This window comes from Sphingobium sp. B1D7B (assembly GCF_025961965.1).
Classification (GTDB): Bacteria; Pseudomonadota; Alphaproteobacteria; order Sphingomonadales; family Sphingomonadaceae; genus Sphingobium.
This window is the reverse complement of sequence record NZ_JAOQOR010000001.1, coordinates 2,634,333-2,690,501: the sequence shown is the minus strand read 5'-3', so window position 1 is coordinate 2,690,501 and position 56,169 is coordinate 2,634,333. Positions and strand designations below refer to the sequence as shown.

At 64.4% G+C, this 56,169-nt stretch carries 54 protein-coding genes, 2 tRNA genes, 1 pseudogene and 1 other annotated feature (2 of these 58 running past the window's edge); of the genes and pseudogenes, 29 read left to right on the top strand and 28 right to left on the bottom strand.

The annotated features are described in order from the left end of the window. Together M2336_RS12545 and M2336_RS12540 are read right to left on the bottom strand one after the other, a co-directional pair. A protein-coding gene (locus M2336_RS12545) for an acetate--CoA ligase family protein (RefSeq protein WP_264572788.1) crosses the window boundary here: on the bottom strand, positions 1 to 62 show its 5' portion. The gene continues 2,068 nt to the left of window position 1, outside the view; the window shows 62 of its 2,130 coding nt (coding positions 1–62); it begins with the start codon at positions 60 to 62; its stop codon lies off the left edge, out of view. Between the two features lie 126 nt (positions 63 to 188). Beyond that, a complete protein-coding gene (locus M2336_RS12540) occupies positions 189 to 1,043 on the bottom strand; it encodes a p-hydroxycinnamoyl CoA hydratase/lyase (protein WP_264572787.1) in 855 nt (284 codons plus the stop codon). Positions 1,044 to 1,071: 28 nt separating this feature from the next. On the opposite strand from M2336_RS12540, the gene M2336_RS12535 reads away from it, so the two are divergent. After that, positions 1,072 to 1,614: a MarR family winged helix-turn-helix transcriptional regulator gene (locus tag M2336_RS12535; protein WP_264572786.1), complete on the top strand. Its 543-nt coding sequence runs from the start codon at positions 1,072 to 1,074 to the stop codon at positions 1,612 to 1,614. A gap of 30 nt (positions 1,615 to 1,644) precedes the next feature. On the opposite strand, the gene M2336_RS12530 is transcribed toward M2336_RS12535, so the two are convergent. Then, entirely contained in the window at positions 1,645 to 2,526 is an 882-nt protein-coding gene (locus tag M2336_RS12530) for an MBL fold metallo-hydrolase (protein ID WP_264572785.1), read from the bottom strand. Between the two features lie 73 nt (positions 2,527 to 2,599). Between M2336_RS12530 and M2336_RS12525 the strand changes: the two genes are divergently transcribed. From M2336_RS12525 to M2336_RS12515, 3 genes are read left to right on the top strand one after another with little or no spacing between them, the layout of a single operon-like run. Next, the gene (locus tag M2336_RS12525; RefSeq protein ID WP_264593040.1) at positions 2,600 to 2,917 is read left to right on the top strand and encodes an ArsR/SmtB family transcription factor; all 318 of its coding nucleotides are present in this window, start codon (positions 2,600 to 2,602) and stop codon (positions 2,915 to 2,917) included. 4 nt (positions 2,918 to 2,921) lie between these two features. Then, on the top strand, positions 2,922 to 3,437 hold the full coding sequence (locus M2336_RS12520; RefSeq protein WP_181559611.1) for a rhodanese family protein: 516 nt from the start codon (positions 2,922 to 2,924) through the stop codon (positions 3,435 to 3,437). Between the two features lie 4 nt (positions 3,438 to 3,441). Beyond that, positions 3,442 to 4,221 carry a sulfite exporter TauE/SafE family protein gene (locus M2336_RS12515; protein WP_264572783.1) on the top strand — a complete coding sequence of 260 codons (780 nt, stop codon included), beginning with the start codon at positions 3,442 to 3,444 and terminating at the stop codon, positions 4,219 to 4,221. 54 nt (positions 4,222 to 4,275) lie between these two features. On the opposite strand, the gene M2336_RS12510 is transcribed toward M2336_RS12515, so the two are convergent. From M2336_RS12510 to M2336_RS12495, 4 genes are all read right to left on the bottom strand, one after another. Further along, positions 4,276 to 4,352, bottom strand: a tRNA-Arg gene (locus M2336_RS12510). A gap of 99 nt (positions 4,353 to 4,451) precedes the next feature. Then, positions 4,452 to 7,118 (bottom strand): pyruvate, phosphate dikinase, encoded by a 2,667-nt coding sequence (gene ppdK, locus M2336_RS12505; protein ID WP_264572782.1) that lies wholly within the window; start codon positions 7,116 to 7,118, stop codon positions 4,452 to 4,454. 82 nt (positions 7,119 to 7,200) lie between these two features. Next, a complete protein-coding gene (glyS, locus tag M2336_RS12500) occupies positions 7,201 to 9,600 on the bottom strand; it encodes a glycine--tRNA ligase subunit beta (protein ID WP_264593039.1) in 2,400 nt (799 codons plus the stop codon). 100 nt (positions 9,601 to 9,700) lie between these two features. Continuing rightward, entirely contained in the window at positions 9,701 to 10,594 is an 894-nt protein-coding gene (locus M2336_RS12495; protein ID WP_264572780.1) for a glycine--tRNA ligase subunit alpha, read from the bottom strand. Positions 10,595 to 10,765: 171 nt separating this feature from the next. Between M2336_RS12495 and M2336_RS12490 the strand changes: the two genes are divergently transcribed. The 4 genes from M2336_RS12490 to pth all read left to right on the top strand — a co-directional run bounded on the left by M2336_RS12490 (position 10,766) and on the right by pth (position 14,016). Beyond that, the gene (locus tag M2336_RS12490; RefSeq protein ID WP_264572779.1) at positions 10,766 to 11,701 is read left to right on the top strand and encodes a TraB/GumN family protein; all 936 of its coding nucleotides are present in this window, start codon (positions 10,766 to 10,768) and stop codon (positions 11,699 to 11,701) included. Positions 11,702 to 11,728: 27 nt separating this feature from the next. Continuing rightward, positions 11,729 to 12,673 (top strand): TraB/GumN family protein, encoded by a 945-nt coding sequence (locus M2336_RS12485; protein ID WP_264572778.1) that lies wholly within the window; start codon positions 11,729 to 11,731, stop codon positions 12,671 to 12,673. Positions 12,674 to 12,795: 122 nt separating this feature from the next. Then, a complete protein-coding gene (locus M2336_RS12480) occupies positions 12,796 to 13,419 on the top strand; it encodes a 50S ribosomal protein L25/general stress protein Ctc (RefSeq protein WP_181559604.1) in 624 nt (207 codons plus the stop codon). A 27-nt stretch (positions 13,420 to 13,446) separates the two neighbouring features. After that, positions 13,447 to 14,016: an aminoacyl-tRNA hydrolase gene (pth, locus tag M2336_RS12475; protein WP_264572777.1), complete on the top strand. Its 570-nt coding sequence runs from the start codon at positions 13,447 to 13,449 to the stop codon at positions 14,014 to 14,016. Between the two features lie 18 nt (positions 14,017 to 14,034). Here pth and M2336_RS12470 read toward each other — a convergent pair whose 3' ends face one another. Further along, entirely contained in the window at positions 14,035 to 14,655 is a 621-nt protein-coding gene (locus M2336_RS12470) for a septal ring lytic transglycosylase RlpA family protein (RefSeq protein WP_264572776.1), read from the bottom strand. 846 nt (positions 14,656 to 15,501) lie between these two features. Here M2336_RS12470 and M2336_RS12465 point away from each other — a divergent pair. The 5 genes from M2336_RS12465 (at position 15,502) to M2336_RS12445 (ending at position 21,959) form a co-directional block, all read left to right on the top strand. Continuing rightward, positions 15,502 to 16,485 carry a transferrin-binding protein-like solute binding protein gene (locus M2336_RS12465; protein WP_264593038.1) on the top strand — a complete coding sequence of 328 codons (984 nt, stop codon included), beginning with the start codon at positions 15,502 to 15,504 and terminating at the stop codon, positions 16,483 to 16,485. A gap of 491 nt (positions 16,486 to 16,976) precedes the next feature. After that, on the top strand, positions 16,977 to 18,863 hold the full coding sequence (locus M2336_RS12460; protein WP_264572774.1) for a PhoX family protein: 1,887 nt from the start codon (positions 16,977 to 16,979) through the stop codon (positions 18,861 to 18,863). Between the two features lie 151 nt (positions 18,864 to 19,014). Continuing rightward, complete coding sequence (gene ychF, locus M2336_RS12455) at positions 19,015 to 20,112, top strand: redox-regulated ATPase YchF (RefSeq protein ID WP_264572773.1); 1,098 nt, start codon at positions 19,015 to 19,017, stop codon at positions 20,110 to 20,112. Between the two features lie 23 nt (positions 20,113 to 20,135). Next, positions 20,136 to 20,507: a hypothetical protein gene (locus M2336_RS12450; RefSeq protein ID WP_264572772.1), complete on the top strand. Its 372-nt coding sequence runs from the start codon at positions 20,136 to 20,138 to the stop codon at positions 20,505 to 20,507. A 39-nt stretch (positions 20,508 to 20,546) separates the two neighbouring features. Then, on the top strand, positions 20,547 to 21,959 hold the full coding sequence (locus tag M2336_RS12445) for a hypothetical protein (RefSeq protein ID WP_264593037.1): 1,413 nt from the start codon (positions 20,547 to 20,549) through the stop codon (positions 21,957 to 21,959). A 161-nt stretch (positions 21,960 to 22,120) separates the two neighbouring features. Here M2336_RS12445 and M2336_RS12440 read toward each other — a convergent pair whose 3' ends face one another. Continuing rightward, positions 22,121 to 22,843, bottom strand: a complete 723-nt coding sequence (locus M2336_RS12440; protein WP_264572770.1) for a class I SAM-dependent methyltransferase — start codon at positions 22,841 to 22,843, stop codon at positions 22,121 to 22,123. Then, entirely contained in the window at positions 22,840 to 23,301 is a 462-nt protein-coding gene (locus M2336_RS12435; RefSeq protein ID WP_264572769.1) for an Rrf2 family transcriptional regulator, read from the bottom strand. Before M2336_RS12435 ends, M2336_RS12440 begins: the two co-directional genes overlap by 4 nt. A gap of 116 nt (positions 23,302 to 23,417) precedes the next feature. On the opposite strand from M2336_RS12435, the gene M2336_RS12430 reads away from it, so the two are divergent. From M2336_RS12430 to M2336_RS12420, 3 genes are all read left to right on the top strand, one after another. Further along, on the top strand, positions 23,418 to 23,879 hold the full coding sequence (locus M2336_RS12430) for a MaoC family dehydratase (protein WP_264572768.1): 462 nt from the start codon (positions 23,418 to 23,420) through the stop codon (positions 23,877 to 23,879). 90 nt (positions 23,880 to 23,969) lie between these two features. Next, positions 23,970 to 24,497, top strand: coding sequence for a nuclear transport factor 2 family protein (locus M2336_RS12425; RefSeq protein WP_264593036.1), 528 nt, complete (start codon positions 23,970 to 23,972; stop codon positions 24,495 to 24,497). Continuing rightward, complete coding sequence (locus tag M2336_RS12420; RefSeq protein ID WP_264570236.1) at positions 24,494 to 24,901, top strand: nuclear transport factor 2 family protein; 408 nt, start codon at positions 24,494 to 24,496, stop codon at positions 24,899 to 24,901. The genes M2336_RS12425 and M2336_RS12420 overlap by 4 nt, the downstream gene beginning before the upstream one ends. A gap of 24 nt (positions 24,902 to 24,925) precedes the next feature. On the opposite strand, the gene mutL is transcribed toward M2336_RS12420, so the two are convergent. Beyond that, complete coding sequence (gene mutL, locus M2336_RS12415) at positions 24,926 to 26,710, bottom strand: DNA mismatch repair endonuclease MutL (protein ID WP_264572766.1); 1,785 nt, start codon at positions 26,708 to 26,710, stop codon at positions 24,926 to 24,928. A 144-nt stretch (positions 26,711 to 26,854) separates the two neighbouring features. Here mutL and M2336_RS12410 point away from each other — a divergent pair, with 144 nt between their 5' ends. The 10 genes and pseudogenes from M2336_RS12410 (at position 26,855) to M2336_RS12365 (ending at position 35,228) form a co-directional block, all read left to right on the top strand. Then, positions 26,855 to 27,898, top strand: coding sequence for a rod shape-determining protein (locus M2336_RS12410; protein ID WP_181559593.1), 1,044 nt, complete (start codon positions 26,855 to 26,857; stop codon positions 27,896 to 27,898). 16 nt (positions 27,899 to 27,914) lie between these two features. Beyond that, complete coding sequence (gene mreC / locus M2336_RS12405; RefSeq protein WP_264572765.1) at positions 27,915 to 28,805, top strand: rod shape-determining protein MreC; 891 nt, start codon at positions 27,915 to 27,917, stop codon at positions 28,803 to 28,805. Continuing rightward, entirely contained in the window at positions 28,802 to 29,317 is a 516-nt protein-coding gene (locus tag M2336_RS12400) for a rod shape-determining protein MreD (protein ID WP_264572764.1), read from the top strand. Before mreC ends, M2336_RS12400 begins: the two co-directional genes overlap by 4 nt. Continuing rightward, positions 29,302 to 31,392, top strand: a complete 2,091-nt coding sequence (gene mrdA, locus M2336_RS12395; protein WP_264593035.1) for a penicillin-binding protein 2 — start codon at positions 29,302 to 29,304, stop codon at positions 31,390 to 31,392. The genes M2336_RS12400 and mrdA overlap by 16 nt, the downstream gene beginning before the upstream one ends. Before the next feature lie 136 nt (positions 31,393 to 31,528). After that, a tRNA-Lys gene (locus tag M2336_RS12390) sits at positions 31,529 to 31,604 on the top strand. Positions 31,605 to 31,761: 157 nt separating this feature from the next. Then, on the top strand, positions 31,762 to 32,091 hold the full coding sequence (locus M2336_RS12385) for an ArsR/SmtB family transcription factor (RefSeq protein ID WP_264572762.1): 330 nt from the start codon (positions 31,762 to 31,764) through the stop codon (positions 32,089 to 32,091). An 11-nt stretch (positions 32,092 to 32,102) separates the two neighbouring features. Further along, positions 32,103 to 32,528 carry an arsenate reductase (glutaredoxin) gene (arsC, locus tag M2336_RS12380; RefSeq protein WP_264572761.1) on the top strand — a complete coding sequence of 142 codons (426 nt, stop codon included), beginning with the start codon at positions 32,103 to 32,105 and terminating at the stop codon, positions 32,526 to 32,528. Next, on the top strand, positions 32,528 to 32,764 hold the full coding sequence (locus M2336_RS12375) for a hypothetical protein (RefSeq protein WP_264572760.1): 237 nt from the start codon (positions 32,528 to 32,530) through the stop codon (positions 32,762 to 32,764). Before arsC ends, M2336_RS12375 begins: the two co-directional genes overlap by 1 nt. After that, on the top strand, positions 32,761 to 33,510 hold the full coding sequence (gene arsH, locus M2336_RS12370) for an arsenical resistance protein ArsH (protein WP_319801475.1): 750 nt from the start codon (positions 32,761 to 32,763) through the stop codon (positions 33,508 to 33,510). Before M2336_RS12375 ends, arsH begins: the two co-directional genes overlap by 4 nt. A 106-nt stretch (positions 33,511 to 33,616) precedes the next feature. Then, positions 33,617 to 33,672, top strand: a sequence feature (sul1 is cis-regulatory element that is thought to sense ions involved in sulfur or methionine metabolism; They are found in Alphaproteobacteria). Positions 33,673 to 33,731: 59 nt separating this feature from the next. Beyond that, positions 33,732 to 35,228: pseudogene (locus M2336_RS12365) on the top strand (SulP family inorganic anion transporter). A 31-nt stretch (positions 35,229 to 35,259) separates the two neighbouring features. Here M2336_RS12365 and glcF read toward each other — a convergent pair. From glcF to M2336_RS12350, 3 genes are read right to left on the bottom strand one after another with little or no spacing between them, the layout of a single operon-like run. Beyond that, positions 35,260 to 36,540 carry a glycolate oxidase subunit GlcF gene (gene glcF, locus M2336_RS12360; protein ID WP_264572758.1) on the bottom strand — a complete coding sequence of 427 codons (1,281 nt, stop codon included), beginning with the start codon at positions 36,538 to 36,540 and terminating at the stop codon, positions 35,260 to 35,262. Then, positions 36,530 to 37,693: an FAD-binding protein gene (locus M2336_RS12355; protein WP_264572757.1), complete on the bottom strand. Its 1,164-nt coding sequence runs from the start codon at positions 37,691 to 37,693 to the stop codon at positions 36,530 to 36,532. Before M2336_RS12355 ends, glcF begins: the two co-directional genes overlap by 11 nt. Further along, on the bottom strand, positions 37,693 to 39,186 hold the full coding sequence (locus M2336_RS12350; protein WP_264572756.1) for an FAD-linked oxidase C-terminal domain-containing protein: 1,494 nt from the start codon (positions 39,184 to 39,186) through the stop codon (positions 37,693 to 37,695). The genes M2336_RS12355 and M2336_RS12350 overlap by 1 nt, the downstream gene beginning before the upstream one ends. Positions 39,187 to 39,464: 278 nt before the next feature. Between M2336_RS12350 and M2336_RS12345 the strand changes: the two genes are divergently transcribed. Next, positions 39,465 to 40,886, top strand: a complete 1,422-nt coding sequence (locus tag M2336_RS12345) for a FadR/GntR family transcriptional regulator (protein ID WP_264593034.1) — start codon at positions 39,465 to 39,467, stop codon at positions 40,884 to 40,886. 20 nt (positions 40,887 to 40,906) lie between these two features. On the opposite strand, the gene M2336_RS12340 is transcribed toward M2336_RS12345, so the two are convergent. Then, positions 40,907 to 42,328, bottom strand: a complete 1,422-nt coding sequence (locus tag M2336_RS12340) for a spinster family MFS transporter (protein WP_264572754.1) — start codon at positions 42,326 to 42,328, stop codon at positions 40,907 to 40,909. A gap of 49 nt (positions 42,329 to 42,377) precedes the next feature. Then, on the bottom strand, positions 42,378 to 43,577 hold the full coding sequence (locus tag M2336_RS12335) for an LLM class flavin-dependent oxidoreductase (protein ID WP_264572753.1): 1,200 nt from the start codon (positions 43,575 to 43,577) through the stop codon (positions 42,378 to 42,380). Between the two features lie 84 nt (positions 43,578 to 43,661). Here M2336_RS12335 and M2336_RS12330 point away from each other — a divergent pair, with 84 nt between their 5' ends. Then, positions 43,662 to 43,973 carry a hypothetical protein gene (locus M2336_RS12330; RefSeq protein ID WP_181559580.1) on the top strand — a complete coding sequence of 104 codons (312 nt, stop codon included), beginning with the start codon at positions 43,662 to 43,664 and terminating at the stop codon, positions 43,971 to 43,973. Positions 43,974 to 44,017: 44 nt separating this feature from the next. Here the strand turns inward: M2336_RS12330 and M2336_RS12325 are convergent, their stop codons facing one another. The 5 genes from M2336_RS12325 to M2336_RS12305 all read right to left on the bottom strand — a co-directional run bounded on the left by M2336_RS12325 (position 44,018) and on the right by M2336_RS12305 (position 51,294). Then, positions 44,018 to 44,827, bottom strand: coding sequence for a CmcJ/NvfI family oxidoreductase (locus M2336_RS12325; RefSeq protein ID WP_264572752.1), 810 nt, complete (start codon positions 44,825 to 44,827; stop codon positions 44,018 to 44,020). Between the two features lie 162 nt (positions 44,828 to 44,989). Further along, positions 44,990 to 45,709, bottom strand: coding sequence for an alpha/beta hydrolase (locus M2336_RS12320; RefSeq protein ID WP_264572751.1), 720 nt, complete (start codon positions 45,707 to 45,709; stop codon positions 44,990 to 44,992). Between the two features lie 132 nt (positions 45,710 to 45,841). Then, a complete protein-coding gene (locus M2336_RS12315; protein WP_264572750.1) occupies positions 45,842 to 47,251 on the bottom strand; it encodes an MFS transporter in 1,410 nt (469 codons plus the stop codon). Positions 47,252 to 47,275: 24 nt separating this feature from the next. Further along, positions 47,276 to 48,262 (bottom strand): nuclear transport factor 2 family protein, encoded by a 987-nt coding sequence (locus M2336_RS12310; protein ID WP_264572749.1) that lies wholly within the window; start codon positions 48,260 to 48,262, stop codon positions 47,276 to 47,278. Positions 48,263 to 48,294: 32 nt separating this feature from the next. After that, positions 48,295 to 51,294 carry a TonB-dependent receptor plug domain-containing protein gene (locus M2336_RS12305; RefSeq protein ID WP_264572748.1) on the bottom strand — a complete coding sequence of 1,000 codons (3,000 nt, stop codon included), beginning with the start codon at positions 51,292 to 51,294 and terminating at the stop codon, positions 48,295 to 48,297. A 335-nt stretch (positions 51,295 to 51,629) separates the two neighbouring features. On the opposite strand from M2336_RS12305, the gene M2336_RS12300 reads away from it, so the two are divergent. After that, positions 51,630 to 52,505: a TauD/TfdA dioxygenase family protein gene (locus M2336_RS12300; RefSeq protein WP_264572747.1), complete on the top strand. Its 876-nt coding sequence runs from the start codon at positions 51,630 to 51,632 to the stop codon at positions 52,503 to 52,505. Positions 52,506 to 52,528: 23 nt separating this feature from the next. On the opposite strand, the gene M2336_RS12295 is transcribed toward M2336_RS12300, so the two are convergent. From M2336_RS12295 to M2336_RS12265, 7 genes are all read right to left on the bottom strand, one after another. Next, entirely contained in the window at positions 52,529 to 53,131 is a 603-nt protein-coding gene (locus tag M2336_RS12295; protein WP_319801474.1) for a DNA-3-methyladenine glycosylase I, read from the bottom strand. A 106-nt stretch (positions 53,132 to 53,237) separates the two neighbouring features. Continuing rightward, positions 53,238 to 53,876: a type B chloramphenicol O-acetyltransferase gene (gene catB / locus M2336_RS12290; protein WP_264572746.1), complete on the bottom strand. Its 639-nt coding sequence runs from the start codon at positions 53,874 to 53,876 to the stop codon at positions 53,238 to 53,240. Positions 53,877 to 54,100: 224 nt separating this feature from the next. Next, a complete protein-coding gene (locus M2336_RS12285; protein WP_264572745.1) occupies positions 54,101 to 54,313 on the bottom strand; it encodes a hypothetical protein in 213 nt (70 codons plus the stop codon). Beyond that, a complete protein-coding gene (locus tag M2336_RS12280; protein WP_264572744.1) occupies positions 54,306 to 54,614 on the bottom strand; it encodes a DUF3175 domain-containing protein in 309 nt (102 codons plus the stop codon). Before M2336_RS12280 ends, M2336_RS12285 begins: the two co-directional genes overlap by 8 nt. A 3-nt stretch (positions 54,615 to 54,617) precedes the next feature. Then, positions 54,618 to 55,400 (bottom strand): SDR family NAD(P)-dependent oxidoreductase, encoded by a 783-nt coding sequence (locus M2336_RS12275; protein ID WP_264572743.1) that lies wholly within the window; start codon positions 55,398 to 55,400, stop codon positions 54,618 to 54,620. A gap of 11 nt (positions 55,401 to 55,411) precedes the next feature. Beyond that, on the bottom strand, positions 55,412 to 55,924 hold the full coding sequence (locus M2336_RS12270) for a DUF4142 domain-containing protein (RefSeq protein ID WP_264572742.1): 513 nt from the start codon (positions 55,922 to 55,924) through the stop codon (positions 55,412 to 55,414). Between the two features lie 104 nt (positions 55,925 to 56,028). Beyond that, positions 56,029 to 56,169, bottom strand: the 3' end of a protein-coding gene (locus tag M2336_RS12265) for a zinc-dependent alcohol dehydrogenase (RefSeq protein ID WP_264572741.1). Its footprint extends 1,050 nt past the window's final position; 141 of the gene's 1,191 nt are visible here — the last part of the coding sequence; its start codon lies beyond the right edge, outside the window; its stop codon occupies positions 56,029 to 56,031.

Genomic DNA, 56,169 nt, shown 5'->3' with positions numbered 1-56,169 from the left:
CGCAGCAACCGATTGATGTCACGCGTTCCCGCCTGCGGGCGCTCTCCGGCCTCAACCGTCATAACTCAACTCTCCTTCGCGAAACCAGCTCGTGGCAATCAGACCTTTCGCCCCGGAGGCGGATGCAGCCGGGGCGAAGGATAACACACAGGAAAGGGCGGCCCTGCTTGGGCCACCCTTCCGGCAACTCAGACGTCGGTCTTGGTCTTGTCGTAGTGACCCAGGCCCGGCTTGAAGGTCTTGTCGTCGAGGAACTGCTTCATCGCGACATGGCGGCCATCCGACTTGTCGAACCAGTTGAGACCTTCCTGCAGGCGGATCAGATAATCCTCTGCATTGTCGTAGGTCATTTCCTTGACCCGGCGGACGGCGTCCTTGGTGTACTTCACCGTCGCCCAGTTCTTGGCGATCAGCGTCTCGGCTACCTGCTTCACGCGGGCCTTGAGTTGGTCGACCGGCATCGACTCGTTGACGAGATTGTAGAGGGCTGCTTCCTGACCGGAGAGGTTCTCCCCCATCATGGCGTGATACATGGCGACGCGCATCGGCATCAGGTCCACGGCCACCTTGGTGGCGCCACCGCCGGGGAGGATGCCCCAGTTGACTTCCGACAGGCCGAACTGCGCTTCGTCAGCCGCAAAGGCGAGATCGCAGGCGAACAGCGGGCCATAAGCGCCGCCGAAGCACCAGCCATGCACCATGGCGATGGTCGGCTTCTGGAACCAGCGCAGACGCTCCCACCAGGTATAGGCTTCACGCTGTGCCTTGCGCGTGCCGGCCAGGCCCTGCGCCTCGGTCTCGCGGAAATATTCCTTGAGGTCCATGCCGGCGCACCAGGCGGGGCCTTCGCCACCCAGAACCACAACGCCGACATCGTCCCGGAATTCGAGATCCGTCAGAACCTTGAGCATCTGGCGGTTCAACTTGGGGCTCTGCGCGTTCCGCTTGGCAGGACGGTTATAATAGACCCATGCGATATTATTCTCGATCTCGACCCGAACGGTATCCTCTTCCCGCTCGACGGACGTATTTTCCTCAGCCATTTGATTTCCCTTCAAGGCAATTTATGCTATGCGCCATAGCATTATCGACCATGGCTCACAAGGGGCTGGCGACTGGTTTTCATCCGGGGGCATGATGGCAAGGGACCAGAGGCAGGGACGCGACAAGGCGCTGGATTCACCGGCTGAACCCCCGGTCGCGACCATGCTCGCGAGCCCGCTCGACGGGACGCTCGGCTATCGGCTGCGCCGCGCTTCCATGGCGATGATGGGCGATGTCATCGCCGCACTGCGCGCCATTGACCTAAGCGTCGGCGAGGCCTCCTTGCTGATTCTCGTCGGCCATAATCCGGGTTGCCGGCAGAGCGATGTCGGGCGGGCGCTGGCGATCAAGCGCGCCAACCTGACGCCACTCATCGGCCGGCTCAAAGCTCGCGATCTCATCAGCGATGCGCCCATTGACGGGCGATCCCTGAGCCTGACGCTCACGCCGCAGGGGGAAGCCCTGCAGCGCGAAGCGATGAAGCGGGTGAAGGCGAGCAATCGCAAGTTCCAAAAACGCCTGACCATCGAGGAAAAGGCGCTGCTCGCCGCGCTGGAAGCGTTGGGCTGAGCGGGGCTACGGCCCCTCCCCTCCCGGGCATCAACCTATCGCGGCTTCGCCCTTCACCGTCACCGGAATGCGCAGATAGCGCACGCCATTGGCCTCCGCCTTCGGGAAGCGCCCAGCGCGGATGTTGACCTGGATCGAGGGCAGCAACAGGCGCGGCGCGGACAATCCGGCGTCCCGCTTGGTGCGCATCGCCACAAAGTCCTCCTCGCTGACATCATCGCGCACATGCACGCTGTTTTTCCGCTGCTGGCCGACGGTGCTCTCCCAGCGATAATCATCCCGCCCCGGCGCCTTATAATCATGGCACATGAACAGGCGGGTCTCGTCCGGCAGGCTCAGCAGGCGGCGGATCGAGCGGTAGAGGGTGCGGGCATCGCCGCCGGGGAAGTCGGCCCGCGCGGTCCCATAATCCGGCATGAACAGCGTATCACCCACGAAAACCGCATCGCCGATCCGGTAGGCGATGTCCGCCGGGGTGTGACCCGGAAGATGCAGCACCTCGACCTCCAGCGATCCGATCGAGAACCGCTCGCCATTGGCGAACAGGCAATCGAAATCCGAGCCGTCGGTCTGCAAATCGTCCAGCGCGAAGACCGGGCGGAAGATCTTTTGAACGTCCCGGATGTGCTCGCCAATGCCGATCTTCGCGCCCGTCTTCGCCTTGAAGAAGGGCGCGGCGGATAGGTGATCGGCATGGGCATGGGTTTCCAGCACCATGGCAATCGACCAGTTCTGAGCCTTGGCGCGGGCAAGAATGCGCTCGGCTGAGCCTGTGTCGACCTCGCCGCTGGCTGGATCGAAATCCAGCACCGGATCGACCACCGCCGCGATGTGCGTCTGAGGATCGACCACCAGATAGCTCACCGTGTTGGTGGGCTCGTCAAAAAATGCCTCAATGATGGGTTGGGTCATAAGGGCCTCCGTTCGATGCTTGACAATATAGAAGCGCCTTCTACATTAGCAATATCTAATTTAGAGGATACTGATGTTAAAAGCTGCCATGGATCTTGACATGCTCGAGGCGCGCGCCGGAGAGGTTGCGCAGGTGCTGAAGGAGTTGAGCAACGGGCGTCGCCTGATGCTGCTGTGCAAGCTCGTCGAACATGGCGAGCGCATGGTGGGCGATCTGGCGGACGATGTCGGCCTCTCTCAATCGGCCCTGTCGCAGCATCTCGCCCGGCTCCGCGAGGAAGGCCTCGTGACCTCCCGCCGCGAGAGCCAGACCATCTGGTACAGGATCGCCGATCCCCGGATCGAGACCCTGCTTGCCACGCTCTATCAACTCTATTGCACAGGGGACTGACCCCATGACGATCCAGACACTCTCCCCCGCCGACGCCAAGCGCCTCATTGAGGGTGGCGCCAAGCTCATCGATATCCGCGCGGCGGACGAACATGCCCGCGAGCGCATTCCGGGCGCCGTCAACGTGCCGCTGGAGCGCATCGACACGGTCGACGCCGGCAACAATGCCATCGTGTTTCACTGCCGCTCCGGCATGCGGACACAGGCCAATGCCGACCGGCTGGCCGCAGCCAGTGATGCCCCCTGCTTCATTCTGGAAGGCGGCATCGACGCCTGGCGCAAGGCCGGGCTGGATGTGCACATCGACAGCGGGCAGCCGCTCGAGATCATGCGGCAGGTGCAACTGACTGCCGGCGGGCTGGTGCTCATCGGTGTGCTGCTCGGCTTCCTCGTCGCGCCGGGGTTCTTCGGCCTTTCCGCCTTTGTCGGCGCGGGCTTGATGTTCGCGGGGGCGACCGGTTGGTGCGGCATGGCGACGCTGCTCCAGCGCATGCCCTGGAACCGTCGCAAGGCGGCCTGAGGCCATGACGACCGCGCAGATCCTCCTCGCGCTCCTCTCGGGCGGCATTATCGGCATCGTACTCGGAATGGTGGGCGGCGGCGGATCGATCCTTGCCGTGCCGCTGCTCGTCTATGTCGTCGGGATTGGATCGACCCATGGCGCGATTGCAACGGCAGCCGTAGCGGTCGCGGCCAATGCGGCAACGGGGCTTGCGGGCCATGCGCGGGCCGGGCGGGTCAAATGGCCCTGCGCGCTGGTGTTCGCGGCGTCGGGCGTCGTGGCGGCAGCGCTGGGGGCGGAGATCGGGAAGGCGGTGGACGGCCGGCGGCTGCTCGCGCTGTTCGGCCTGCTGATGATCGGCGTCGGTATCGCGATGCTGCGCAGGCGCAAGGGCGTTGACGATCCCGACGTGCGCCTCACCCGCCAGTCCGCCGGGCGGCTGCTGCCGCGGCTGATCCCCATGGGCGCCGGCGTGGGTCTGGCGGCGGGGTTCTTCGGGATTGGTGGCGGGTTTCTGATCGTCCCGGCGCTCATCGCGGCGACGGCCATGCCCTTCGCCACGGCCGTCGGTACCTCGCTGGTGGTGGTGACGGCATTGGGACTAACCACTGCGACATCCTATGCGCTGTCCGGCTATGTCGACTGGCCGCTGACGGCGCTGCTGATCGCCGGCGGTGCTGCGGGCTCGGTGCTGGGGATGCGCGCGGGGTCGGCGCTTGCTGCGCACAAAAAGCTGCTCGAGCAGGGCTTTGCGATGCTGGTGATCGGCGTCGGCGGCTATGTGGTCTGGACCGCCCTCTAGCCCCATCCGCCGGCGCTAGGCCGTGCGGGTCATCATGCTTGCGATGGGGAGAAATGGCGCGCCCGGAACGATTCGAACGTCCGACCCTCAGATTCGTAGTCTGATGCTCTATCCAGCTGAGCTACGGGCGCTTGCCAATCTCACGGTGCCGGTTGGCCGCCGTGGGAGAGGCGCAGATAGTCGGGGGCGCCGTCCGTGGCAACCCCCTTTTTTGCATTCTTTTTGTCCTTTCAACCGCGCGCGGCGAGTGCCGCCTGTGCGGCCGCCAGACGGGCGATCGGCACGCGGTAGGGCGAGGCGCTGACATAATCGAGGCCCGCCTTTTCGCAGAAGGCGATGGAGGCCGGATCGCCGCCGTGCTCGCCGCAAATGCCAAGCTTGATGGCCGGGCGCGTCGCCCTGCCCCGCTCCACGGCGATCTCGATCAGCTCACCCACGCCTTCGACATCGAGGCTCACGAACGGGTCGCGCGCGAAGATGCCCTTGTCGACATATTGGGTAAGGAACCGCCCGGCGTCGTCCCGGCTGATGCCGATGGTCGTCTGCGTCAGATCGTTGGTGCCGAAGGAGAAGAACTCGCCGGCCTCGGCAATCTCGCCGGCCTTGAGCGCGGCGCGCGGCAGTTCGATCATGGTGCCGACGAGATACTCGACCGAGGCGCCGCGCTCTGCGAACACGGCCTTGGCGGTCTTGTCGACGATGTCCTTCATCAGCTCCAGCTCGCGCTTGGTGGCGACGAGGGGAATCATGACCTCGGGGATCGGCGCGTCACCGCTGGCCTTGGCGACATCCAGCGCTGCCTCGAAGATGGCGCGGGCCTGCATCTCGTAGATCTCGGGATAGGTGACGCCCAGACGACAGCCGCGATGGCCGAGCATCGGGTTGAACTCGTGCAGTTCGGCCGCGCGACGCTTGAGCAGATCGACACTCACCCCGGCAGCCTCGGCCACGTCGGCAAAATCGACATCCTCATGCGGCAGGAACTCGTGCAGCGGCGGATCGAGCAGGCGAATCGTGACCGGCAGACCGGCCATCTCGGTGAAAATCTCGGTGAAGTCGGCGCGCTGCTCGGGGAGCAGCTTGGCCAGCGCCTCGCGTCGGCCTGCCTCTGTCTCGGCCAGGATCATCTGGCGCACGGCGGTAATCCGCGCGGCATCGAAGAACATATGCTCGGTGCGGCACAGGCCCACGCCTTCCGCGCCGAACTCGCGGGCGGTGCGGCAATCTTGCGGCGTCTCGGCATTGGCGCGCACCTTGAGGCGGCGTACCTGATCGGCCCACTCCATCAGCGTGCCGAAATCGCCGGCCAGCTCGGGCTGCACGGTCGGCACTTCACCGGCCATCACTTCGCCGGTCGCGCCGTCGATAGTGATGATCTCCCGCTCCTTGAGCAGGCGGTCGCCGATCCGCATCAGCTTGCCGGCGGTATCGATGGAAATGCTGCCTGCGCCAGACACGCAGGGGCGGCCCATGCCACGCGCCACCACGGCGGCGTGGCTGGTCATGCCACCGCGCGCGGTGAGAATGCCCTTGGCCGCGTGCATCCCGTGAATATCCTCCGGGCTGGTCTCGATGCGCACGAGGATGACCGCCTCGCCCAGCTCATTCAGCCGCTCGGCGGTCTCGGCATCGAACACCACCTGACCGGAGGCCGCCCCGGGCGAGGCCGGCAGGCCCTTGGTCAACACATCGCGCGGCGCCTGCGGATCGAGCGTCGGGTGCAGCAGCTGGTCGAGCGCGGCGGCATCGACGCGCGCCACGGCTTCCTCATTGGTAATCAGCCCTTCCGTGGCCATGTCCACCGCGATCTTGAGCGCGGCCTTGGCGGTGCGCTTGCCCGATCGGGTCTGCAGCATCCACAGCTTGCCCTGCTGCACGGTGAACTCGATATCCTGCATGTCGCGATAATGCGTCTCGAGGATTTGGAAGACCTTGGCCAGCTCGGCATAGGTCTCCGGCATGGATTCCTCCATGCTGAGCGGCTTGGCCCCGGCCCGCTCCCGCGCGGCCTTGGTCAGATATTGCGGCGTGCGGATGCCGGCGACGACATCCTCGCCCTGCGCATTGATGAGGTATTCGCCATAATAAGCGTTCTCGCCGGTCGCGGGATCCCGCGTGAAGGCGACGCCGGTGGCGGACGTTTCGCCCATATTGCCGAACACCATGGCCTGCACGTTGACCGCCGTGCCCCAGTCGCCCGGAATATTGTTGAGGCGACGATAGACCTTGGCGCGGTCCGCCTGCCAACTGCCGAACACGGCGCCCACGGCACCCCAGAGCTGTTCATGCACATCCTGCGGGAACGGCTTGCCCCAGAGTTGCTGCACCAGCGCCTTATATTCGGCGACCAGCGCCTGCCAGTCCTCCGCGCTCAGCTCGGTATCGAGGAAGGCGCCCTTGTCTTCCTTGGCGATCTCCAGCGCTTCCTCGAACTTGCCGTGATCGAGGCCGAGCACCACGTCCGAATACATCTGGATGAAGCGGCGATAGCTGTCCCACGCGAAGCGCGCGTCGCCGGAGACGGTGGCGAGGCCTTCCACGGTTTCATCGTTGAGGCCGAGGTTGAGCACCGTGTCCATCATGCCCGGCATGGAGACGCGGGCCCCGGAGCGGACGGAGACCAGCAGCGGATCGGCCTTGTCGCCGAAGCGCTTGCCGGTCACGCCCTCGATATGCGCGATGCCTCCAGCGACTTCCGCATTCAGGCTCTCGGGATAGGTCTCGCCATCCTCATAATAGCGCGTGCACATCTCGGTGGTGATGGTGAAGCCCGGCGGCACCGGCAGGCCGATTGCGGCCATGCCATCCAGATTGGCGCCCTTGCCGCCAAGCAGGTTCTTGTCGCCCTTGCCGCCATCATCGACGCCACCACCGAAACGGTACACATATTTCGTCATTCAGACACTCCACCTGCATTGGAATGCGCGCGCAAGCAGCCGTTATGGTCTCGCCGCCGACGCGCGATTATTGCTCGCGAACCTAACCTTCGATTTTCGAGAAGTCGGCGACTTTGTGCACCGCAGCGCGAATACGGGTCAACAGACTTAACCGTGATTGGCGCTTGACCGGATCGGCATCGTTCACCGTCACCGTCTCGAAAAACGCATCGATGGGCGCGCGAAGCGTAGCCAGCGCGGCCATGGCGCTCTCGAAATCCTCCGCCTCGATCGCGGCCTGCGCGCGCGGCTCGGCCTCGTCGAGCGCGCTCACCAGTGCCGCCTCGGCGGGCTCCAGCGCGTAACCGGGCTCAGCCGCGAACTGTGCCTCATGCGCGCGCATGGCGTCGGCCATTTCCGGATCGGTCAGCGCTTCGCCGGGGTCTTCCTCGCCAAGCTGGCTCTGTGGCTTGCCACCCTCGGGCTGCTCCTTCTTGAGGATATTGGCCGCACGCTTGTAGCCGGCGAGGAGATTCTTGCCGTCCTCGGTGCTGACGAAGGATTGCAGCGCATGGACGCGGGCGAGCAGGCGAACGAGATCGTCCTCGCCGCCGAGCGCGAACACAGCGTCGATGAGGTCGTGGCGGACGCCGGCCTCCCGCTGCTGGACCTTGAGGCGGTCGGCGAAGAAGTCGAGAACTCCGTTCACCGTAGGGCGAACACGTTGAATAACGAGGCGATCCTTCGCTTCGTCGGACAAAACTGTATTTAACACCGCGCTTGCGGTGTCCGACCAATCATTTTCGTTCGCTGACAACCCGGCCGCTCCACGAGCAAGCATCAGCTGGTTAACTGCTGCTGCCGCTTGTGCGCCTTGCAACCGACCAAGATATGCAATGGCCAAAGTTGTAGCTCTCCGAAGAGGCAATTTCAGGTCAGAAGCCTGGACAATTGCCATAACTGACAGAGCAGCGCGTCTCAGCGCAAATGGATCGCGCGAGCCAGTCGGAGGCATCTCTTCATAGAAGAAACCTGCAATCGTATCCAGCTTATCCGCGAGCGACACCGCCACCGTCACCGGCGCAGTCGGAACCTCATCCCCCTGCCCGACCGGCTTGTAATGATCGCGGATGGCATCTGCCACCGCATCCGGCAGACCTTCGGTGCGGGCGTAATAGCCGCCCATCAGGCCCTGCAGTTCGGGGAATTCGCCGACCATTTCGGTGACGAGGTCGGCCTTGCACAGGCGGGCGGCCTGTTCAGCGAGATCGGCCAGTTGCGCTTTGCTGTGCTCCTGCGAAGGCAGGAGCCCAGGGCCAGCCTGGGTGACATCGCCCTGGATTCCTGCCTGCGCAGGAACACCGGGTTGGCTATCGGCGCCGACAATGCCTTCTTCTACCAGCCAGCGGGCGAGCTTCGCCACGCGGTCCACCTTGTCCGCGACGGTGCCCAGCTTCTCGTGGAAGGTGATGCGCGAGAGCTTGCGCGCATGGTCTTCCAGCTTCGTCTTCTTGTCCTGTTCCCAGAAGAAGCGGGCATCGGAGAGACGTGCGGCGAGCACCTTGCCATTGCCCTCGACAATCGCGTTGCCACCATCGCTGGCCTCGATGTTCGCCGTGCAGATGAAGGCGTTGGCGAGCTTGCCAGCACTGTCCCGCAGCACGAAATATTTCTGGTTGATGCGCAGCGTGAGCTGGATGACCTCGGGCGGCACCTCCAGAAACGCGGCATCGAAGCGGCCGAGCAGCGGCACCGGCCATTCGGTCAGCCCGGCATTCTCGGCGACGAGGCCGGCATCGGGGATCAGCTCCAGACCGGCTTGCGTCGCCAGCTCGTTGGCGCGCCGGTCGATGATCGCCTTGCGCTCATCCTGATCGACGATGACGTAGGCCGCACGCAATTGCTCGGCATAGGTCGCGGCGCTCTCGATGGTGATCGCGCCGCTGGAATGGAAGCGGTGGCCGCGCGTCGTCCGCCCGGTCTCAATCCCCTCGATGGCGAAGGGCACCACATCATTGCCGAGCAGCGCGATGATGCCCTGCAGCGGACGCACCCAGCGCAGGCTCTCAGTGGAGAGGCTGGCATCGCCCCAGCGCATCGACTTGGGCCAGGGGAAGGCGCGCACCACCTGCGGGATCGCCTCGGCCAGCACATCGGCCGTGGCGCGGCCAGGCTTCTCGACCGTGGCGAACCACACACCGTCGCGATCCTCAAGCTGCTCCTGCGTGAGGCCGGTCTTGCGCAGGAAGCCCTCCAGCGCCTGCGGCGGGGCCGAGGTGCGCGGGCCTTTGAATTCCTCGCTGACGGCCTGTGTGGAGAGCGGCAGAGCGCGCGCGATCAGGGCGAGACGGCGCGGGGTCACATGGACGGTCAGGCCCTCGGGCTTGAGGCCGGCCTGCGCCATCGCGTCGCTGAACAGCCGGGCGAAATCCTCGCTGGCCTTGGCCTGCATGCGCGCCGGGATTTCCTCGCAGCGCAGCTCGAGAAGGAAGTCAGCGCTCATTGATGCTCTCCGTTCGTGACGGGCGAAGTCGAGACACGCTCGCGCAGCCCTAAACGGTTCTCGACTTCGCTCGAACCGAACGGAGTTGTGGATTGCTTCATCATTCCGCCCATCCGTTATGCGTCATCCAGGCCTCGCAGCTTCCCTTGGCGAGATCGCGCACGCGGCCCATGTAGCTGGCGCGCTCCTGCACGCTGATGACGCCGCGCGCCTGCAGCAGGTTGAAGACATGGCTCGCCTCGATGGCCTGCTCATAGGCTGCGAGCGGCACGCCGGCCGCGATGCTCGCCTTGCACTCTTCCTCACAATCCTTGAACCAGCGGAACAGCTTGTCCGTATCCGCCACCTCGAAGTTCCACTTGGAGAGCTGGCGCTCATTTTCGAGGAACACGTCGCCATAAGTGACGGCGGGCCGATCCCCCACTGCCTCGTTGAACACAAGGTCGTACACGCTGTCGACGCCCTGGATATACATCGCGAGGCGCTCCAGCCCGTAGGTCAGCTCGCCCGCCACCGGCTTGCAGTCGAAGCCGCCCATCTGCTGGAAATAAGTGAACTGCGTCACCTCCATGCCATCGCACCACACTTCCCAGCCCAGACCCCAAGCGCCGAGCGTCGGGCTTTCCCAATCATCCTCGACGAAGCGGATGTCGTGCAGCAGCGGATCGATACCGATCGCCTTGAGCGAGCCGAGATACAGATCCTGCAGATCCGTCGGGCTCGGCTTCATGATCACCTGATATTGGTAATAATGCTGCAGCCGGTTGGGGTTCTCGCCATAGCGCCCGTCCGTCGGCCGGCGCGAGGGCTGCACATAGGCGCAGTTCCACGGGTTCGGCCCCAGGCTGCGCAGCGTGGTCGCGGGGTGGAAGGTGCCCGCCCCGACGCGCATGTCGAAGGGCTGGAGGATCACGCACCCCTGCGCTGCCCAATAGTCATGCAGCGTCAGGATGAGTTGCTGAAAGCTCAGCGGTTTGGAGGCCTTATCCTGCATGGTTCAACCGTTTCACGTCTAAGCTTGAGCGGCTGTGCACCGCCTGTCGGAACGGGCGCGCTTTGGCCCATGGGGCTAACGCGGTCAAGCCGCGCGGTGGCGCCGGGCCGGGCGGGGTTGCGTCCGCGCGCCAACTTGCCCAATGCAGGCGGTGATTTGAGGAGCGCGTGCATGAACTGGAAAACATTGATCCTCGGTTGGGCGCTGCTGCTGCCCCCGGCCCTCACCGGGCCCGCGCTCGCCCAGCAACCCAAGGCGCCGGCCACACCGGCACCCGCTGCGGAGGCGTCCACCGTTCACGCGCGCCCCGCCCTGTGGGTGGTGCGGGACAGGGACACGACGATCTATCTGTTCGGCACCATTCATCTGCTCAAGCCGGGCATCAGCTGGTTCGAGGGACCGGTGCGCAAGGCGTTCGACAAGGCGGATACCGTCGTGCTCGAGGTCATCGATCAGGATCAGGGCGCCACGCGGGAGGCAATCATGCAGCGCGCGGTGGCGCCGGGCCTGCCGCTCTCCAACAAGCTCGATGAGGCGACCCGCACCGCTTATTTCGCCGCGCTGGAGAAATATGGCGTCTCGACCCTGCTGTTCGACCATGTGAAGCCCTGGTTCGCGGCCACGACCCTGACCGTGCTGCCGCTGGATGCCCTCGGCTATTCGCCCGAAAGCGGCGTCGACAAGGCGGTGAAGGCTGCGGCGGTCAACGCGGGCAAGTCCCTGGTCGGGCTGGAGACCTCCAGCGAGCAGATCGGCTTTTTCGACCAGATGCCCGAGGGCGTGCAACTGACGCTGCTCAAGGAGACGCTGGCGGAGCTGCCGACGCTGGCCGAAACCATCGACGGCATGGTCGCCGCGTGGAGCGCTGGCGACGAAGAGCGGCTCGCGGCGCTGATGAACGAGACGACTGAGAGCAGCGAAGAAATCGAGCGCATCCTGCTCACCGACCGCAATGCCCGCTGGGCCGAGTGGATCGCCGCGCGGATGAAGCAGCCCGGCACGGTCTTCATGGCGGTGGGCGCGGGTCATCTGTCGGGAGACCAGAGCGTGCAGGCGATGCTGGGAAAGCACGGTCTGTCCGCCAAGCGAGTGAAATGGCCGCGGTGATGGACGGGGTAGCATAAAGGCTGATCGATGAGTGGGCCGCACCCAGCCTTAGACAAGCGCCGCCTTGCGCCGCTGCTGCTGCTCGCGCTGGCCTCTCTGGCGGCCCTCCTTTGGCTGGGCTGGCGGATCGGCGCGCCGACGCAGCCCGATCCTGCGACGGTCACGGCCCGCCCGGCGCTGTGGCAGGCCAGCAAAGGCGAGGCGCGGCTCTGGCTGTTCGGGACTATCCACGCCGTGCCGCGCGGCGAGGCCTGGCTCTCGCCGGCCATCGCCAAGGCGGCGGACGAAAGCGACCGCTTGTATCTTGAGGTCACCGGGCTTGAAGGCGAGCGCAAAAGCCGGGCGGTGTTCGAGCGGCTGGGGCGGCGCTCTGGCCTGCCGCCTATCGCCGCGCGCCTCTCTCCGGAGGATGCCGAGCGCTATCGGGCGCTGCAGGCGAACCATGGCGCCGCGCTCGATCAGCTGGACGGCTATGAGAGCTGGGCCGCCGCCCTGCTCCTCAACGCTGCGGCTGCCTCCGGACTCTCGCTCACCGCCGCAGAGGCGGGCGAAGCGGTGCTGGAGCAACGCTTCAACAAGGCCTCGCGGCCGGTTCTCGGGCTGGAGACCATCGACCAGCAGTTGGGCCTGTTCGACAGGATGCCGGAGAGCGAGCAACGGCTACTGCTCAGCCAGTCCCTCACGGATGCGGCGCAGGCCCCTGCCCTCTACCGCAGCCTGTTCACCGCCTGGGCGAGCGGCGACGTGGCCCGGCTGGAGCGCGAGTTCATCGCCCCGTTCGCGCGCGCGCCGGCTCTGCGCGCAAGGCTGATCGACGGGCGCAATGAGCGCTGGGCGCGGCATCTCGATGCGGCCATGACGGCCCAACCCGGCACCGCTTTCGTCGCGGTCGGCGCCGGGCATCTGGTCGGCGATGCCAGCCTGCAGGCCCGCCTTGCCGCGCGCGGATGGCGGATCGGCCGCGTGCAATGAACGCGCGTTCGGTCGCTTCGCTTGCTTTCCCCGCAATTTGCCGCTAAGCGCCCCGGCTTCCGTCATGGTCATCCCTGGAGGCGTGACGGAGATTCTAGCACTAAGCTTCTGGAGACACGCACATGAGCGATACGCTTACGCTGTCGGCCGAGGCACGCGATCGGGCAGGCAAGGGAGCCTCCCGCGCTCTCCGCCGTGAGGGCCGCGTTCCCGCCGTCATTTATGGCAATAATGAAGAGCCGCAGTCGATTCACGTTGAGGAAAAGATCCTCAACAAGCTGCTCGGCACGGGCCATTTCTTCAATTCGGTCGTCATGGTCGAAGTGGGCGGCAAGAAGGTCCGCACGCTCCCCAAGGACGTGGCGTTCCATCCGGTGACGGATCGTCCGCTCCATGCCGACTTCCTGCGTGTTTCCGAACACGCCCAGGTGCATGTGAATGTGCCCGTGGTGTTCGAGAACGAAGAGGCCGCTCCCGGTCTCAAGCGCGGTGGCGTGCTCAACGTCGTCCGTCACGAGCTGGAAATGATCGTGGATGCCGCCGAGATTCCGGACAGCATCACGGTTGACCTCACTGGCTTCGATGTGGGCGATTCGATCCACATCAGCGCGGTGAAGCTGCCCAAGGGCGCCGAGCCGGCGATCACCGATCGCGATTTCACCATTGCCACCATCGTTGCTCCGTCCGCGCTCAAGTCGAGCGAAGGCGACACGACGAAGGACGGCGAAGAGGCCGGCGAGGCGTAAGCCTCTCCGCGCGGGGGGAGCGCATCTGTGCAACTCTGGGTTGGCCTCGGCAATCCCGGATCGCAATATGCGCTCCACCGCCACAATGTCGGCTTCATGGCGCTGGACGTCATCGCCGCAGACTACGGCTTTTCGCCGTGGAAGAAGCAGTTTCAGGGCCTCGTTTCCGAAGGCCGCATCGGCCCGGACAAGGTGCTGCTGCTCAAGCCCCAGACATTCATGAATAAAAGCGGCCAGTCTATCCGTGCCGCCTGTGATTTCTATAAGCTCGGTGTCGAGGACGTGACCGTCTTCCACGACGAGCTCGATCTTGCGCCGATGAAGATGAAGGTGAAGCGCGGCGGCGGCACTGCCGGCCATAACGGCCTGCGCTCCACTGACGCGCATCTGGGCAAGGAGTTTCGCCGCGTGCGCATCGGCATCGGCCATCCCGGCGACAAGAACCGCGTGACCGGCTATGTGCTTGGCAATTATGCCAAGATCGAGATCGATCCGCTGGCCGACCTGCTCGGCGCCATGTCCCGCGAGGCGGAATGGCTGGCTGCGGGCGACGATGTGCGCTTCATGAACGAGGTTGCGCGCCGCCTGCAGGAGTGACAGCAGGCACGAGCGCCGTTAACGGCTGCCGCCATCCTGCGCCTGCGCGGCGCGATAGGCCGCAAGGCGGGCACGCCAAGGCGCCAGCGTCTGTTGCGGCACGTCCGGCCGGGCCATGGCCGGTTTTCCCGCCCGCAACCGCGCCCGATCGGCCTCGGGCGGATCGACCCGGCGCACCCGCACCTGCACCGTGCCCTGCTGCCTGATCCCAAGCAATTCCGCTGCCCCTTGCGACAGGTCGATGATCCGGTTCCTGGCAAAGGGCCCGCGATCGTTGACGCGCACGAGGATCGTCCGGCCCGTGTCCAGCGCCGTTACCTCGACATAGCTAGGCAGCGGCAAGGTGGTGTGCGCAGCGGAAATGCCGTGCTTCACAAAGCGCTCGCCATTGGCGGTCTGGTTGCCGGACTCGCCGCCGTACCAGCTCGCATCACCCAGCATGTCCAGCGTGCGATCATCGGTCGGCGTGTAGGTGACGCCGCGCACCACATAAGGCGGGCCAATGCGCACCGGCGTATCACTGACCGGACGGAATTTGGTGCTGCTGGCGCATCCGGCGAGGGCCGGCACCGCGAGGAGAGCGAGCCAGACAGAGCGCCCCGGCAAGGCACGCGGCATGGAAGGGCGGATCGCAAGCATCGCCTCCCTCCTAACCCACTGCGCCGCCACGGTGAAGAGATGAGTCGCCTGCTAGGGTGCGTGAGCCAATTCGCTGCTTTCGCGCAATGTCGGCCATCCGGCATGGTCGTCGCGAAGCAGCTATTCCGGACACGACGACATTGCGGAAACTCTCACGGTGTGGAAGAATAAGCCAGAGGCGGAAAGGACGGCTGTTGCTTGGGACCGGAAACACCTCTTTTAAGCGACTAGGTGCGAAGACAATTGCTCTGGTGCATGATATTGACGGCGAATTATCTGATCTTAGGAAAGGCGACTTGGTCGTTGATCTTCGTAGGTGGCTGGGGCGCACTCTACTTTGCGGCAAAGCTAACGCAGGCGGTCTGGACGGAGCGACTATGAGTCGCGCTCGACTTGAAAGCTGCCAGGCTACTTTCCACGCCAAGTTTGCGGTTCGCCGATCCTCGTTCGGCGCTCTATAGCCCTCACGGCAGTTGTCCGCCCCTCTGCCATAAAAGCTGACTTTCCGTACACGATGAGATTGCGGACGTTCCATAGCGTACGACCGGGCGGCAGAATTTGGCCGGTAGCGGAATGTCGCTTCACCAGCGAGTAACCTGAGATAGCTACCTGCAGTCGATCATGATAGCTGACCGCGAGTGGTCGCTAGCTGAAACCCTATCTTAGTGTGCCTCATCCCCAATATTTCTTCCCCAAAAGCATGATGCTCCAAGTGATCGCGTCGCAGAGTGACCGGCATCCTTTCAATCTGATTCACATGGTCCACAATGGAGCATCAGCACTTGCGATCACTTGATTCCCCTATCCTAGGTATTTAGGGGCCTGAGGCCAGACGGGGGAAATTTGGTGAAGAAATCTTGGATACTGCCGTTATTGTCGTTGGTGTCGGCCTGCGGCGGTAGTGACACAGGAAGTACGGGAACATCCCCAACGACGATTGGGACGCCCCCTACAACAATCACTCCGCCCACCATGACGCCGTCCCCAACCTATGCAAAAGTGTACAACTTTGCGAACGGGTTCATCATCAATTCGATCATGGCAGAAAGTTCGTATCGCAAGGCTTTCGACAGCAGTCTGAAGCTCATCTACGACACTGCCACTCCGGCCACGGCATCGATTTGGCCGACCAGAAGCGCGGCACAGATAAATCTTCAGGCATCACCCTTGCTAATCAATTTGATCTCCGGCAGCGATCACCGCGTCTTCTCTGAAAATATAAACGTCTTTCGGAACAGCCAGCTGACAGTTTCGAATATCGACAATTCAGGCCCCTCCTCCGTTGGCGCCTTTTTTGCGCTCTTCAATGCGTTTGACAGCACGATAAACCAGACATCCTATGTTGGCTTTTCCCATTTGCTTCTGACGAATGGCGCGAATTCCTCCACCCGGACGCCCTTCACTCAGACACAGAAATATTTCCTGTTCGGAAGTCATACGGTGATCGACGATCTCCCGAAGTCAGGCACCCTCACCTACAAAGTGCAGATAACTGGCTCAACCCCCACCTATAATACAGTAGAGGGTTTCTGGGGTGATAGCAGCGTCACGCTAAATTTCGACACGAACCAGCTGCGCGGCTCGCTCGTTGCCCACTATCCCAATGACGAAAATGGCGTGTCGAACGTCATTGCCACCCTCAATTTCATCGGAACCTTCGATCCAGCTAACAATGAGATAACGGGCAACATAACGAGCAGTGACAGCAGCTTTCGCGGCACGCTCAAAGGATCGCTTTTCGGCCCTAGGGGAATTGAGATAGGATTTCTCTATGCGATCCAATCAGACCTAGGCGGAGTGGTGGGCGGAGTCGCGGGCCTCCAGCGCTGACCGGATCGCAGAAACTATCGACGCTCGCCGAGCAGCCGACGCTGTCAAAATCAGCTTATGCGGATCATCTCTGCCATCGGACGAAAGCGTCTGGTATCGGGTTCACGGATTTCTGGTCGCCGTGTCTGAAAATGGCGCGAAGGGGACGGAGCGAAGCGCGTTGGGCTGCGTCCGCTCACCACGCCAAATCAGATGTACAGACCTCCCTGGACTCTTTCCGAAACCGGACGTCACCTGCCCACTGAATTTGCCCACGCCGCTTAGCCCTTCGTCACCCGCGTGCGCGCGAACGACGGAGTTTGGGCTCTGAGCTTTCTACTTCCCATTCAGCCCGCCCCCCTCACATCCTTTAAGTCACAGAACTGACTTGCAATCTTCATCCCCGTGCCATCGCCTCGCAATCATCATGTCATGCACCTCTGCGATCAGGCCCCGCCTGAGCGGCGAATGCACCTTCCGCGAGCCGTGGCGGAACCAAATCAGGGGAAATCATGTCACATCTTACCGACGAAGCCCGCGCGCCCTACCGGACCGCGATGTCTAACGAGGCCAATCCCAACAGTCTGGAAGCCATTGTCGAGGCCAATCCCTCGCGCCGCACGATCATCAAGAACGGGCTGTTCGGCCTGTCGATCTTCCCGGTCGCGGCGATGCTCTCGGCCTGCGGGGAGGACAAGGACGGGATGGTGACCATTCCCAATCCCACGCCGACACCCAGTCCGACGCCGACTCCCACGCCCACGCCGGCGGTCAGCTACGCCATCGAGTTCACGTCGGTGGCCGCCAATCAGGATGACAAGGTCACCGTGCCGGCCGGCTATGACGTGAAGGTCCTGCTGAAGGCGGGCGATGCCATCGAGACCGGCGTCACCGGCTATGCCGGCAGCTTCCCGACGCCTGCGACGGCGGAGAAATGGGCCGGCGGCAATCATGACGGCATGGAATATTTCGAGCTGTCGGGCGTCGACCCCAACAAGGGCGGCCTGCTGGCGATCAACTTTGAATATCCCGATTTCAACATTCTGATGAACGGCAATTACGATGCCGCCACCGCCACCGCCGACCAGAAGGCGCTCGCCCTCTCGGCTGTGGGCATCGGGGTGGTGGAAGTCGCCAAAGGCAGCGATGGCAACTGGGCGGTGAAGGCCGGCTCGCAATATAACAAGCGCTATACCGGCAACTCCAATTATCGCGCGGGTGGCCCCGCCGCCGGGCTGCTCTCCGGCACGATCAAGGGCATGCTCAACAATTGTTCGAGCGGCCGCACGCCTTGGGGCACCTACCTCACCTGCGAGGAAACGACGGACAATTATCTCGATCCCATACGCCCCGAGCGGGATTATGGCTGGGTGGTCGAGATCGACCCGCTGCAGGAGCTGGCTCCGGCGACCAAGCGGACCGCCATGGGCCGGTTCAGCCATGAGAATGTCGCTCACCTCACCAACAGCGATCGCCGCGTGGCCTTCTACATGGGCGATGATTCGACGCCGGGCTGCATCTACAAGTTTGTGCCGGATCAGGCCTACAGCACCACCAACCGGGCGGCGAACAGCAACCTGCTCGACTATGGCACACTCTATGTAGCCAAGTTCAATGCGGACGGCTCGGGCGAGTGGAAAGCGCTGGTGCAGGGCCAGAACGGCCTTGTCGCCAATGCGTCCGATCCCGGCGATGTCAGCCAGTTCACGACGGCCCCTGCGCCGACGCCGGTGAGCTTCAACAGCCAGGCCGACGTGCTGATCAATTGCGCCTCGGCCGCGCGGGTTGCCGGTGGTACCGTGATGGATCGGCCGGAGTGGATCACGGTTTCGCCGGACGGCAAGGCGATCTTCGTGACGCTGACCAACAACAGCGGCCGCAAGGTGACGGATGCGGCGAACCCGCGCGTCACCAACCGCCACGGCCATATCCTCAAGTTCCGCGAGAGTGGCGATTCTCCGCTGGCGACCGGCTTCACCTGGGAGCTTTTCCTGCTGGCCGGCGACCCCGGTTATGCAGCCGGCGGAACCAATCTGGTCGGCAATATCAATGGCGACACCTTCTCCAGCCCCGATGGCATCCGCATCGATCCGCAGGGGCGCCTGTGGGTGCAGACAGACCATAGCGTGCCGGGCACATCGGGCGCGAGCGGCGTCACCATCGAGCAGGTCGTGGGCCACAATGCGATGTTCTACATCGACCAGACCAGCAAGAAGAGCAAACGCTTCCTCGTCGGCCCGACGGGCTGCGAGATTACCGGCCTGGCCTATACGCCGGATCTCAAGACCTTCTTCGTGAACATCCAGCACCCGACCGGCAACTGGCCGATCGCCGGCGAGCAGCCGCGCTCCTCGACCGTCGTCATCACCCGGACGGACGGCAAGCCCGTCGGCGCCTGACCGGTTCACGATCCGACCATGCATCGCCGCCGCGCCCACCCCGGCGCGGCGGTTTTCTTGTTGGGCGCTACGGTCGAGACGGCTGGCCATGGCAGCGACAGGGCGCTAAGGGGCCAGATCACGTGCTTCCAGATCGAACGGACAGATTTCCATGGGTTTCAAATGCGGGATCGTCGGCCTGCCCAATGTCGGCAAGTCGACTCTCTTCAATGCGCTGACCGAGACGCAGGCCGCGCAGGCTGCCAATTATCCCTTCTGCACCATCGAGCCGAATGTCGGCCAGGTCTCGGTGCCGGACGCGCGGCTCGACAAGCTCGCGGCGATTGCCGGCAGCCAGAAGATCATCCCGACCCAGCTGGCCTTTGTGGATATCGCGGGCTTGGTGCGCGGCGCCTCCAAGGGCGAGGGCTTGGGCAACCAGTTCCTCGGCAACATCCGCGAAGTGGACGCCATCGTGCATGTGCTGCGCTGCTTCGAGAATGACGACATTCAGCATGTCGACAATCGCGTCGATCCCATTGCCGATGCCGAGACAGTCGAGACCGAGCTGATGCTCTCCGACCTTGAAAGCTTGGAAAAGCGCGTGCCCGCCTTTGCCAAGAAGGCGACCGGCGGCGACAAGGAAGCCAAGATTGCCGCCGCCGTGCTCGGGCGCGCGCTCGATCTGCTGCGCGAGGGCAAGCCCGCGCGACTCGTCGATATCAATGACGAGGAGGAAGCGCGCATCTTCCAGCAGGCGCAGCTGCTGACCTCCAAGCCCGTGCTCTATGTGTGCAATGTCGAGGAAGAGAGCGCGGCCGAGGGCAATGCCTTCAGCGCCCGCGTGTTCGAGAAAGCCAAGGCCGAGGGCGCGCAGGCCGTGGTGGTCTCCGCCGCGATCGAAGCCGATCTCGTCACGATGCCGATCGAGGATCGCGCCGAGTTTCTGGAGGCCATGGGCCTGGAGGAAGCCGGGCTGGCCCGCGTGATCCGCGCCGGCTACGATCTGCTGCACCTCATCACCTTCTTCACCGTCGGCCCCAAGGAAGCGCGTGCCTGGACGGTCCATCGCGGCGCCAGCGCGCCGGAAGCAGCGGGCGAAATCCACAGCGATTTCCAGAAGGGCTTCATCCGCGCCGAAACCGTCGCCTTCGACGATTTCATCTCGCTTGGCGGCGAGGCGAAGGCGCGCGAGGCCGGCAAGCTGCGCGCCGAAGGCAAAGCCTATGTGGTGCAGGACGGCGACGTGATGCACTTCCTTCACAGCTAGATCGGTGCGATAACCTCGCCATCATGCCGTTGCCCCGCCGACTACTCTGCGCGCTGCTGACGCTGCTGCTGGCTCTGCCGGCCATGCAGGCCAGCGCATGCGCGCCGGGGAGCGAGGGGACGGGGGTAGCGCACCATGCGAGCGCCGAGGCTGCCGCGCCGCATGGCGACCACGCTGCCCATAGCGGCCATGCGCCGTCCGCCCCGGATGGCTCCAAGCCGGTGGTGGCGCATCATGATTGCATCGGCTGCGTCGCGCCGATCGACAGCCGGACCTATCGGCCGGTCGATCGACTGTCCTTGCTGCCGGGCAAGGCGAACTGGTCCCCCAACCCTGCCCGCCTGACCGACTGGCTGGGCTCGCCCGATACGCCCCCTCCCCGACAGGTCCTCTGAACGCTTTTCCCAAACAGCTTCAGACAGGACTTTTTTATCATGAGTTTTCGATTGAATGTGGCTGCGAGCCTGCTCGCGGCAGCCTCGCCCGTTGCCCTCTTCGCGCAGGCGCCGATGGCCGGCCATGACCATGCAGGACACCAGAGCGCCAGCCCGGAGACACCGCCTGCCGAAAATGCCGGCGAGACGATGGACCATTCGACCATGGATCATGGCGCGATGGATCATGCCAGCATGGATTCTGGCATGGATCACGCCCAGCACAATGGCGAAACACCCGCCTTGGCGCCGAACCACGTCCACCCCACCGACACCGCCCTCCCTTATGTCGATGGCTCCGGCACGGCGCGGCTCCCGGCAGCACAAGGCCCGATGAGCGGCCTTCATGCGATGAGCGGCGACTGGATGTTGATGGCGCACGGCAATGTCCAGCTCAATTACACCGACCACAAGGGGCCGCGCGGCGACGATCTGGTCTACGCCACCTCCATGCTGATGCTGGCGGCGGAGCGGGATCTGGGCGGCGCGCGGTTCGCGCTCCGCTCGATGCTCAGCCTTGAGCCCACCATGTCGGCGCGCGGCTACCCCAATCTCTTTGCCACGGGCGAGACGGCGGGCGGCGCGGCGCTGGTCGACCGCCAGCATCCGCACGATCTCTTCATGGAGCTGGCCGCGCGTCTGGACGTGGACATCGCGCCCGGCGCCAGCGTCTTCCTCTACGGCGGACCGGTCGGCGAGCCGGCGCTCGGGCCATCGGCCTTCATGCATCGGGCAAGCGCGCACTATAATCCCGAGCCGCCGATCACCCACCACTGGTTCGATTCCACCCATATCACTTATGGCGTGGTGACTGCGGGCGTCGCCTTGCCACAATGGCAGCTCGAGGGCTCGGCCTTTCGGGGGCGTGAGCCGGATGAGGAGCGCTGGGGGATCGAGACGCCCAAGCTCGATAGCTGGTCGGTGCGGCTGAGCTGGACGCCGACGCCCAACTGGGCGGCGCAGGTCAGCCATGGCTTCCTCAAAAACCCCGAGACGCTTCATGGCGACCAGAACGAGCATCGTACCACGGCAAGCGTCCATTATGCGGACGGCGCCCTCTCGGCGACCGCGGCCTTCTCCGCCAAGAACCGCGACCCCGGCGATACGCTGACCGCCTGGCTCGGCGAGATCACTTACGACCTGACGCCGCGCCATAGCCTGTTCGGCCGGGTGGAAAATGTCGCCAATGATGAGCTGATCCCCGATCATGACGATCCGCTCCACGACGTGCCGTTCCGCATCACCAAGATGCAGGCCGGCTATGCGTGGAACACCCCGATCGGTGACGGCCCGGTCCACCTTGCGCTTGGCGGTAGCGTCAATCTCTACGCCAAGCCGGCGGCGCTGGATGCGGTCTATGGGGATAATCCCTGGGGCTACACGCTGTTCGCGCGGCTTTCCTTGGGGCGCTGACATCAGCCTCCCCTCCTCCTCCTGCTAGGAGGAGGCGGGGGTGGTCGCGATGCCCGAGCATCGCACAGTCAGTGATGAGCCGCGAGGTTGCTGCGCCACCCCAACCCCTTCTCTGAGCCGCAGGCGAGCGAAGCTCAACAGGAGGGGCTAAAAGTAGCCCTTCACGCGTGGCCGATCCAGCCCCGCCATGTGAAGGCGGCGTAGAACAGCGCCACGTCCGCAAAGCCGCCGGCTCTCAAGATTGCTTCGTCTCCTTCAGGCGAGAGGCAGTGGAGGCTGGCGGCGACGGCGGCGCGGGCCTTGGCGGTGTCCGCCGGGTCCGCGCCCATCGCCTTGGGGTAAGCGGCATAGCGGTCCAGCCAGACATTGCGGGTCTCGGCATCCTGCGGGAAGCTGCTATGGGCAGCGACGAAGGGCGCGCCTGCGCGCAGGCGGCGGTGGATTTGCTGCACGGTGCGCGTCCGCTCTTTCGGGTCGAGGAAGTGCAGGGTCAGGAGGCAGACCGCCGCGTCAAATGGCCCGTCCGGTGCGTCATCGATCAGCCCCTGCACCAGCTCGACGCGCTCCATCAGCGGACCGAGCTGCCGTTCAGCCAGTTTCAGCATTTCGCCGGCCGGGTCCACGCCCACGAAGCGCCAGTTTGGTTGTGCCTCCGCGAGCGCTTTCAATTCCATGCCGCCGCCCGCGCCGAGCACGAGCACTCTAGCCTCCGATGGGGCGCGCTCGGCGAGCAGCAGTCCGGTCATCCGGTGCAGCGCATCCAGCCCCGGCACGAAGCGGCGCGGGCCGTCCCAATAGCGCGCCGTCGCTGCCGGATCGTCGAACGCCTTGATGAACATGTCCGGGTCCACCGTCTTGTCCGGTGCTGTGTCGTGCGTGGTCATGGATGTTCGATCCTATGTTGGCCCGGATAATCGGGCGGCAAGAGACGGTGGAAGCCGGCGCTGAGGCTGGCGAGCGTGACGGTGGCGTAGGAGTCGAGCAGCAGCGTCTCGGCCTGCCGCAGCGGTGCATCAAGCGCAGCGTTGACCGCCCGCTCGACCGCGCAGCCTGGATTGTCGCTGCGATTGCCGATGGCGAAGAGCGGCGGCGCCCCGATGGCCCGATAAATATCGAGCAGCGTGACCACCGCCGGATCGCAGGCGATGGACCAGCCCCCGCCATGGCCCTTTTCCGAGCGGACATAACCGGCGTCCCGCAAGCCAGCCATGACCCGGCGGATCACTACCGGATTGGTCTGCATGATCCTGGCCAGCATCTCGGACGTGATCGGGCGCTGCTGCTCGGCCATGTGGAGGAGGACGTGGAGGACGCCGGACAATTTGCTGCTGTTGCGACTCATGCAACATATCATGTTACATATTCGCACCCTGTTCAAGCCGGATGAGCGCCGCTTGCCCTTCTTGCCCTCGCCGCTTAGGCAAACGGCCATCCGATCCCTGAACCGAAGGCACAGACATGGACTATTATTGGGAAGACCTGGAGCTTGGCCTCACCGAGCATTTCGGCCCGTTCGAAGTGGATCGCGATGAAGTGATCGCCTTTGCCGAGCGCTATGATCCGCAGCCCTTCCACCTCGATGAAGAAGCCGCCGCAAAGACCCATTTCGGCCGGCTCGCGGCGAGCGGCTGGCAGACCTGCGCAATGATGATGGGCGCGATGGTGCGGGCGCGTCAGAATAGCGGCGGTTGGCAGGCCAATGCCCTGGGCGCGATGGGTCTGGACGAACTGCGCTGGCGCCGGCCGGTCTTCCCCGGCGACGTGCTGCGCGGATCGAGCGAACTGGTCGAGAAGCTGGAATCGCGCAGCCGGCCGGAGACGGGCATCCTCAAATGGCGCACCCGCCTGCTCAATCAGGACGATCAGGAAGTGCTCAGCCTCGTCTCCGTCGTGCTCCATCGTCGCCGCCCGAAGGCCTGATGCGACAAATGAAGCACAAGATGTATTGATCTCTCAACATCCTTGCTGCACCCTGTGCGCGTCGGCCATGGGGGCGGCAAGGAGAGGATCATGAAGGATGACAAGGCTGTGCCGGTAGCGCTCGCACCATCGCGGCGCACGTTCATCGCCGGGGCGGCTGCGCTCGGCATTGGCAGCACCAGCGCGCTTGCAAGGGCCGCAACGCAGGAGGGCACCGTGCCGTCGCAGGCCTGGTTCGAGGCGTATCTGGCCGCGTTCAATCGCGCCGACGAAGCGGTATTCAGCGCTTATTATGCCGATGACGTGCAGTTCTTCGGCCAGGCCGCGCAGGTAACCGGCCGACAGGCGGTGATCGATTTCTATCGCGGCGTGCGCAAGCATCTGCATGAGAAGGTCGATCTGCTGACCTATGTGGGCGATCCGTCCGGCGCGCATATCCTCGCGGTGCTCCGCACGACGCTGGTCGCGCACACCGACTGGCCGGACATGCCGACTGGCGCGCTCAAGGCGGGCGACACGCGCTCGAGCGTCAACTTCGTCATGTACGACATCAAGGAGGGCCGGTTCACGCGGGTCCGCTCGGCCCGGTTCAGTCCGCAGAAGGGGCGCAGCGCATGACACAGGAAGATCGCTTCCGGGCCTATATCGCCTCGTTCAACGCGCAGGATTGGCCTGCGCTGGTGAAGAATTACGCGCCTGATGTGCATCTCGTCATCGGCAATGGCACCGAGCTGATCGGGCACGATGCCATCGTCGCCTTCTACAAGAAGGTGAACCAGCAGACGCGGCGCATCATTCAGGTTCGCAATGTCTTCACCGATGGCAAGCGGCTGGTCGCCGAGCTGGAATCGGAGTTTCTGGCCACGGTCGATGCGCCCGATTTCACCTCCGGCCCGCTCAAGAAAGGCGACCGCATCCACATCAACAGCTTCGCGCTGTATGAATATGTGGGCGACGTCTTCACCAACATCCGCTCGGCGGTGTTCCGGCGGGAGTTCATCCCGGCCGGCAAGAGCGAATAAGCAGAGCGAACAAGCCGCGCCGGCTCAATGCCGGCCGAACAGCTTCTCGATGTCGCCATGCGCCAGCTTGATCCATGTCGGCCGGCCATGGTTGCATTGCCCGCTATGCGGCGTGACCTCCATCTCGCGAAGCAGCGCGTTCATTTCCGCCACGGAGAGCACCCGCCCTGCCCGCACCGAGCCGTGGCAGGCCATGGTCGCCGCAACAAGATCGAGCCGGGCCTTGAGCGAGGCGGCATCGCCCAGCGCGGCCAGATCGTCGGCGAGATCGCGAACGAGGCCGGGCACGTCGCTGGTGCCCAGCAGGGCCGGTGCGGCGCGGACGAGGATCGCCGCCGGGCCGAAGCGCTCGACCTCCAGCCCGAGTTCAGCCAACTCGGCGGCGCGCGCCTCGATCCGGTCGCAGGCCGGCTCATCCAGCTCGACCACTTCCGGCAACAGCAGCGCCTGCCGCGCGACCGCGCCGTCTACGAGAGCCCGCCGCATCCGCTCCAACACGAGGCGTTCGTGCGCGGCATGCTGATCGACCAGCACCAGCCCATCCTCGGCTTCGGCGACGATGTAAGTCCGCGCCACCTGCCCGCGCGCCACACCCAACGGAAACTCGCGATGCTCGGCCTGCGGCTGCGCGACCGGCGCTTCCGCCCGGCCAGACGGTGCGAAACCGGTGAAACGGGCCTGCCGGTCTCCAAACAGGGGCGCGCCGCCATAGGCGCCGCCGGATGGCGTCGCTGGCCAAGGTGTCGCGGCCGCGGGCGATTGTGCGGGCGCCTCTTCGCGCTGCCACAGATCGGCGGCGCTTGCCTCGGGCCGATTGGCGACCCGCATTCCGGCATCATCGAGCGCCCGGCGGAGGCCACTGACGATCATCCCGCGCATGAAGGCGGGATCGCGGAAGCGTACTTCTGTCTTGGCGGGGTGCACGTTCACGTCCACGTCCGGCATCGGCACATTCAGGAACAAGGCCAGCACCGGATGCCGGTCCCGCGCGATGAAATCGGCATAGGCGCCGCGCACAGCGCCCACCAGCAGGCGGTCGCGCACCGGGCGGCCGTTGACGAAGAGATATTGATGATCAGCCGAGCCACGATGATAGGTGGGCAGCGAGGCGACGCCGCTGATCGTCACCGCCTCCCGCTCCAGCGAGACGATGACGTGATTGTCGGCCAACTCGCGATCGATGAGTTGGGCCACGCGATCCTCCCGGGTCTGACCGCCGGGCAGCGAGAACACCCGGCGCCCGTCATGCTCCAGCACGAAGGCGACATCGTTGCGCGCCATGGCGAGGCGGCGGACGATGTCGAGGCAGGCGGCATATTCCGACCGGGCCGAGCGCAGGAACTTGCGGCGCGCCGGAACGCGCTCGAACAGCCCATCCATCTCCACACGCGTGCCGGGCGCCATCGCGCAGGGGGCGGCGGTGGCCAGCACGCCATTGTCGCACACCAGGCGCCAGCCATCCGCATCGCGCTGGCGGCTGGCGATGCTGAGGCGCGAGACGCTGCCGATCGAGGGCAGCGCCTCACCCCGAAAACCGAGCGTCCTGACCGCCTCGATGGCCTCATCCGGCAGCTTGGATGTGGCGTGGCGCTCCAGCGCGAGCGGCAGATCGTCGCGGCTCATGCCATGGCCATCATCGGTGACGCTCAGGCCACCGAGGCCGCCCTGCTGCAGCGAGATCGCAACGGAGCGGGCCTGCGCATCCAGCGCGTTTTCCAGCAACTCCTTGAGCGCGCTCGCAGGGCGCTCGACCACCTCTCCGGCGGCAATTCGATTAACGAGGGACTCGGGGAGGCGGCGTATTGACATTGGATTGCGACTAGACCAAGCGAGCCTCCTACGCGAGCGAAAGCCACCCGTTTTTCCGGTGGCTGGAGTCGGCAGGGCGGGCATTCCCCGGAGCATCTGAAAGCCGCGTCCTCACCGGCGCGACCGGCATGAACAGGACAGTCAATGGCGTTCTTCTCCAATTGGTTCAAGTTCACTTCCAGGGACATGGCGATCGACCTCGGCACGGCCAACACAGTGGTCTATGTGCGCGGTCACGGCATTGTCCTCAATGAACCATCCGTGGTTGCGGTGGAGACGATCAACGGCGTGAAGCGCGTCAAGGCCGTCGGCGAAGACGCCAAGCTGATGATGGGCAAGACGCCGGAATCCATCGAGGCCATCCGCCCGCTGCGCGACGGCGTGATCGCCGACATCGACATTGCCGAGCAGATGATCAAATGGTTCATCAGCAAGGTCCATGGCCATCGCCGCTTCCCCCGTTTTCCCGAGATCGTGATCTGCGTGCCGTCCGGCTCGACCAGCGTCGAGCGCCGCGCGATCCGTGATGCCGCCAGCAATGCCGGCGCGAGCCAGGTCTTCCTGATCGAGGAGCCAATGGCCGCTGCGATCGGTGCCGACATGCCGGTCACCGAGCCCATCGGCTCAATGGTCGTTGACATTGGCGGCGGCACGACCGAGGTCGCCGTGCTCTCGCTGCGCGGCCTTGCCTATACCACCAGCGTGCGCGTGGGCGGCGACAAGATGGACGAAGCCATCGTCTCCTATGTCCGTCGCCACCACAATCTGCTGATCGGCGAGGCAACGGCCGAGCGGATCAAGAAGGAATATGGCATCGCCCAGAAGCCGGCCGACGGCGTGGGCGCGACGATCCACATCAAGGGCCGCGACCTCGTGAACGGCGTGCCGAAGGAAATCGCGATCAATCAGGGCCAGATCGCCGATGCGCTGGCCGAGCCCATTGGCACCATCGTGGAAGGCGTGCGCATCGCGCTCGAGAACACCGCGCCGGAGCTGGCCGCCGACATCGTCGATCAGGGCATCGTCCTCACCGGCGGCGGCGCCTTGCTCAAGGGGCTGGACGAGGAACTGCGCGACGAGACGGGGCTTCCCGTGACCGTGGCGGAAGACCCGCTGACCTGCGTCGCCATTGGCACGGGGCGCGCGATGGAGGACCCGGTCTTCCGCGGCGTGCTCCAGACCGCCTGAGCCCGAGGTTGTTCGCATGGCGCCACCCGGCAACAGGCGCCCCGGCTTCAACCGGAAAGCGCAATATGGACTGTTCGCCAGCTATGTGATCGCGCTGCTCGGCGCGGTCGCTGGCCTGCTGATGCTTATCGTCTCCATTGCCGATCCCGCCGGCTTTGCTGGCCTGCGCTCGGCGGCGGCGGAAGTCACGCGCCCGATCTCCAGCAACTTGCGCTCAGTCGTCGTCGGCGTCGGCAATATCGAGGAAGAGTTTGCCGCCTATATCAACGCAGGCTCGCAGAACGCCGCCCTGCGCCGGCAGGTGGAAGCGAACCGCACGCGCCTCATCGAGGCCGAAGCGATCCGCCAGGAGAATATCCGCCTGCGCGACCTGCTCAAGCTGACCGAAACCGATCAGGGCGTCGTTGCTGCCGGCCATCTGATTTCCTCTACACCGGCCAGCGCCGCCCGCCTGGCGCGCCTCGACATGGGCCGCAGCGAGGGCGTGAGCGCGGGCATGCCGGTGCGCGCGCCGGAGGGCCTGGTTGGCCGCGTGCTGCGTGCCGGGCCGAACACCGCCGACGTCCTACTGCTCATCGATGAAGGCAATATCGTGCCGGTACGACGCACGAGCGACAATATTCCGGGCATTAGCTCCGGCCGGGGCGACGGCACGGTCGAGATCCGCGCCCTCAATGCCGAGCGCAATCCCTTCAAGCCCGGCGACGTGCTCGTTACGTCCGGCATTGGCGGTCTGTATCGCTCCAACATCCCTGTAGCGATCGTCGCGCGGCGCGAAGGCGAGAAGGCCATCGCCATTCCACTCGCCAACCCCTCGCGCGTGGAGTTGGTCGTCGTGCAGGCCCCCTTCCGCCCGGAAGAAGCCGAGCGTGCCGGCAATGCCGCGCAGCCGCCCGCCGCGCCATGAACAGCCGCTACAGCAACCGGATCGGCCGCAAGCGGACCTGGCTGCACCTGCGCGGCGTGCCGGTCGCGTCCGTCATTCTCGGCTCGATGCTGGCGCCGCTCATGCCGGTCATCGCGCAGACCCCCCTGCTCCCGCCGTTCGGCCTGATGATGCTGATCGCCTGGCGGGTGCTGCGTCCGGACATCTGGCCGCTGTGGATCGGCGTGCCGCTGGGGCTGGCCGATGATCTTATGAACGGGCAGCCGGTCGGCAGCGCCGTGTTTCTGTGGACGATCCTGCTGCTCGCTTTCGACTTTGAGGGGCAGCGGAACCTGTGGCGCGATTACTGGCATGGCTGGCTGCTCGGCTCCCTCGCTATCGGCTTTGCGCTGGCCGGCGGCTGGCTTGCCGTGCATCTCTCCGGCCATGGCGGGGAAATCATTCAAATCCTCCCGCAGTTCCTCTATAGTGTCGCCTTGTTCCCCTTCATCGTGCGCATCTGTGCCGCGCTGGACAAATGGCGGCTTCCGTGATTTCCTTCCGCAAGATCCTGTTCCCCAACAAAGTCGTCACCCCCGCCAGCCAGGCCTACAGCTTCAACCGCCGCACCTTCGTGCTCGGTGGGGCGCAGTTGGCAGTGGGCGGCCTGCTGGTGGGACGCATGGGGTGGATCGCCATTGCGGAGAATGAGAAGTACCAGCTCCTCTCCGACAGCAACCGCATCAACCTAACCATCACCCCGCCCCGGCGGGGCTGGATTCTGGATCGGCGCGGGCAGGCGCTGGCCTCGAACCGCACCAATTTCCGTGTCGACATCATTCCGGATCGCCTGCGCGACCGGGAGCGGGTGGTGCGCGAGCTGGCCACGCTGCTGGCCCTGACGCCCAATGATGTGGACCGCATCAACGAGCATCTCGACCGCGCGGCGGGCTATCAGCCCGTGCAGGTGGCCGATGACTTGAGCTACGAGCAATATGCGGCGCTCTCCGTGCGGCTGCCCGATTTTCCCGGCGTCGTGCCCTCGCAAGGCTTTTCGCGTTATTATCCTGCTGGGCCGCCAGTCGGCCATCTACTCGGTTATGTCGGCACGCCGTCAGCCGAGGAATATAATGCATCGCGCGACCCCTTGCTGATCACGCCGGGCTTCAAGCTCGGCAAGCAGGGTCTGGAGAAGTCGCTCAATTCGGTTCTCACCGGCAAGCCCGGTGCTCGCCGCGTGGAAGTGACGGCGCGCGGGGCGATGGTGCGCGACCTCGAAACCCGGCCCGATACGCCGGGCCGCTCCATCAAGCTGACCATCGATGCCGGCCTGCAGGAGTTCGCCGGCCGCCGGCTGGGTACGCAGAGCGGCGCCGTGGTGATCATGGATTGCCACACCGGGGACATTCTCTGCTCGACCTCAATGCCGAGCTTCGACCCCAACAGCTTCTCCGAGGGCATTTCGCATCACGAATGGCAGATGCTCTCGCAAGACGACCATGTGCCGCTGCGCAACAAAACGCTGGGCGGGCTGTATCCGCCCGGATCGACCGTCAAGCCGATGATCGCCCTCTCCTTCCTCGAAGCCGGGCTGCCGGCCGAGGCGACGGTGAACTGCACCGGGGCGCTGCGGGTGGGCAATCGCCTGTTCCACTGCCATGCGCGCCGGGGCCACGGCACGATGAACATGCACCGCGCCATCGAGCAGAGCTGCAACATCTATTTCTATTACTTCGCCCAGAAGATCGGGATGGACGCCATCGCCATGATGGCGCGGCGGCTGGGCCTCGGCCAGCGCTTCGACCTGCCCTTCCCCAACCAGAGCTATGGCACCGTGCCGGACCCAGCCTGGAAGATGAAGAAATACAACCAGCCCTGGCAGACCTATGACACGGTAAACGCGACCATCGGCCAGGGCTATATGCTGGTGAACCCGACGCAGATGTGCGTGATGGCCGCGCGCCTCGCCACCGGGCTCGATCTCGATCCGCACTTCATCGTCGACGGCAAGCGCCATCAGGGCGAGCCGCTGGGCGTGTCGCTCGAGCATCTTACGGTCATCCGCAATGCCATGAAGGATGTGGTCAACGGCGGCGGCACCGGCCGTGCAGCGCGGCTGGATGTTCCCGGCGTGATGCTCGCCGCCAAGACCGGCACGGCGCAGGTCGGGGCGATCAGCACCCGCGGCCAGCGCGCGGCAAGCCAGCCCTTCCGCCTGCGCGATCACGCCCTGTTCCAGGGCTTCGCGCCGCATGACAATCCGCGCTACGCCATCGCCACGATCATCGAACATGGCGGCCACATGGACCGGGTGCAGGACGCGCCGATGATCTCGGGCGATTGCATCACCTATCTCTACGATCCCGCCAAGGCGATGGAGAAGCTGCAGCGCTTCGAAGCGACCTGGGGCGGCACGCCGCAGATGCGCATGGAGCGCCAGCTCAACGCCTTCCGCATTGCGCGCGGCCTTGAGTCTGCGCCCCTCATGCCCGAGCCCGGCAATGCGGCCTCCCCGGCCGCCCCGACTCCCGCCACCCCGGCGCAGACCGGGAGCGAAGACGGCGCCAATGCGAGCGAGGATGGCGACATCGATGCCCCCGTCGGCCCCGGCACCCGCGAGACCGACTGAGCCGCACGCGGTTTTCTCGCAAAGCAGCATCTTTTTTCGCCACGCCTCGGATTTTTTGTTGGCATCCTCAAAACACCATGTTAACGGCCCACCTCCCGACGGGATGTTGATCAAACGATCAACGAGCCGCCGAAGTGGACGCATAGCTCAGTTGGTAGAGCAGCTGACTCTTAATCAGCGGGTCCTTGGTTCGAGCCCAAGTGCGTCCACCACTTTTCTCCTAAATTTCAATCTCTAGAGCGAAGCGAGGCATTGCTTCCACATTAGATTCCAGGCGTCCAGCGGCAGCCGCCGTTCGTTGTCCGAAAATAGCATCGGGTTTTCCCGTTCGATATTGCGCGAGCCAATCCTATCGGCTATTCCCGATGAATGGACGCCGATAACGCCCTCGCCATCCTCTCGGCCCTGTCGCACCCGACCCGCCTGTCGACCTTCCATCTCCTCGTGCGACACGAACCGGAGGGCCTTTCGACGGGGCAACTTGTCGAGGCGAGCGGGCTGACGCAGAGCACCTTCTCGACCCATCTGGCCGTCATGGCGAAGGCAGGACTGGTGATCTCGGAAAAGCGGGGACGCCAGCAGATCCAGCGCGCCAATATCGCGGCTTTGCGCGATCTGATGCTCTTTCTTGCCAAGGATTGCTGCCAGGGCCGCGCAGATCTGTGCGAACCGCTGCTTGCCGAACTCTCCTGCTGCTGAAGGACGGGATCATGACCACCATCGTCATCTATCATAACCCCGATTGCGGAACCTCGCGCAACACGCTGGCGCTCATCCGCAATTCCGGGGTCGAGCCGCATGTCATCGAATATCTGAAATGCCCGCCGACGCGAGCGCTGCTCGCCCAGATGATCGCGCGGGCCGGGCTGACGCCGCGCGCACTGCTGCGGGAAAAGGGCACGCCGTTTGCCGAACTCGGGCTGGGCGATGAGAGCCTGAGCGATGACGCGCTGCTCGATGCCATGATGGCGCGTCCGATCCTCATCAATCGCCCGCTCGTGGTGACGCCGCTGGGCGTGCGGCTTTGTCGCCCGTCCGAGCTTGTTCTCGATATCCTGCCCGATGCGCAGCGCGGCGCCTTCACCAAGGAGGATGGCGAGCCGGTCGTCGATGCCGCCGGGCAGCGGGTGAGCTGATGGGCACGTTCGAGCGCTATCTCTCGCTCTGGGTGGCCCTGTGCATCGTTAGCGGGATTCTGCTTGGCAAGGCCGTGCCCGGTGTCTTCGCCGCGGCCGAAGTGGCACAAGTAAACCTCATCGTCGCCGCGCTGATCTGGCTGATGATCGTGCTGGTCCAAGTGCGGGTGATGCTCTCCGCTGTCGCCATCGTGAAGCGCAGCCGGCCCTGGTATGAAAGGAACCTCGTTTCGTGAGCCGTGTGCGCATCCTGCCCGATCCTGATCTTCTTCCCGCGCTCGACCGTTCCTATGCGATACCCAGGCCCGCCCTCGGGATTGGCGAGGATCAGCCGCCGCCGCGCATCCTGCTGCTTTATGGGTCGCTCCGGGAGCGGTCCTTTTCGCGCCTAGCGGTCGAAGAAGCCGCGCGCCTGCTGCGGTTCTTCGGCGCGGAAACCCGCATCTTCGATCCCTCGGACCTGCCGCTGCCCGATAAGGTGCCCGGCGACGATCACCCGGCCGTGCACGAGTTGCGCGCGCTGTCGCTGTGGTCGGAGGGACAGGTCTGGTGCAGCCCGGAGCGGCATGGGCAGATCACCGGCATCATGAAAGCGCAGATCGATCATCTGCCGCTGGAGATGAAAGGCTTGCGCCCCACACAGGGCCGGACGCTCGCGGTCATGCAGGTGTCGGGCGGATCGCAGTCCTTCAACGCGGTCAACACGCTCCGCCTGCTGGGCCGCTGGATGCGGATGTTCACCATCCCCAACCAGTCGTCGGTGGCCATGGCCTATAAGGAGTTCGATGAGGCCGGCCGTATGAAGCCCTCCAGCTATTATGACCGGATCGTCGATGTGATGGAGGAACTGGTGCGGATCACCGTGCTCATGCGACCGCATGCGGCGCAACTGGTCGATCGCTATTCCGAACGGAGAGCGCGGGGAATCAGCGTAGATCCTTCCGCTAACCGCGCCGCGGCTACGCTGACCGATGGGCGATGAGCGCCCATAGGGTGGTCAGGACTATTCGGTCGATCTCAAGGCGATGCCGAGCGGTGGTTCTGTCCCTTGCCCGACCGCGTTGTGCCATGTAACAGGCGGGCAATCGCAAGGACCCGGTGAAACCCCGGGTGGCTATTCCGGCCGCCGATCCGCCGGACAACATCACACATGCAACCTCCCCCGCGCCCAATGTGCGCCATGTGCCTTGTTGTGGAATCCGCATGACCTCTCATCTGACATCGTACCGCCGCCAGTGGTTTACTGACGGACCGACCGCTCGTCGCGACATCCTGGCGGGTATCGTCGTCGCGCTCGCGCTCATTCCGGAGGCGATCGGCTTTTCGATCATCGCCGGCGTCGATCCGCGCGTTGGCCTTTATGCCTCTGTCGCCATCGCCATGACCATCGCGCTGATCGGCGGCCGCCCGGGCATGATCTCTGCGGCCACGGCGGCTGTCGCCGTCCTCGTCGTGCCGCTCGTCCGCGAGCATGGGGTCGACTATCTCTTTGCGGCCACCATCCTGATGGGTCTTATCCAGATGATCGCGGGTCTGCTGCGCCTCGATCTGGTGATGCAGTTCGTGTCCCGCTCGGTCATCACGGGCTTCGTCAACGCGCTGGCGATCCTCATCTTCCTGGCTCAGTTGCCCCAGCTGACCAATGTCGGGTGGCAGACATATGCCATGGCCGCGGGCGGCCTGGTCATCATCTATGGCTTTCCGCGCATCACGAGGGCCATCCCCTCGCCGCTCGTCGCCATCCTCGTGCTCAGCGCGATCAGCATCGGCATGGGCCTGCCCGTCAACACAGTTGGCGACATGGGCAAGCTGCCCGAGGGACTGCCGAGCCTGGCGCTGCCCAACGTGCCCTTGACCCTCGATACCCTGCGGATCATCCTGCCCTATTCCCTGACGATGGCCGCGGTCGGCCTGCTGGAATCCCTGCTCACCGCGCAGATCGTCGACGACATGACCGACACCGACAGCAACAAGCGGGTCGAATGCGCCGGCCAGGGCGGCTCCAACATCGTCGCCGCCCTGTTTGGCGGCATGGGCGGGTGCGCGATGATCGGCCAGTCGGTGATCAACGTCACGTCGGGCGGCCGTGGACGCCTCTAGACCTTCGTTGCGGGCGCCTTCCTCCTCTTCCTTCTGGCCGTCCTCGGGCCATTCGTGGGCCGGGTACCGATGCCAGCGCTGGTCGCGGTGATGATCATGGTCTCGATTGGCACGTTCAGTTGGAACTCCATCCCCAACCTGCGCCGCCATCCTGCAACCTCGTCAGTGGTGATGCTGACCACGGTCATCGTGGTTGTCGCCACGCATGATCTCTCGCTTGGCGTGCTGGCCGGGGTGCTGCTCTCCGGCATCTTCTTCGCCGGTAAGGTCCAGCGCATGTTCGCCGTCGAGCGTGATGAAACTGCGGACGGCGCGCAGGCCATCTACCGCGTGACTGGGGAGATTTTCTTCGCGTCGGTCGACCGCTTCACCCGCGCGTTCCAATCGGAAGGCACGGCGACCCGCGTCGTCATCGACGTGACCGGCGCGCATTTCTGGGACATCTCGGCCGTCGGCGCGCTCGACAAGATCGTCGCGCGCCTCCGCCGCGACGGGCGCGAGGTCGAGGTCGTGGGCTACAACCGCGCCAGCGCCGACATTGTCGACCGCTTCGCGTTGCACGACAAAACCGGCGTAGAAATGGGGCTCGCGCCGCACTGATCGAAGTTGCGGCGAATGAAGGGCTTGGGCGTCAGGTGATAGACCTGGCGTCCGCCCCGCCCAACGCCCGATCCAGCAGTTCAACGATGTGCAGTACGGGAATGTCCGTGGCGCTGGCGATCTGCATCGCGCAGCCGATATTGCCCGTGGCGATGACATCGGGCTGCAAGGCTAGCAGATTGGCGACCTTGCGATCGCGCAGCTGTGCAGAGATTTCCGGCTGAAGGATATTGTAGGTGCCGGCCGAGCCGCAGCACAAATGGGGCTCGGCGGGGGTCGCGACCTCATAACCAGCACGCTCCAGAAGCGCGCGCGGTTCGTGGTCGACCGATTGCCCGTGCAGGAGCGAACAGGCCGATTGATAGGCGACGCGGATGCCCTGCGGACGTCCCCGCGGAAGCGTGATTTTCGCGAGAAACTCGCTGATATCGCAGGCCAGCGCCGATAGGCGGGCAGCCCTCTTCGCATAAAGCGGATCGTCGCGCAGCATGGAACCATAATCCTTGATCGTCGTGCCGCAGCCCGAGGCGGTGATGATGATGGCTTTCAGGCCGGCGTCTATATGAGGCGTCCAGGCATCGACATTCCGACGCGCGGCGTTCAGGCTCTCGGCGTCCTGCCCCATGTGCCGGACCAGCGCGCCGCAGCAAACCTCGCCTTTGGCGAACAAGACCTCATAGCCGGCGCGCGAAAGCAGTCGGTGCGTGGCAGCGCGGATGTTGGGCTTCAGGACCGGCTCTGCACAGCCATGCAGGAGAATGACCCGGCCCAGATTGCCGGTCGCGGTTGGCGGCACCCCAGCAGCCGTTGGGCGTTCGGACGGCGCCAGTCGCAGCATCGCTGCCAGAGGGCGCGTGGCCGGCCATCGCGCCAGCAGCGGTGCGAAGGGGCGACCGAGCGGTGCGAGGCGCAGGGCCAGGGCAAGGCGGCGCGGGTGCGGCAAGACCGCGCCCAGCAGCCGCCGCATCAGCCGCTCGTGCCAGGGGCGCCTGTAATGCGTCGCGATCCAGCTGCGCGCATGGTCGACGAGGTGCATGTAGTTCACCCCCGACGGGCAGGTCGTCATACAGGACAGGCAAGACAGGCAGCGATCGATATGGCGCACGGTCTCGCTGGAGGGCATGCGCTCATTCTGGAGCATATCCTGCATCATGTAGATGCGCCCGCGCGGCGAATCCCGCTCATCGCCGAGCAGCACGTAGGTCGGGCATGTCGCGGTGCAGAAGCCGCAATGGACGCATTTGCGGATCGCGCGCTCACTGCTCGCCATCGCAGGATCGGCCAGCTGCTCGGCCGTGAAATCAGTGCGCATCGGCGGCTCCAAAGCGATCGGGTGACAGGATGCCCAGCGGATCAAACGCCGCCCGCACCCGTGCGGAAAGTGCGGCGACGCCGGGCTCTTCGACATGGAGGGCCGACATGCTGGTGCGCACCGCGGCTGGCGCGCGGATCAGCGTCGCGTGCCCGCCCGTCTGTGTGACGACCTGGCGCACGCAATGCTGATCGGCATCTTCCGGCAAGCTCAGCCAGATGAGACCGCCGGCCCAATCATAGCAGCGTCGCGCGCCCAGATACTGGAGTGCCCGGAAGACCTCAGGCCCACGGGACGGCGCAGTGCTGATCCGCCACAATATGGCCTCGTCCTGCAGGGTGCCGCCGCCCCTCACCGCCGCCCACAAAGGCTCGTCGGCGCCGTCTGCAAGCAAATCCGCCTGCCCCAGCAGCGCCCGCAGCACGTCGCCGCGCGCAGTCACCGATGGCGCGAAGCCTTCGATACGCAGCAGCGTGAGACCCGCCTCGGGCAGATGGGCGGCGCAGGCGACATCGGCTGGCGAACCCATGGCGCGGGCCATTGCTGCGACGGCCGCCTCGTCGTCCAGTCCACGCAACAGCAGCGTCGCGCGTGTCTGCGGGCGGGGCATGACCTTTAGGGTGAGGCTGGTGAGCGCAGCCAGCCTGCCCCAGCTTCCTGTCATCAGCTTGGGCAGGTCGTAGCCAGTGACATTCTTCATCACCTTGCCGCCACCGATAAAGGCCTCGCCACGGCCCGAGACGGCCTCGAAGCCCAGCATATGATCGCGCGCGGCCCCGGCCGAGAGGCGGCGCGAGCCGGAGACGCCGGCTGCGACGATACCCCCGATGGTCGAGGCGCCGGATGGGCGCGCAAAGACAGGACCATAATCGAACGGGTCAAACGCCAGCATCTGGCCCTGCTCTGCCAGAATGTGATCGATTTCGGACAGGCGCGTACCCGCCCCCACCGTGAGCACAAGTTCGGCGGGATCATAATCGATGATCCCAGCAAAAGCCGACATATTCACCATCAGCCCCTGCCGGTCCGGCTGGCCGATATCCGCCTTTGTCCCGCCGCCGCGCAGTTCCACCGGCATGCCTTCGCGACCCGCATCGCGGATGACCGCGCAGAGCTCAGCGATGCCAGTCGGCGTGACCATATTGGTGGTCATCAAAATCTCGGAAGGTCGGGGAAAGGCACCTGCCCCTTGTGCACATGCATGCGGCCGAGCTCGGCGCAGCGATGCAAGGTGGGGAAGACCTTTCCGGGGTTGAGGCGCAAGGCCGGATCGAACGCGCATTTCACCCGCTGCTGATGCGCGAGATCGGTCTCGCTGAACATCTCCGGCATCAGATCGCGTTTCTCGATTCCGACGCCATGTTCGCCGGTGAGCACGCCGCCCACCTCGACGCACAGGCGAAGGATCGCATTGCCGAGGTCTTCCGCGCGATCGAGCTCGCCGGGCTGGTTGGCATCGTAGAGGATCAACGGATGGAGATTGCCATCGCCGGCATGGAAGACATTGGCGACGGCGAGGCCATGTGCTGCGGCCAGCTCGGATATCCGCCGCAGCACATGCGGCAGGTGGCGGCGGGGAATGGTGCCATCCATGCAATAATAGTCCGGCGCAAGGCGACCGACGGCGGGAAAGGCGGCCTTGCGACCAGCCCAGAAGGCAAGACGTTGCGTTTCGTCCTGTGAGACCTGCAGGCTGACGGCGCCATTGGCCGTCGCGATGGCGCTGATCTCTGCAGCGAGATGATCGCATTCGGCATCGACACCGTCGATCTCGACGATCAGCAAGGCCTCCACGTCGAGCGGATAGCCGACCTTCACGAAGGCTTCGGCAGCGCCGACGGCGGCGCGGTCCATCATCTCCATGCCTGCCGGAATAATGCCGGCGCCGATCACATCCGCCACGCAGCGCCCCGCCGTCTCGATGCTCGGGAAGCCGATCAGCATTGCTCGTGCCTGCAGCGGCTTGGGGAGAATGCGCACGGTGACTTCCGTCACGACACCCAGCAGCCCTTCCGATCCGGTCATGACGCCCAGCAGATCGAGATCGGCCGCATCGAGATGGCGGCCGCCCAAGCGGATGATCTCGCCGGTCATCAGCACCATCTCCACGCCGAGCACGTTGTTGGTCGTCAGCCCATATTTGAGGCAATGCACGCCGCCGCTATTCTCGGCGACATTCCCGCCGATGGAGCAGGCGATCTGGCTGGAGGGGTCCGGCGCATAATAGAAGCCCTGCGCTTCTACCGCCTTGGTGATCGCAAGGTTGGTGACGCCAGGCTGCACGACGGCGACCCGGTTGGCATAATCAATCTCGATGATGCGGTTCATGCGGGAGAGGCCGAGCAGGATGCCATCGGCCAGCGGCAGCGCGCCGCCCGAAAGCGACGTTCCTGCCCCGCGCGGCACGACCTTCACGTCATGGGCGTGGCACCAGGCCAGCACCTGCGAGACTTGCCCGACCGTCTCAGGCAGCACCGCGGCCAGCGGCATCTGCCGGTAGGCGGTGAGCGCATCGGTCTCGAACGGGCGCAGGCCATCGGGATGGGAGACGACCCCCTCCCCCGGCACGATGGCCTGCATCGCCCGCACGATCTCCGCGCGACGACCCAGAATGTCCGGGTCCGGGGCCGGCATGGAAATGGTCACGCGAGGCGACCTTGAACCGTCATCACCGGCAGCGGGGGCAGCTTGCGACGTAACGAAGAGATCACGACCTGGGCGCTTAGGTCGCCGAGCAGCTGCCTTTTCAAGATATCTTCCTGAGTTCCATCATGCGTATGACAGATACGAGTGTGCCAGAGCTTGGCGGACTTGGGCAGACTAAAATAGTGGCAACAATTCCGAGCGAAAATATAGTTGCCGCTGGCTGAATTTCGCTTGCATAACAAGGATCAGACAGTTTCAATCGGTCCGTAGAGGATCGCATGAACACAGCGGAAAAGATATATAGCGCATCCACCAGCGAGGATGCCGGCACCGCCCGCCTGGCCGAGCGGCTGGCCCGCAGGATCGAGGACGATATCGCCTCCAGCCCCTTGCCCGTCGGTGGCGTGATGGGGTCACTGCGGGGTCTGTGCGAGCATTATGCCGTGGGGCGCGCAGCTATGCGCGAAGCGGTCGCCCTGCTCGAGCGCCGCGGATTGGGCCGGCTACGTCCCGGACCGAGCGGTGGCTTCATGGTGGCGCAGCCCGACGTGGGCCGGATCGGGCTTGAGCTCGCTAATTACTTCCAGCTGGCTGGCGTTACGTGCGAGCAGGTGCTGGATGCGCGCGAAGCTGTCGACCCGCTGCTCGCAACGCTTGCGGCCACAGCCGATCGGTCAGACCATGGGATGCGCCTGGACGCGCCGAATGAACGCGAGGGCGGCCTTGCCTGGCATTTGCGGGTGCGGTCCGATCTGGCGGCGATGAGTGGAGACCCTGTCCTGCCGCTGTTCGTGCAGTGCCTGAACGAACTGACGATGCTGTTTACCGGGGTTGAATCGCATGACGGCGATTGGCTTGGGCAGGCCAAGCAGCAAGCCGAAGCGATCAACCAGGCCGTCGCCAACCGCGACGTGACGGCCGCACAGCAAGAGGCCGACAGGCTTCACCGGCGCCTTGGCGACTGGCTGGCCGCGCGCGATGCGCCGCTTTCGCCGCCGACCATCGAGGCGTCCCGTCAGGATGCCGACCGGACGCTCGCCCTCCTCGTCGCCCGCAGGCTGGCGGCCGAAATCCTGCCGAGCGGCAATGCCGGCCAGCGGCTGGGCTCCGAATGGGACTTGTGCGAGCGCTTCAGCGTCAGCCGCGTCACGCTGCGTCAGGCGATCCGGCAGTTGCAGGATAGCGGGCTCGTCGAGTGCCGCCGGGGTCGGGGCAATGGCCTGATCGTGCGGGATCTGCGCGGCACCGGCAGCATCCGGCTTGTCCTTGCCTTCCTGATCAGCCGGCAGGTCGATCCCCAGACCGCTGGCACAACGCTGTTCCAATTGAATCGCTTCGTACCGGCGCTGGCCGTGAGCCGCGCCAGTGCGGCGGAGCGAGCGCGGCTGCAGGAACTTCTCGACCGCGCACAGAGCAGCGACCCCATCGATCGCTATGATCTGCTGGCGCTGGTCCAATATGTCTCCAAGCTGGCCAGAAGCCCGATCATCGATCTCTTCTCGCGCTGCCTCGCGGCTTATGAGGCGCGGTTCCATCCCTTCCTGCTGGAGCGCCTGCCGGCGCACAAGCAGGCCGAATATTTCGCGCTGCTGCGCATGCTCCTCGACCGGTTGCCGATGGGGAGCGATGCGCAATTGGGCTGGGCCAAGGCAGAGGCCTCCCGGGTCATGCTTTCCATGAGCTCGACGCGCCCGATCTGATCGCGCGCGAGGCGGCGATCTTACACCGCCCCCGCCTCATCCTCGGGCCTGTAGACATCCTTGCGCAGATCGCGCGCGGCGAGAACATAGTGCAGGGCGGCCCAGAAAAACAGCACCAGCACCGTGACCAGTGCGTACCGCAAACCGGTCGATGACGCCGTGAGGCAGGCGGCATCGAGAGCCGTGCCTATGCCATCTGGCCCCCTGCCCCCCGGACAAGATGTGGCGAAATCAGCCGCGCCATAAGCGCGCCTAGCGTAGAAGTCACTGAGCACCCCGGTGACAGTCGGTCCGAGGCCGGCACCCAGCAGACCGCCGACCAGCGCGGTGATCGCGGCGGTCATGGCGCGCATCTGCGGCCCGGCAAGGTTCTGCATCGTGCCCATCGTGGGGGCCATGAAGGTGATGAGGGCCATATTGCCGAAGAAGATGCAGGCGAGCGAGACGTACAGTTCGCGGCTCATGAAGGCGCCGAAATAGATGGGCACGCACAGCGCCATACACAGCGCCGGCCCCCAGAGCACCCAGCGCATGTCTCGACGCGACAGCCAGTCGAAGCCGAACCCGCCCAGCAGCATGCCAATGCCGTTGGAGGTGAAGGTGACAATGCCGAAGATCACCCCGAGCGTCGCCAGGTTGATCTCGAAGCTGCGCAGATAGAAGGGCAGCACGAAGTTGGCGATGGCGTTGAGGGTGAAACCGGCAATGGTCACCCCCGCCAGCAAGTGGATGTAGGTCTTCTTGGCCAAAAGGAAGCGCAGCACCGTCCCCAGCGAGGGCACGGGTGCGCGTGTGATGCGGCCATCCGCCAATCCGCGCGGTGGCTCTCGCAGGGTGAACCAGACCAGCAGGGAGACCATGATGCCCGGTGCGGCCATGACGAAAAAGGCCGTGCGCCAGTCCCATTGCGTCGCCACCCAACCGCCCAGCGACTGGCCGAGCAGAAAGCCGAACGGTGAGCCGAGCGAGATGACGGCCAGCACCGAGGCGCGACGATTGGCCCGGTAATGATCGGACAGGAGCGATGATGTCGGCGGTTGCACCCCCGCCTCGCCGATACCCACGCCGATCCGCCCCAACAGCAAGGTCGTAAAGCCCGTTGCCAGGCCGCAGACCGCGGTCATCGCAGACCAGGCGGCGACGCAGATGGCGATCAGCCGCGTCCGGTTGACGCGCTCGGCCAACATGCCGAGCGGCACGCCCAGCACGGAATACATGATCGCAAAGCCCAGCCCCTGCAAAATGCCGAGATCGGTGTCGGTAAGCCCGAGGTCTTCCTTGATCGGCTGGGCGAGCACCGCGAGGATCGCGCGATCGGCGAAGTTGAAAATGCTGACGAGCAGCAGCACGAACACGGCCCATTTCTTGTAGCCGGGCCGCAGCAGCGGATGCGTTTCGTCTGCGAGCGGCTCTGCCGGATTATGCTGTGTCGTCGTCGCCATCGTCACCCCCCATTTCGTCGGTCGGTTCTACTGTATTTTTGACCGACTGCTATTCCGCTGCCTGCTGCCGCTCGGCATGGGGAACGAAGGTGACATTGTGCGCCTGCAGGCGGGGCAGGACCTCCTTGCCGATACGGCGGACCTGATTCATGTACATGTCGTGGGGCATGTCGCCGCGGTTGCATACCAGCAGCACATTGTTGGCGCCGGCATCGTTGCACTCATCGATGATGCGCGCGACGATCTCGTCGGCGGTGCCGATCGGCATGTGCTGGGCTGCGCCCCGGACCGTGTCCATCGTCCACTCGTTGAACACCGTGTCATCCTCGGCCAGCGTGCCTTTCGCGCCTTCGCGCAGATGTTCGAACGCCGTGGAGCTATAATATTTCGTCTTGCGCACATCCGACTGCCAGACCTGATCGTAGCGCAGCAGCGTGTTGAACAGATACATCAGGTGGCTGCCATATTCCTCGATGGCCTGCTCCTTGGAATCAGCCACATAGCAGTCGACCATGATGCTGATCTTGTCCGACTGGACCTCGCGTCCATGGCGGGCCTGGCATTCGGCGAAATAGCGGATGGTATCCTCGCGCATGGACCCACGGAAGATACCCGGCGTGATGGTCGCATCATGCTCGGCCGCCCATTCGATGGACTCCTTCGACCCGGTGAGTGGCACCCAGATCGGCGGGTGGGGTTGCTGGAAGGTACGCGGCCACAGGGAGACGTCCTCGAACTTGTAGAACTCCCCGTCAAAGGAGAAGCTGTCCTGCGTCCAGGCGCGCCGCATCACCTCGAAGCCCTCATTGAAGCGACCGCGCGATTCACCCATGGGCACGTTAAAGATCTTGTATTCGCGGGGCGCGCCGCGACCCACGCCACAGATCAGCCGTCCGTTGCTCATGCAATCGAGCATGGCAATCTCTTCAGCCAGACGCAGCGGCTCGTGGATGGGCAGCAGATTGGCGTAGACCAGGATCTTCAGGCGCTGGGTCACCTGCGACAGCGCTGCCGCCATCAGATTGGGCGAATTGCCCAGACCGAAGGGCGTGCCATGATGTTCATTGATCGCAATGCCATCAAAACCCTGCTTGTCCATCTCTGCCCATGCTTCAAGATGGTTCTCGTAAGTCTTTGCAGCGGCCTGCGGATCAAAATGACTTGCACCCAAGCGCGGAAGAACACCATCCTCGCGATACTTATCAACATTCTCTTGATAAGCGGTCCAGTCGAATACGAAGACCTTCATGATTTATTCTCCAACGTAACGCTTGAATATATTGTTAGACTGAACTTATATTGATGCAGTCTGAAAAACTTGAAAGGCGTTCTTATGAAAAAGACCTTCGTTGCTCTGGTCGAGCGAACAGACCTTTGGGACCCCAGCAAGGAAGCGCATGAGCAGCCCGGCTTTGCGGACCACGCCGGCTATATGGGCGCGCTCGAAAAGGAGGGCTTCATCGCCATGGCGGGCCTGCTGGCCGAGTCCGAGGATGTGCTGTTCGTGTTTCTGGCCGACAGCCGCGAAGAAGTGCTCGATCGACTGGCGAAGGACCCCTGGCAGCAGAGCGGACAGGCGAAGCTGACCCGGCTGGAGGAAGGCCATTTCCGCATCGGCGCGCCGGCCGGCGCAGCCTCGGGCTGATCCGGCGCGCAGGATGGCGGAGCGGACAGGAGAGCGCTGCGCCATCATGCGTCGAACACCGCGATGGTCCTGACCTCGAAGCTCTCCCGGCGCGGGGAATCCGGTTCGCTGGTCGGATCCTCGAACGCGGTATGGCCGGTCATCTGCCAATCGGGATTGCCGGTATCGTACAGGCGGAAGATCAGCGCCTCATCGGGCTGCATATCCGGATAATAATACCATTGATGCCGGGGATTGTAGGCCATGTTGAGGCCGGCTGGCATGCCCTGGCGGAAGCCGCCTTCTGGCTTGCCCAGCGATACGCTCAAGAAATCGCGCTTCTCGACACTGCGGCTGTCGCAGACCGCCAGCGGATAATTCTCGACCGGCTTGGTGCCGCGCCAGACATTGATGTTGACGAGGCGCTTGGCCGCCAGCTCCTCGGCCCGATCGGGCACGAGCCGCGCGATCCACTGCTGCAGCGCGGGCCCGTTGAAATCCACATGGGCGCTCAGCGCCGGGCCGCCGCCCTTGGCATCCTCGCCACCGCGCAAAATGCCCATGAAGGCGAAGACTTCGCTGGCGCCGGTCAGATCCTTCACCAGACGCGCCACCTCGGGATAATAGCGGCGCTCGAAATCATCCTTGTCGGTGAAATCGACATCTGTGGCGTGCTTCACCAGGGTGAAGCCCTGCGCATCGAATGAAATGTCCGCGAGCCGGGCGTTGTGCACGGTCACGTCATGGTCTTCCATCGAGAAGGAATAGGAGCCGTTCTTCTCGATCCAGCCTCCATCGGCCGCGCGCTCCGAATAGCGAATGAAGCTCTCGACCGAGGTCGGGCGCGAGGCGACGGCGGCAGCCTGATTGTTCACGATTCTCTCTCCTCATGGCGGCCAGGGCATCGCAGTCGGCGGACTATCCGTCCGGTCTGGCAATGCCGCTGCGGCCGCCTTTCGTTCAATTCGGCCCAGTGTGCGGACGGGGCGGCTTGAAAATAGTGCCTACATTGCAAGGCTGAGCCGAGCCGAGTGGCCTCAGGGCAGCGCGGATTCGATCATGTCGGCAGATTCGGTCACGGCGACATGCTGGAGATCATGCGTGAAGGGCATTTCTTCCACGCGCCAGTCCGGCTGGGTGCGCAACCGTTCGGCCACGGGGGCGAACGTATCGTTCTTGTAGCCGGTAGCGATCACATAGGTCTTTTGCGGGATGCGGTCGCGGGCACCGGTCAGTTCGGCCTTCTGCGAGAAGCAGTAGACGGACTGCGCTGTGCGCCGATCCTCGTAAGACGCACGCGAGGCGGGGTCCATATGCGCATTGAAGCCCTGCAGCAGCAGCCGGGGCGGCGGCACGAGATAATCCCCTTCCTCGGGCGGGAGGTGCGGTTCGCCGGGCACCAGATCGTTCAGCGACTGGCCGTTCTCGGGCATGAAAGCATCCATATAGAGGATCGACTGGATCACCCCCTCGGGGATCAGTTCGGTCGCCTGCGAGATCGGCATGCCGCCATAGGAGTGGCCGACCAGCAGCACATTCTCCAGTTCCTCATAGCGGATGACGTTGGCGATATCCTGCGCATGCATCGCCAGGTTGACGTCGCGACTGGTGAGGTGGGCGCGCTCGCCCAGCCCGGTCAGCGTGGGCGTGAACACATAATGGCCGCGATCGCGCAGCAGATCGGCTACCTTGCGCCAGCGCCACCCGCCAACCCACGCGCCATGCACGATCACGATCGTTCCACGCTTGTTCGCCATCATTCTCTCCCTCGATATGTGTCAGCTTGCCGGCGTCGCCTCACGCAAGAGGCATGCCGTTGATTTCCCCAGCGAGTGCCGCTGCGCCGGGCGCGAAAATAGTGGCGACAATAGGCAGATGCGGTGGGCGGTTCAGAGCGGCGCGCCATCGGCCCGCATCTCCAGGATGCGCCGCCGATAGGGCTTCACCCCCGCCCAATAGGTGATCGCCGCCAGCGGGAAGGAAATCGCCGCAGAGGTGGCGATGGCATATCGCAACAGCGCCTCGTCCCCCCACACATATTGGGTGAGGAAGGCGAAGTAGGTCGGTCCGAGCCCGCCGCCCACTGCCGTCATGGTGAACAGATAGAGCGCGGTGATCTGCCCCCGAATTTCGTTGGGCGTCACCACCTGCAAGGCCGAGTTGAGCGATGGCGCCGCCATCAGCATCAAGGCCGTGCCGATGCCGCCCATGCCGAGCGCCAGCCACGGGCTGGGCATGAGTGGCGCCGCGATCATGAAGGGCGCCGATGCAGTAAAGCCGATGGCCAGCACCCGCATGTTCGCATCGGCATGGCCGCGGTTGCGGAAATGATCGTTGAGCCAGACCGCACCGAACAGGGCCGGAACCGCCAGGATGAGGCTGAGAAGCCCGGTGTAGAGGCCCGTGCTCGCCGGTGCCCATCCATAGGTCCGCGCGTAAAAGGCCGCGCTCCATGCCGCCGTGCCGAACATGTGCATGGCGGTGAAGCACAGGCCGAGGAACATCGGGCCGTAAAGCCGCCAATGGGCGAGCAGATAGCGCAAGGTCTCGCGCAGGCCGACCTTGCGCGGTTGCATCCCCACGACCGCGGCCGCGCTGAACCCGCGGCGCTTGGGCTCCACGATCGTGGCGACCAGCAGCAGGATCGGGATGCCCATCAGGCCGGTCACCACCCACACGACCTGCCACTCGCGCACGGCGCCGAGCAGGGGCAGGTGAATGGCGGGCATCCCGGAGAGCAGGTGGATCATCACCGCGCCCAGCAGCAGCGAGAGCGCCGTGCCGCCTTGAAAGCCGACATTGTAGATCGCGATGGCGCGGGGCAGCTTTTCCGGCGGAAAATAGTCGGCCATCAGTGAATAGGAGAGCGGCCCGCTGATCGATTCCCCAGCGCCGATGCCAAAGCGTGCCGCGAAGAACTGCCAGAAATTCTGGGCTAGGCCGCATGCCGCGCTGGCAAGGCTCCACAGGAAGACCGATGCGGCGAGCAGATGTTTGCGATTATGCCGGTCCACCAGTCGAGCGGCGGGAATGCCGATCAGCACGTAGAAGAGACTGACCGAGAAGCCGAGCAGATAGCTCATCTCCATATCGGTCAATTGCAGGTCGCGCTTGATGGGCTCCACCAGCAGCGTCATGACGCCGTTATTGAGCTGGGCGCACATCTGCACGGCGGCCAGCACCCAGGCGACATGATAGGCCTGGCGCGCGGCCGGCCAGGCTTCATCCGAATAATGGGGGCGATAAGCGGGACTGGCGGCGCGATCCGGATCGGGCTGCGCGGCGGTGGTGTCAGTCAAATCGTCTCTCCACGCAGCGTGTCATCAATCGGTATAGGGACCGGGCACGGTCCCCGGCTTCATCGCGCCGGTCCAATGCTCCGCGAGGCGCCCCATCTCGATCCGGAACATGTTGAACCGGGTTGTCGTGTAACTGGCCCCTGCCCGGCTTGGGTGCGGATGCTCATGGCCGGACACCACGACCACGAGATCGCCCTTCGCGACCATGGCGACGAGTGTAGCCTGCATAGCCTGAGCAAGCGGTACCGCAGTGCGACCCTTGGCTGCAGCGAGGATCGCCGGTGTGCCGTCCGTCGCGCGTGGATCATGCTCGATGAAGTCTTTGGCCAGATAGCGCGCGGCGGTCGCCACGTCGCCCGCATCGACCAGATGGCGCCAGGCGTCGAACACGAGCCGCTTGTTGGCTGCCAGCGCCGGATCGTCCGATTGGAGCAGCGCTTGCTGGGCCGGCCCGGTCGCCCCCGTCACCGGTTGCGGCCCGCCCTTGTCTGGAGACGGTAGATCTGGGCCGGGCGGAGCCTCGACCGAGTGCCAATGCTCGGCCAGACGGTCCCCTTCCACCCGGAACAGATTGAAGTGCGTGCTGGTATAGCGCCCGGACCCGACCAGTTCGCGCAGCTCCTCCCGCAACGCCATCACCACCAGATCGCCTTCTGCAACCATCGTGACGAGCGGCGGCGAAACCAGTGCCGGGATGTCGCGGCGGGGCACGGCCGAGAAGATCTGCTTGAAGGCCGCGCGCCCGCTCGGCAGCACCGGGCTGTGCTGGATATAGCCTTCCGTCAGCAGATCGTCAGCCCGCTCGACATGGCCGGCATTGACAATGCTGCGCCACATGTCGAACGCCAGGCGCTTGTTCCGGGCCAGACGCGGGTCCTTGTCTTCCAGCAGAGACAGTGGCGCAGGGTGACCGATGACCGCCACGACGCTTCCCTCCCTCGCGGCAGCCACGGGCGGTGCGAGCGACGGCGATCCGTCGCCCGAGGAGGCCGTGCATGCCGCGAGCAGCATGCAGGCCGCCACCCCGCCCAGCGAACCCCGCGTCAAAAGCGCTTGCCGACCTGGATCTGCATCACACGGCCCAGCGCGCTGCCATAAGTCGGGTCGAAGCGGATCGCGCTGCCGGCGAGGCCCGCCTGATTGACGACCAGTGGCGGGTCCTTATCGAGGACGTTCTGCATGCTGAGGACGATGCTGAAATTGTCCGTCAGCCATGAGCCGCCCCGGTCCCCGGTGTCGAAGCCGATGGTCAGGTCGAACGTCGTGTAGGAGCCGATCTTGGCATAGGACGGGTCGACGCCGACCGGTAGTTGTGCCTGATCGATCTCATAGGAATTGCGGAAGTTGATGAAGGTGCTGGCGAACAGATCGCCCATGCCGATATCGCGCCGCCATCCCAGCTGGCCGCGCGCCTGGAAGGTGAGAGGGAAGCCGAGCTGGTTCACTTCCTGCACAAGGTCCGCGCCGGGCAGCGGGGAGACCTTCCAGCTCATCGTGTAGGAGGCCACCGCACCGAGGTTGAACCGGCCCATGCTGCTATCGAAGGCGTAATCGATGTTGAAATCGATGCCCCGGCCGACCGTCTTGCCCGCGTTGATCCGGCGACCGCTCACCAGCGCGAACACATTGCCCGGCGCCGTCGGCGGACCGAACAGACCGCCCCGCTCCCCGCCGGTGTTGTAGCAGCTGATCATCGCATCGTAGAGCGCCTGCGTGGTCACATTCTTCCCGAAGGCTGCGGCGCAGGACGGATTTGCCTGATTGATCGTCGGGAAATCGCCAAAGAAGGCAGTTGGGTTGTTCGCGGCCAGTGTCGGGAAATAGGCCGGGTTGTAGATGATCTGCGAGTTATAGATCTGCTGGTTGATCGCCGGCACACTGCCCACGTTGAAGGCCGGCGTCGTGATCTGGCCTTCATAGCTCAGCCACCAATATTTGGCGGACATGGTGAGGCCCGGAAGGGACGGCGGTGTCCAGTCCACGCCGATGGCATAGGTCTCGGAGGTCTCAGGCGCGAGATCGCGATTGGCGCCGCCGATCGACTGATAGATCGCGCCCATCGGGACGCCCTGGCACGCCGCGCAGATCGCCGGCGAAAGCTGATTGCCCGCCGTCACCAAGGGAATCACGCCGGTCTGCGAGAAGGGATCGTTATCGGCAAGACCCGGCGCGCGGAACGACGTGCCCCAACTGCCGAAAATCTTGAGGCCGCGCGTCGGCCAGAAATTGAAGCCAAGGCGCGGGTTGGTCGTGGTGCCGGCGTCGCTATAATCATCATAGCGGACCGAGCCGTTCAACTCGAGCTTGTAGATGAGGCCGCTTTCCGCATCCGGGCTGACGACCGGCACGAACAATTCGCCGAACACCGAAGATACGCTGCGCGGATTGAAGTTGTTGCCGCCGAAATTATTCTCGTTGAGCAGCGAGCCTTCATAGCGCTCCACGCCCACGGCCAGCTTCACCTGCCCGGCCGGGAGGGAGAAGAGCGGCCCGTCGGCGGTCGCCGAATAGACCTGCATGTCATATTTGGTGCGGTTGATGAGCGAAGTGCCGCGCGCATTGATGGAATCTGCCGTCGCCTGATCGGTGCACTGGAAGGCGGTGGGATCGCAGAAGAAGTTGAACGTCGCGAAGACCGGTGCCGGTGCGCCGCCGGTCTGCGTCGTGGTCGAGGGCGCATCATGCGTGCCTGCGAAGGCAGACAGGGTGACCGACCAGTCATAGGGCAGCTTGACGTCGACACCGCCGCCATAGGTCCAGGTTTCCGTTTTGCCGAAGCGGCGCGGCGACCCGATATCGTAGACGGTGCTGTAGGCCACGGAGAGCGCGCCCGTCCCGCAGGCGGCGAGAAGATTGGCCGGGCCGGTGACCACGCCGCCTGCATAATGGCTGGGATTGCAGGGGCTGAACGGGTTCGTGTTGGGAATGCGCGGCAACTGGCCGAGATTGGTGACGCGGTTGCTGGTCGATGAGTTGGGCCCGTTGATGGTGAAGTCGCGCCGCACGTAGAGCGCGTCCGCGAAAACACGCAGCCAGTCGGTAACATTCTGCTCGAAGTTCATCGCAAAGCGATCGGCCTCAACCTGCGGAATAACCTCGATGCCACTCCAGGTATTGAAATAGTTGGGCGTGGATTTGAGATCTGCGAGAGTCAGCTTCGACCCGTCCTGACCAGCCGGGATGCCGTAATAGATGCCGTTGATGACGACATTGCCCGGCGCCGAGTAAAGCGATGAGGGCGCCCCGCCATAAGGCGAGAGATCGTCATTATAGAGATCCGGGCGTGCCGAGGCCGCGAAGGCGGTCTGATAGGAGTGCTGGTAGGAGAGGATGATGCCGCCCTCACCCACGCTGCCCTCGCCCCAGCGCACCCCGCCGATGCCGGTCACATACCAGCCATCCTGACCGTCATTCTTGCGATAGCCGCCGTGGACTTCAAGCGTGTCCTCCGGCCGTCGCAGGATATAGTTGACCGTCCCCGCGATCGCGTCCGCGCCGTAGAGGGCCGAGCCGCCGTCCTGCACCACGTCGATCCGCTGGATCATCTGCGCGGGGTAATTATCCCCGTCGAACGAGTTCATGTTGCCGCCTTCATACGGCACACGGTGGCCATTCACGAGGCTGAGCGTCGCGCCCACGCCCAGACCGCGCACGTTGGGCGATTTGTTGAAGTTGAAGGAGTTGATCGTGTTGGCCTGCTGCGCCTGCCCGCCCGCATAATTGTCGCCACCGCCAAGACGCAGGATGGAGGGCACCGTGCCGAGAATGTCGGCGGTGCTGGAGAGACCCGTCGCCCTGATCTCCTCCTTGCCCAGTTGCACAAGGGCCGTGCCCACCGGTGCCTCGCCGCCGATGCGGGTGCCGGTGATGATGATCGCGCGCTCATTATCCGCATTCTCATCCTGCGCCGCGACATCCGCGCTCGCCGAACCGGCTTGCGCGCGCGCCGGCTGGGTCAGCACCAGCATCGAGGCGCTGCCGAGCAGCACAAGCGCGAATTGCGCGCGCGACTTGAATGAAAGACGATGGCAGCCTGCAGTCATGTTCACCCTCCCGGCCTTGCGGCTGTTTCGGGATGCACGATCCGGTACTGCGCCGCATTGCTCGCGTGTCGCAGACGAGGTCCGGTCGATGACATCCTCTCTTGTCCACTTGCCTTTGGGCTAAGCACGCGGGACGAAAATAGTGCTGTGAATTGGTTGCGGTCCCAAAGCATCATGAAAGCAACCTCCTGAAAGGCATGAACCCGCACCCGCAAAAGAACACACTATTTTGAGGCCAGGCGCTCATGCCAGACTGAGGGAGAATGGCATGGCGCGCAGGCAGCACCTGCACGCGCCGGGCTGAGAAAAGAGTGGGATGAGGAATGAGCGGAGCGATGAAGATCAACCAACTGCACCCCCGGTTCGTGGGCGAGATCACCGATCTGGATACCTCCCGCCCCCTCTCGCCCGAGACCGTCGAATTCTTCGAGGCGGCGATGGCGCAATATGCTGTCTGCGTGATCCGCAACGCCAGCCTGTCGGACGAGGATCATATCGCCTTCGCCCGGGCCTTCGGCCCGTTGGAACTGGCACCGCCCGGGCGCAAGCGGATTGCGTCGGAGCTTTACGACATCAGCAATCTTACCGCCGAGGGCGAGATCATCCAGCCCAAGCCGGATGGCGCGCAGCCGGCCGATTTCGAGCTATTCCATACCGACAGCCCGTTCAATTCCTGGCCCACGAAATGGTCGATGTTGCTGGCCTATGTCACGCCGCCGGAGGGTGCCGATACGGAGTTCATCGATACCCGCGCCGTTTATGACGATCTGCCGGCGGACATGAAGGCAAAGGTCGCCGACCTCAAGGTGGACCACGACCTTTTCCGCGCGCTGCAGCTGAACGGCGTCAAGTTCGAGGACGAAGAGATGCGGAAAAATTATCCGCGCATGACTCATCCGCTGGTCTGTACCTCGGCCAGCGGGCGCGAGGCGTTGTACATGGGCTGGCACGGCGTGGGCATCGAAGGGTGGCCGGAAGACGAGGCCCGCACCTTCCTGGACGAGCTCTACCGCTTCGCCACGCAGGAGCGCTATGTCTACGCGCATAAATGGCGGCCGGGCGACATGGTCGTGTGGGACAATCGCTGCACAATGCACAGCGCGACGTCTTTCGAGCGCTATCGCTACAAGCGCGACATGCGCCGCGCAACGATCAACGAATATGGCCCGGAGGTCTCGGCGATCGAGGCCAACAGGCGCGCGCCGGATTGATCGCCCCGGCCCCGCACGGCCGCTCAGCCCTGCGGGGGTTGGAACCCGGCACGAGCTTTGGCAACCCGTGCCCGGATCGCGCAGCCTTCGGCATGGTCGTTGAGCAGCCCCATGGCCTGCATGAAGGCATGGACCGTGGTCGGGCCAACGAACTTCCAGCCGCGCTTCTTGAGGTCCTTGGACATGGCGATGGATGCGGGGGACGTTGAGGCGAGATGCGGAACCTCGTCTCGGGGTTCGAAGCTCCAGACATAGGCTGCGAAGGAGCCGCTTTCGCGCACGAGATCCTGCACGCGCTGCGCGTTGTTGATGACCGCCTCGATCTTGCCGCGGTGGCGGACGATGCCGGCATCCTGCAGCAGGCGCTCGACATCCCTCTCATCGAACGCTGCAACGCGATGGAAATCGAAGCCGTGAAAGGCGGTCCGGAAATTCTCGCGCTTGGTCAGGATCGTGCGCCAGCTCAGGCCCGACTGGAAGCCTTCGAGGCTCAGCTTCTCGAACAGCCGCCGATCGTCGGACACGGGATAGCCCCATTCATCGTCATGATAGGCGATGTAATCCTCCGACGCGGCGCACCAGCCGCAACGGGCCACGCCATCGGATGCCGCAAAAAGCCCCGCCATGTTCCTTCCCCATCATCCGAGCGGACAGCGCGGCGCCAAGGCACCGGCAAGCTGTGATCTAGCCTGCCGCCGTCCCTGACGCCAGCGCCGGCTCGAGGCTTCTCCCTTATCTGTCGGCAGCGATGTTCGTGCGCCAATGTTCGTAGAGAGCCGGGATATCGCCGCTGGTCAGGATGGGCATGGCGCGTTGCAAGTCGTCATCGCTCCAGTCCCACCAGCACAGCTCAAGCAGGCGGGCAACGTCCGCCTCTGCGAAGCGCTGCCGGATCAGCTTGGCGGGGTTGCCGCCGACGATCGCATAGGGGGCGACGTCCTTCGTCACGACGCTGCGCGTGCCGATGATCGCGCCATGCCCGATGGTGATGCCGGGCAGGATCACCGCTTCCGACCCGATCCACACGTCATGACCGATGACCGTATCGCCTGCCGGCCGATAGCCACTGTCCGCACCGGCAAATGCCGGCACGTCCGGCATCCAGAAGAAGGGGAAGGTGCTGATCCAGTCGCTGCGATGCCCCTGATTGCCCGCCATGATGAAGGACGCGCCTGATCCGATGGAGCAGAACGAGCCGATGATGAGCTTGTCCGCGCCGTCATCGGGCAACAGGTAGCGGGCGCAATCGTCGAAACCATGGCCATGATAATAGCCGGAATAATAGCTGTAGCGTCCCACGCGGATGTTCGGGTGCGCAACAAGACGATCGAGCGTGATGCCCTTGAAGAGGCTTTCAAATATATTTTGCATGGTTGGTCTGGCCTGAAGATTTGATCGCCAGCTTCGAGGGCCTGAGACGGCCGCTGGCGCAAGACAACGTGCGGGCGATCGCTGGATCGCCCGCCTTCAGCTTCTCAGGTCAATGACGCGGAAGCACGATGCAGATGGTACACGGTGCTATCTTCATCCCGCGATGATGGCGCAAATGCTTCAGAATGCCAAGTCAGGCGATGTACTCGCCCTCCCGCAACAGGCTATTGCTGCTCGGGATAATCCTCTGGCTTGACCGAGCCGACCATCGGGCGGTCTTCCACCTTCTCCTGAGACTGACCACCGCCGGTGCGATTGTCATTCTCGGCAGCGTCCGGGCGCGTATCGCCCATCGGCCCGCGCGGCATCTCGGTTGGATTGCCCTTCTCGCCCTTGTCCTTGGGAGGATCGGCCTCCGCTTCGCGATCCTTATCCATGGGCCTTCTCCTTTCCAGCGGTCTTTGGCTCCTTGCCAAAAGCCTCGCGCAACTCATCCTTGGCTTTCTCGAGGATTTGGCGTTGCTCCTTGCCGAGATTGTCGCCGGCGCGGTTGATGTAAAAGGTGAGCATGCTCATCGCGGACTGAAGCGGGGTGCCCTTGCGTCGCTTGCTATGCTCCGCCGAGCGCTTGAGCGAGGCTGCGATCTTTGCAGGGTCGTGATGCTTGAAGACACCGTCGTCCAGATCGAGCGCATCCGAATGTTCGGTCACATCCTGAGACCATTTCTTGTCCGCCATGGCTCAGTCCTTCCCGCTGCCGGGCTCGGCCAGCTTGCGGTGCTGCTCGGCGAGCATCGCCTGTGGCACGACGCCGGCGGCGGCGACCTGCAGCTTGTTGGAGAGGCCCGAGACGATATGCCCCTTGCCATCCAGCAGCGCCTTCCAGCCATCGCGCGCGACTTTGGCGGGATCGGCCTTGTCCTGCTGGCCGACCTGCGTATCCAGCAGACCGGCGCGCTCGAAGAACTCGGTGTCCGTGGGGCCGGGCATCAATGTGGTGAGGGTAACGCCCTCGGCCTCCTTGATCTCGTTGCGCAGCGCTTCGGTGAAATTGTCGATGAACGCCTTGGTCGCGTTGTACACGGCATTGAAGGTGCCCGGGATGTAGCCCGCGATGGAGCCGGTGACGAGAATCTTGCCGTCATTGCGCGCGACCATGTCGGCCAGCACCTTCTGCAGAAGATAGACGGTGCCGGTGACATTGGTGTCGACAGACCGTCGCCACATGGCGACATCATGCTCCAGAAAGGGTCCGCCCGTGCCGACCCCGGCATTGGCGCAAAGCACGTCGATCCTCCGGCCTTCCGCTGCGGCCAGAAGCCGATCCACGCCGTCGAGCGTGGAGAGATCGGCCTCCAGCGACCGCACGTCGCCGCCATGGCGCCTGAAGTCCTGCGCGGCCGCGTCGATCAGCGGCTCGTCAGCAACGACCAGCAGGTCATAGCCATCCTGCCCGATGAGATGGGCGAGTTCGAAACCGATGCCGGTAGACGCGCCCGTGACGATTGCGAATTTCTCGCCCATCCCATGCCTCCTTATGCGCCCGGCATCTTTGCCAGCATGTCGATATGCTTCTGGACGACCGGAGCGATCTCGCCCGCAGCAGCCTTGAGCGCCGGCGTGTCGCCGTTGGCGGCGTAACCCTGATGGAGCGCAAGCGCCGCTGCATGGGCTTCGCGTTGGGCCGTCAGGTAAGCCGTGGTGGCGGCAGTGCCTTCTGCAGCCTTGATGGCGTCCAGCTTGGCTTTCTGGTTGGCGTCGAGCGCCGGCGGCGTGACGGTCAGGCCCGCCTTTTCAGCCGCTGCCTTGAGCTTGGCGGTGGATTGCCCATGCGCATCGACCATCATGTTTGCGAAATCGGCAACCGGTTTGTCCGGATTTTTCGCGAGGATGGCGCGGGACGATTCGATTTCGAACAGGTCGCCCGCGCCTGCCTTGGCCAGATAGCCCGTCGCGTCGGTTGGCGCGGCGGACATCTCGCCCGGCGGCGGCGCGCCCACGGACATGTTCGTGGCATTGCCCGTCATGGCCATGTCGTTGTTGGTCATGGCTGTATCATTTGCCGGTGTGCTGCCCTGGCTGCACCCAGCCAATACACAGGCCGCCAACGGTATCGTAAAATAGAGTTTCATCATCCGTCTCCTTGCATGAGTCATGCGGCGACCCGGTCGAGCCCCGGTTTCAGCACCACCTTGGTCACTTCGTTCTGGTGATCATGGAACATCTTGTAGCCCTGCGCGGCTTCGCTCAGCGGCATGCGGTGACTGATGAGGAAGGTGGTATCGATCTTCCC

Coding starts and splice junctions, on each gene's coding strand:
- M2336_RS12540 (WP_264572787.1), bottom strand. CDS start 1,043: ATGGCTGAGGAAAATACGTCCGTCGAGCGGGAAGAGGATACCGTTCGG.
- M2336_RS12535 (WP_264572786.1), top strand. CDS start 1,072: ATGCGCCATAGCATTATCGACCATGGCTCACAAGGGGCTGGCGACTGG.
- M2336_RS12530 (WP_264572785.1), bottom strand. CDS start 2,526: ATGACCCAACCCATCATTGAGGCATTTTTTGACGAGCCCACCAACACG.
- M2336_RS12525 (WP_264593040.1), top strand. CDS start 2,600: ATGTTAAAAGCTGCCATGGATCTTGACATGCTCGAGGCGCGCGCCGGA.
- M2336_RS12520 (WP_181559611.1), top strand. CDS start 2,922: ATGACGATCCAGACACTCTCCCCCGCCGACGCCAAGCGCCTCATTGAG.
- M2336_RS12515 (WP_264572783.1), top strand. CDS start 3,442: ATGACGACCGCGCAGATCCTCCTCGCGCTCCTCTCGGGCGGCATTATC.
- ppdK (WP_264572782.1), bottom strand. CDS start 7,118: ATGACGAAATATGTGTACCGTTTCGGTGGTGGCGTCGATGATGGCGGC.
- glyS (WP_264593039.1), bottom strand. CDS start 9,600: ATGAGCGCTGACTTCCTTCTCGAGCTGCGCTGCGAGGAAATCCCGGCG.
- M2336_RS12495 (WP_264572780.1), bottom strand. CDS start 10,594: ATGCAGGATAAGGCCTCCAAACCGCTGAGCTTTCAGCAACTCATCCTG.
- M2336_RS12490 (WP_264572779.1), top strand. CDS start 10,766: ATGAACTGGAAAACATTGATCCTCGGTTGGGCGCTGCTGCTGCCCCCG.
- M2336_RS12485 (WP_264572778.1), top strand. CDS start 11,729: ATGAGTGGGCCGCACCCAGCCTTAGACAAGCGCCGCCTTGCGCCGCTG.
- M2336_RS12480 (WP_181559604.1), top strand. CDS start 12,796: ATGAGCGATACGCTTACGCTGTCGGCCGAGGCACGCGATCGGGCAGGC.
- M2336_RS12470 (WP_264572776.1), bottom strand. CDS start 14,655: ATGCTTGCGATCCGCCCTTCCATGCCGCGTGCCTTGCCGGGGCGCTCT.
- M2336_RS12460 (WP_264572774.1), top strand. CDS start 16,977: ATGTCACATCTTACCGACGAAGCCCGCGCGCCCTACCGGACCGCGATG.
- ychF (WP_264572773.1), top strand. CDS start 19,015: ATGGGTTTCAAATGCGGGATCGTCGGCCTGCCCAATGTCGGCAAGTCG.
- M2336_RS12450 (WP_264572772.1), top strand. CDS start 20,136: ATGCCGTTGCCCCGCCGACTACTCTGCGCGCTGCTGACGCTGCTGCTG.
- M2336_RS12445 (WP_264593037.1), top strand. CDS start 20,547: ATGAGTTTTCGATTGAATGTGGCTGCGAGCCTGCTCGCGGCAGCCTCG.
- M2336_RS12440 (WP_264572770.1), bottom strand. CDS start 22,843: ATGACCACGCACGACACAGCACCGGACAAGACGGTGGACCCGGACATG.
- M2336_RS12435 (WP_264572769.1), bottom strand. CDS start 23,301: ATGAGTCGCAACAGCAGCAAATTGTCCGGCGTCCTCCACGTCCTCCTC.
- M2336_RS12430 (WP_264572768.1), top strand. CDS start 23,418: ATGGACTATTATTGGGAAGACCTGGAGCTTGGCCTCACCGAGCATTTC.
- M2336_RS12425 (WP_264593036.1), top strand. CDS start 23,970: ATGAAGGATGACAAGGCTGTGCCGGTAGCGCTCGCACCATCGCGGCGC.
- M2336_RS12420 (WP_264570236.1), top strand. CDS start 24,494: ATGACACAGGAAGATCGCTTCCGGGCCTATATCGCCTCGTTCAACGCG.
- mutL (WP_264572766.1), bottom strand. CDS start 26,710: ATGTCAATACGCCGCCTCCCCGAGTCCCTCGTTAATCGAATTGCCGCC.
- M2336_RS12410 (WP_181559593.1), top strand. CDS start 26,855: ATGGCGTTCTTCTCCAATTGGTTCAAGTTCACTTCCAGGGACATGGCG.
- mreC (WP_264572765.1), top strand. CDS start 27,915: ATGGCGCCACCCGGCAACAGGCGCCCCGGCTTCAACCGGAAAGCGCAA.
- M2336_RS12400 (WP_264572764.1), top strand. CDS start 28,802: ATGAACAGCCGCTACAGCAACCGGATCGGCCGCAAGCGGACCTGGCTG.
- mrdA (WP_264593035.1), top strand. CDS start 29,302: ATGGCGGCTTCCGTGATTTCCTTCCGCAAGATCCTGTTCCCCAACAAA.
- M2336_RS12385 (WP_264572762.1), top strand. CDS start 31,762: ATGGACGCCGATAACGCCCTCGCCATCCTCTCGGCCCTGTCGCACCCG.
- arsC (WP_264572761.1), top strand. CDS start 32,103: ATGACCACCATCGTCATCTATCATAACCCCGATTGCGGAACCTCGCGC.
- M2336_RS12375 (WP_264572760.1), top strand. CDS start 32,528: ATGGGCACGTTCGAGCGCTATCTCTCGCTCTGGGTGGCCCTGTGCATC.
- glcF (WP_264572758.1), bottom strand. CDS start 36,540: ATGCGCACTGATTTCACGGCCGAGCAGCTGGCCGATCCTGCGATGGCG.
- M2336_RS12355 (WP_264572757.1), bottom strand. CDS start 37,693: ATGACCACCAATATGGTCACGCCGACTGGCATCGCTGAGCTCTGCGCG.
- M2336_RS12345 (WP_264593034.1), top strand. CDS start 39,465: ATGAACACAGCGGAAAAGATATATAGCGCATCCACCAGCGAGGATGCC.
- M2336_RS12340 (WP_264572754.1), bottom strand. CDS start 42,328: ATGGCGACGACGACACAGCATAATCCGGCAGAGCCGCTCGCAGACGAA.
- M2336_RS12335 (WP_264572753.1), bottom strand. CDS start 43,577: ATGAAGGTCTTCGTATTCGACTGGACCGCTTATCAAGAGAATGTTGAT.
- M2336_RS12330 (WP_181559580.1), top strand. CDS start 43,662: ATGAAAAAGACCTTCGTTGCTCTGGTCGAGCGAACAGACCTTTGGGAC.
- M2336_RS12320 (WP_264572751.1), bottom strand. CDS start 45,709: ATGGCGAACAAGCGTGGAACGATCGTGATCGTGCATGGCGCGTGGGTT.
- M2336_RS12310 (WP_264572749.1), bottom strand. CDS start 48,262: ATGCTGCTCGCGGCATGCACGGCCTCCTCGGGCGACGGATCGCCGTCG.
- M2336_RS12305 (WP_264572748.1), bottom strand. CDS start 51,294: ATGACTGCAGGCTGCCATCGTCTTTCATTCAAGTCGCGCGCGCAATTC.
- M2336_RS12300 (WP_264572747.1), top strand. CDS start 51,630: ATGAAGATCAACCAACTGCACCCCCGGTTCGTGGGCGAGATCACCGAT.
- M2336_RS12295 (WP_319801474.1), bottom strand. CDS start 53,131: ATGGCGGGGCTTTTTGCGGCATCCGATGGCGTGGCCCGTTGCGGCTGG.
- catB (WP_264572746.1), bottom strand. CDS start 53,876: ATGCAAAATATATTTGAAAGCCTCTTCAAGGGCATCACGCTCGATCGT.
- M2336_RS12285 (WP_264572745.1), bottom strand. CDS start 54,313: ATGGATAAGGATCGCGAAGCGGAGGCCGATCCTCCCAAGGACAAGGGC.
- M2336_RS12280 (WP_264572744.1), bottom strand. CDS start 54,614: ATGGCGGACAAGAAATGGTCTCAGGATGTGACCGAACATTCGGATGCG.
- M2336_RS12275 (WP_264572743.1), bottom strand. CDS start 55,400: ATGGGCGAGAAATTCGCAATCGTCACGGGCGCGTCTACCGGCATCGGT.
- M2336_RS12270 (WP_264572742.1), bottom strand. CDS start 55,924: ATGACCAACAACGACATGGCCATGACGGGCAATGCCACGAACATGTCC.